This window comes from Burkholderia sp. FL-7-2-10-S1-D7 (assembly GCF_001524185.1).
In the GTDB taxonomy this organism is placed as follows: domain Bacteria; phylum Pseudomonadota; class Gammaproteobacteria; order Burkholderiales; family Burkholderiaceae; genus Burkholderia; species Burkholderia diffusa.
Map to the genome: position 1 here is coordinate 170,140 of NZ_LOWY01000074.1, position 57,281 is coordinate 227,420.

Annotated in this window: 51 protein-coding genes (2 of these 51 only partly in view); 21 read left to right on the plus strand and 30 right to left on the minus strand. The window is 65.3% G+C overall.

Features of this window, described 5'->3' with window-relative positions; translation table 11 throughout:
- The 3 genes from WS75_RS23095 to WS75_RS23105 all read right to left on the minus strand — a co-directional run.
- Positions 1–795, minus strand: the 5' portion of a protein-coding gene (locus WS75_RS23095; RefSeq protein WP_059683495.1) for a sugar kinase. The gene continues 198 nt to the left of window position 1, outside the view; only the first 795 of its 993 coding nucleotides appear in the window; its start codon is at positions 793–795; its stop codon lies off the left edge, out of view.
- Positions 796–823: 28 nt separating this feature from the next.
- Positions 824–1,588, minus strand: coding sequence for a TIM barrel protein (locus WS75_RS23100; protein ID WP_059683497.1), 765 nt, complete (start codon positions 1,586–1,588; stop codon positions 824–826).
- Between the two features lie 152 nt (positions 1,589–1,740).
- Positions 1,741–2,634, minus strand: coding sequence for a LysR family transcriptional regulator (locus tag WS75_RS23105; RefSeq protein WP_059683500.1), 894 nt, complete (start codon positions 2,632–2,634; stop codon positions 1,741–1,743).
- A gap of 111 nt (positions 2,635–2,745) precedes the next feature.
- Here WS75_RS23105 and WS75_RS23110 point away from each other — a divergent pair, with 111 nt between their 5' ends.
- Entirely contained in the window at positions 2,746–3,822 is a 1,077-nt protein-coding gene (locus WS75_RS23110; protein ID WP_059683502.1) for a YeiH family protein, read from the plus strand.
- A 115-nt stretch (positions 3,823–3,937) separates the two neighbouring features.
- Complete coding sequence (locus tag WS75_RS23115) at positions 3,938–5,671, plus strand: ClcB-like voltage-gated chloride channel protein (RefSeq protein WP_218919285.1); 1,734 nt, start codon at positions 3,938–3,940, stop codon at positions 5,669–5,671.
- Between the two features lie 81 nt (positions 5,672–5,752).
- Here the strand turns inward: WS75_RS23115 and WS75_RS23120 are convergent, their stop codons facing one another.
- A complete protein-coding gene (locus WS75_RS23120; protein WP_059683507.1) occupies positions 5,753–6,373 on the minus strand; it encodes a TetR/AcrR family transcriptional regulator in 621 nt (206 codons plus the stop codon).
- Positions 6,374–6,564: 191 nt separating this feature from the next.
- On the opposite strand from WS75_RS23120, the gene WS75_RS23125 reads away from it, so the two are divergent.
- From WS75_RS23125 to WS75_RS23140, 4 genes are all read left to right on the plus strand, one after another.
- The gene (locus tag WS75_RS23125; RefSeq protein WP_059683510.1) at positions 6,565–7,674 is read left to right on the plus strand and encodes an efflux RND transporter periplasmic adaptor subunit; all 1,110 of its coding nucleotides are present in this window, start codon (positions 6,565–6,567) and stop codon (positions 7,672–7,674) included.
- Positions 7,671–10,820 carry an efflux RND transporter permease subunit gene (locus tag WS75_RS23130; RefSeq protein WP_059683512.1) on the plus strand — a complete coding sequence of 1,050 codons (3,150 nt, stop codon included), beginning with the start codon at positions 7,671–7,673 and terminating at the stop codon, positions 10,818–10,820. Before WS75_RS23125 ends, WS75_RS23130 begins: the two co-directional genes overlap by 4 nt.
- Positions 10,821–10,822: 2 nt before the next feature.
- Positions 10,823–12,421, plus strand: a complete 1,599-nt coding sequence (locus WS75_RS23135; protein ID WP_059683514.1) for an efflux transporter outer membrane subunit — start codon at positions 10,823–10,825, stop codon at positions 12,419–12,421.
- Positions 12,422–12,545: 124 nt separating this feature from the next.
- A complete protein-coding gene (locus WS75_RS23140) occupies positions 12,546–13,574 on the plus strand; it encodes a MerR family transcriptional regulator (protein WP_059683515.1) in 1,029 nt (342 codons plus the stop codon).
- Positions 13,575–13,642: 68 nt separating this feature from the next.
- On the opposite strand, the gene WS75_RS23145 is transcribed toward WS75_RS23140, so the two are convergent.
- Entirely contained in the window at positions 13,643–15,040 is a 1,398-nt protein-coding gene (locus tag WS75_RS23145) for a sigma-54 interaction domain-containing protein (RefSeq protein WP_059683516.1), read from the minus strand.
- 264 nt (positions 15,041–15,304) lie between these two features.
- Here WS75_RS23145 and WS75_RS23150 point away from each other — a divergent pair, with 264 nt between their 5' ends.
- From WS75_RS23150 to WS75_RS23160, 3 genes are read left to right on the plus strand one after another with little or no spacing between them, the layout of a single operon-like run.
- On the plus strand, positions 15,305–16,174 hold the full coding sequence (locus WS75_RS23150; protein ID WP_373558512.1) for an MBL fold metallo-hydrolase: 870 nt from the start codon (positions 15,305–15,307) through the stop codon (positions 16,172–16,174).
- A 28-nt stretch (positions 16,175–16,202) separates the two neighbouring features.
- Positions 16,203–17,894, plus strand: a complete 1,692-nt coding sequence (locus WS75_RS23155) for a bifunctional protein tyrosine phosphatase family protein/NAD(P)/FAD-dependent oxidoreductase (protein WP_059683519.1) — start codon at positions 16,203–16,205, stop codon at positions 17,892–17,894.
- Positions 17,895–17,912: 18 nt separating this feature from the next.
- Positions 17,913–18,719: a sulfite exporter TauE/SafE family protein gene (locus tag WS75_RS23160; protein ID WP_059683522.1), complete on the plus strand. Its 807-nt coding sequence runs from the start codon at positions 17,913–17,915 to the stop codon at positions 18,717–18,719.
- Positions 18,720–18,815: 96 nt separating this feature from the next.
- Here WS75_RS23160 and WS75_RS23165 read toward each other — a convergent pair whose 3' ends face one another.
- From WS75_RS23165 to WS75_RS23180, 4 genes are all read right to left on the minus strand, one after another.
- The gene (locus tag WS75_RS23165) at positions 18,816–19,637 is read right to left on the minus strand and encodes an ABC transporter permease subunit (protein ID WP_059606893.1); all 822 of its coding nucleotides are present in this window, start codon (positions 19,635–19,637) and stop codon (positions 18,816–18,818) included.
- On the minus strand, positions 19,634–20,560 hold the full coding sequence (locus WS75_RS23170) for an ABC transporter permease subunit (protein ID WP_059683525.1): 927 nt from the start codon (positions 20,558–20,560) through the stop codon (positions 19,634–19,636). The genes WS75_RS23165 and WS75_RS23170 overlap by 4 nt, the downstream gene beginning before the upstream one ends.
- Positions 20,557–21,717 carry an ABC transporter ATP-binding protein gene (locus WS75_RS23175; protein WP_059683530.1) on the minus strand — a complete coding sequence of 387 codons (1,161 nt, stop codon included), beginning with the start codon at positions 21,715–21,717 and terminating at the stop codon, positions 20,557–20,559. The genes WS75_RS23170 and WS75_RS23175 overlap by 4 nt, the downstream gene beginning before the upstream one ends.
- Before the next feature lie 86 nt (positions 21,718–21,803).
- Positions 21,804–22,898 (minus strand): polyamine ABC transporter substrate-binding protein, encoded by a 1,095-nt coding sequence (locus tag WS75_RS23180; protein WP_059683534.1) that lies wholly within the window; start codon positions 22,896–22,898, stop codon positions 21,804–21,806.
- A gap of 362 nt (positions 22,899–23,260) precedes the next feature.
- On the opposite strand from WS75_RS23180, the gene WS75_RS23185 reads away from it, so the two are divergent.
- The gene (locus WS75_RS23185) at positions 23,261–23,464 is read left to right on the plus strand and encodes a DUF1289 domain-containing protein (RefSeq protein ID WP_027784516.1); all 204 of its coding nucleotides are present in this window, start codon (positions 23,261–23,263) and stop codon (positions 23,462–23,464) included.
- A 74-nt stretch (positions 23,465–23,538) separates the two neighbouring features.
- On the opposite strand, the gene WS75_RS23190 is transcribed toward WS75_RS23185, so the two are convergent.
- The 3 genes from WS75_RS23190 to WS75_RS23200 all read right to left on the minus strand — a co-directional run bounded on the left by WS75_RS23190 (position 23,539) and on the right by WS75_RS23200 (position 27,003).
- Positions 23,539–24,180: an OmpW/AlkL family protein gene (locus WS75_RS23190; protein ID WP_059683537.1), complete on the minus strand. Its 642-nt coding sequence runs from the start codon at positions 24,178–24,180 to the stop codon at positions 23,539–23,541.
- A gap of 66 nt (positions 24,181–24,246) precedes the next feature.
- A complete protein-coding gene (locus WS75_RS23195; protein WP_059683539.1) occupies positions 24,247–25,437 on the minus strand; it encodes an NAD(P)H-dependent flavin oxidoreductase in 1,191 nt (396 codons plus the stop codon).
- A gap of 129 nt (positions 25,438–25,566) precedes the next feature.
- Positions 25,567–27,003 (minus strand): aldehyde dehydrogenase family protein, encoded by a 1,437-nt coding sequence (locus WS75_RS23200; protein ID WP_059683542.1) that lies wholly within the window; start codon positions 27,001–27,003, stop codon positions 25,567–25,569.
- A gap of 268 nt (positions 27,004–27,271) precedes the next feature.
- Between WS75_RS23200 and WS75_RS23205 the strand changes: the two genes are divergently transcribed.
- Positions 27,272–27,637: a hypothetical protein gene (locus tag WS75_RS23205; RefSeq protein ID WP_059683545.1), complete on the plus strand. Its 366-nt coding sequence runs from the start codon at positions 27,272–27,274 to the stop codon at positions 27,635–27,637.
- A gap of 34 nt (positions 27,638–27,671) precedes the next feature.
- Here the strand turns inward: WS75_RS23205 and WS75_RS23210 are convergent, their stop codons facing one another.
- On the minus strand, positions 27,672–28,136 hold the full coding sequence (locus tag WS75_RS23210) for an Lrp/AsnC family transcriptional regulator (RefSeq protein WP_059683548.1): 465 nt from the start codon (positions 28,134–28,136) through the stop codon (positions 27,672–27,674).
- A gap of 133 nt (positions 28,137–28,269) precedes the next feature.
- On the opposite strand from WS75_RS23210, the gene WS75_RS23215 reads away from it, so the two are divergent.
- Positions 28,270–29,316, plus strand: coding sequence for a zinc-dependent alcohol dehydrogenase family protein (locus WS75_RS23215; protein WP_059683743.1), 1,047 nt, complete (start codon positions 28,270–28,272; stop codon positions 29,314–29,316).
- Between the two features lie 149 nt (positions 29,317–29,465).
- Here the strand turns inward: WS75_RS23215 and WS75_RS23220 are convergent, their stop codons facing one another.
- Both WS75_RS23220 and WS75_RS23225 read right to left on the minus strand, forming a co-directional pair.
- Positions 29,466–31,058, minus strand: a complete 1,593-nt coding sequence (locus WS75_RS23220; protein WP_059683550.1) for an ABC-F family ATPase — start codon at positions 31,056–31,058, stop codon at positions 29,466–29,468.
- A 132-nt stretch (positions 31,059–31,190) separates the two neighbouring features.
- Entirely contained in the window at positions 31,191–33,488 is a 2,298-nt protein-coding gene (locus WS75_RS23225; RefSeq protein ID WP_059683553.1) for an AsmA family protein, read from the minus strand.
- Between the two features lie 153 nt (positions 33,489–33,641).
- On the opposite strand from WS75_RS23225, the gene WS75_RS23230 reads away from it, so the two are divergent.
- Entirely contained in the window at positions 33,642–34,343 is a 702-nt protein-coding gene (locus WS75_RS23230) for an ABC transporter ATP-binding protein (protein WP_059683555.1), read from the plus strand.
- On the plus strand, positions 34,340–35,143 hold the full coding sequence (locus WS75_RS23235) for an ABC transporter permease (RefSeq protein WP_059683557.1): 804 nt from the start codon (positions 34,340–34,342) through the stop codon (positions 35,141–35,143). Before WS75_RS23230 ends, WS75_RS23235 begins: the two co-directional genes overlap by 4 nt.
- A gap of 42 nt (positions 35,144–35,185) precedes the next feature.
- On the opposite strand, the gene WS75_RS23240 is transcribed toward WS75_RS23235, so the two are convergent.
- From WS75_RS23240 to WS75_RS23250, 3 genes are all read right to left on the minus strand, one after another.
- Positions 35,186–35,659: a PliI family lysozyme inhibitor of I-type lysozyme gene (locus WS75_RS23240; RefSeq protein ID WP_059683559.1), complete on the minus strand. Its 474-nt coding sequence runs from the start codon at positions 35,657–35,659 to the stop codon at positions 35,186–35,188.
- Positions 35,660–35,891: 232 nt separating this feature from the next.
- Positions 35,892–36,443, minus strand: a complete 552-nt coding sequence (locus WS75_RS23245; protein ID WP_059683744.1) for a DUF6013 family protein — start codon at positions 36,441–36,443, stop codon at positions 35,892–35,894.
- Positions 36,444–36,691: 248 nt separating this feature from the next.
- Positions 36,692–37,708, minus strand: a complete 1,017-nt coding sequence (locus tag WS75_RS23250; RefSeq protein ID WP_059683562.1) for a zinc-binding alcohol dehydrogenase family protein — start codon at positions 37,706–37,708, stop codon at positions 36,692–36,694.
- Between the two features lie 123 nt (positions 37,709–37,831).
- On the opposite strand from WS75_RS23250, the gene WS75_RS23255 reads away from it, so the two are divergent.
- Together WS75_RS23255 and serB are read left to right on the plus strand one after the other, a co-directional pair.
- Positions 37,832–38,773, plus strand: a complete 942-nt coding sequence (locus tag WS75_RS23255; protein ID WP_059683564.1) for a LysR family transcriptional regulator — start codon at positions 37,832–37,834, stop codon at positions 38,771–38,773.
- A gap of 189 nt (positions 38,774–38,962) precedes the next feature.
- Positions 38,963–39,808: a phosphoserine phosphatase SerB gene (gene serB, locus WS75_RS23260; RefSeq protein ID WP_059683565.1), complete on the plus strand. Its 846-nt coding sequence runs from the start codon at positions 38,963–38,965 to the stop codon at positions 39,806–39,808.
- Positions 39,809–39,893: 85 nt separating this feature from the next.
- Here serB and WS75_RS23265 read toward each other — a convergent pair whose 3' ends face one another.
- The 4 genes from WS75_RS23265 to rimO all read right to left on the minus strand — a co-directional run bounded on the left by WS75_RS23265 (position 39,894) and on the right by rimO (position 44,148).
- Positions 39,894–41,078, minus strand: coding sequence for a cystathionine beta-lyase (locus tag WS75_RS23265; protein ID WP_059683567.1), 1,185 nt, complete (start codon positions 41,076–41,078; stop codon positions 39,894–39,896).
- Between the two features lie 113 nt (positions 41,079–41,191).
- Positions 41,192–41,734 (minus strand): hypothetical protein, encoded by a 543-nt coding sequence (locus tag WS75_RS23270; RefSeq protein WP_059683569.1) that lies wholly within the window; start codon positions 41,732–41,734, stop codon positions 41,192–41,194.
- Positions 41,735–41,844: 110 nt separating this feature from the next.
- On the minus strand, positions 41,845–42,771 hold the full coding sequence (locus WS75_RS23275; RefSeq protein WP_059683572.1) for a sugar kinase: 927 nt from the start codon (positions 42,769–42,771) through the stop codon (positions 41,845–41,847).
- A 3-nt stretch (positions 42,772–42,774) separates the two neighbouring features.
- Positions 42,775–44,148: a 30S ribosomal protein S12 methylthiotransferase RimO gene (rimO, locus tag WS75_RS23280; protein WP_179948941.1), complete on the minus strand. Its 1,374-nt coding sequence runs from the start codon at positions 44,146–44,148 to the stop codon at positions 42,775–42,777.
- 15 nt (positions 44,149–44,163) lie between these two features.
- Between rimO and WS75_RS23285 the strand changes: the two genes are divergently transcribed.
- Positions 44,164–45,804, plus strand: coding sequence for a recombinase family protein (locus WS75_RS23285; protein ID WP_059683749.1), 1,641 nt, complete (start codon positions 44,164–44,166; stop codon positions 45,802–45,804).
- A 173-nt stretch (positions 45,805–45,977) separates the two neighbouring features.
- Here WS75_RS23285 and WS75_RS23290 read toward each other — a convergent pair whose 3' ends face one another.
- The 4 genes from WS75_RS23290 to WS75_RS23310 form a co-directional block, all read right to left on the minus strand.
- Positions 45,978–46,487 carry a hypothetical protein gene (locus WS75_RS23290; protein ID WP_156429854.1) on the minus strand — a complete coding sequence of 170 codons (510 nt, stop codon included), beginning with the start codon at positions 46,485–46,487 and terminating at the stop codon, positions 45,978–45,980.
- A 438-nt stretch (positions 46,488–46,925) separates the two neighbouring features.
- Positions 46,926–47,633, minus strand: a complete 708-nt coding sequence (locus WS75_RS33785; protein WP_156429855.1) for a hypothetical protein — start codon at positions 47,631–47,633, stop codon at positions 46,926–46,928.
- Positions 47,626–48,780 (minus strand): AAA family ATPase, encoded by a 1,155-nt coding sequence (locus tag WS75_RS33790; RefSeq protein ID WP_156429856.1) that lies wholly within the window; start codon positions 48,778–48,780, stop codon positions 47,626–47,628. The genes WS75_RS33785 and WS75_RS33790 overlap by 8 nt, the downstream gene beginning before the upstream one ends.
- Positions 48,781–49,227: 447 nt before the next feature.
- Entirely contained in the window at positions 49,228–49,911 is a 684-nt protein-coding gene (locus WS75_RS23310; RefSeq protein WP_059683582.1) for an SOS response-associated peptidase family protein, read from the minus strand.
- Positions 49,912–49,965: 54 nt separating this feature from the next.
- Between WS75_RS23310 and WS75_RS23315 the strand changes: the two genes are divergently transcribed.
- Positions 49,966–50,457 carry a hypothetical protein gene (locus WS75_RS23315; RefSeq protein WP_059683584.1) on the plus strand — a complete coding sequence of 164 codons (492 nt, stop codon included), beginning with the start codon at positions 49,966–49,968 and terminating at the stop codon, positions 50,455–50,457.
- Positions 50,458–50,707: 250 nt separating this feature from the next.
- Here WS75_RS23315 and WS75_RS32710 read toward each other — a convergent pair whose 3' ends face one another.
- The gene (locus WS75_RS32710; RefSeq protein WP_082729707.1) at positions 50,708–51,046 is read right to left on the minus strand and encodes a colicin immunity protein; all 339 of its coding nucleotides are present in this window, start codon (positions 51,044–51,046) and stop codon (positions 50,708–50,710) included.
- 431 nt (positions 51,047–51,477) lie between these two features.
- On the opposite strand from WS75_RS32710, the gene tnpA reads away from it, so the two are divergent.
- The 3 genes from tnpA to tnpC are packed head-to-tail and all read left to right on the plus strand — an operon-like array spanning position 51,478 to position 53,819.
- Positions 51,478–51,879, plus strand: coding sequence for an IS66-like element accessory protein TnpA (gene tnpA / locus WS75_RS32715; RefSeq protein WP_174919101.1), 402 nt, complete (start codon positions 51,478–51,480; stop codon positions 51,877–51,879).
- Positions 51,876–52,217 carry an IS66 family insertion sequence element accessory protein TnpB gene (tnpB, locus tag WS75_RS23330; RefSeq protein ID WP_036047966.1) on the plus strand — a complete coding sequence of 114 codons (342 nt, stop codon included), beginning with the start codon at positions 51,876–51,878 and terminating at the stop codon, positions 52,215–52,217. The genes tnpA and tnpB overlap by 4 nt, the downstream gene beginning before the upstream one ends.
- Before the next feature lie 51 nt (positions 52,218–52,268).
- A complete protein-coding gene (gene tnpC / locus WS75_RS23335; RefSeq protein WP_059683591.1) occupies positions 52,269–53,819 on the plus strand; it encodes an IS66 family transposase in 1,551 nt (516 codons plus the stop codon).
- Between the two features lie 189 nt (positions 53,820–54,008).
- Here the strand turns inward: tnpC and WS75_RS23340 are convergent, their stop codons facing one another.
- The 3 genes from WS75_RS23340 to WS75_RS23355 form a co-directional block, all read right to left on the minus strand.
- Positions 54,009–55,391, minus strand: a complete 1,383-nt coding sequence (locus tag WS75_RS23340; RefSeq protein ID WP_082729709.1) for a DUF4145 domain-containing protein — start codon at positions 55,389–55,391, stop codon at positions 54,009–54,011.
- Between the two features lie 428 nt (positions 55,392–55,819).
- Positions 55,820–56,907, minus strand: a protein-coding gene (locus tag WS75_RS23345) for an IS3 family transposase (RefSeq protein WP_156429857.1) whose coding sequence is annotated in 2 segments (ribosomal slippage) — positions 55,820–56,646 and positions 56,646–56,907 — 1,089 coding nt in all. Because the reading frame shifts where the segments join, the coding sequence is not laid out codon by codon here.
- 60 nt (positions 56,908–56,967) lie between these two features.
- A protein-coding gene (locus WS75_RS23355) for a DUF2514 family protein (RefSeq protein WP_059683596.1) crosses the window boundary here: on the minus strand, positions 56,968–57,281 show its 3' portion. It continues 154 nt past the right edge of the window; 314 of the gene's 468 nt are visible here — the last part of the coding sequence; the start codon falls outside the window, past its right edge; the stop codon is at positions 56,968–56,970.

Here is a 57,281-nt window from a genome sequence, read left to right on the forward strand (position 1 = left end):
CCCGTCGCCGGCACCGACCGTGTCGACCACGTTCGCGACGCGCTCGCCCGCGACCACGCCCTCGCGGCCGTCGGCCGTGCGGAAGTACGCACCCTCGGCGCCCAGCTTGATCACCACGCCGCGCGCACCCTGTGCCAGGTAGAAGCCCGCGATATCGGCCGGCGTGTCGTGGCCGGTGAGCTGCTGCCCTTCGGCGAGGCCTGGCAGCACCCAGTCGGCGAGCGTCGCGAGCGCGTTCAGCGTCTTCGCCATCACGTCGGCGGACGGCCACAGCGTCGGGCGCAGGTTCGGATCGAACGAGATCGTCTTGCCGGCCGCGCGCATCTCGCGCGCCAGGTGGAAAGCGAGTTCGCACGACGTCGCGGAGATCGCCGGCGCGACGCCCGTCAGGTGCAGGTGACGCGCGCCGAGCACGTAGTCGGCCACGTAGTCGTCGCACGACAGGTGGCTCGCGGCCGAGCCCTTGCGGAAATATTCGACGGTCGGGTCGCTGCCGTCGTCGTTACGCGACTTCAACTGAAAGCCGGTCGGATAGCGCGGATCGACGGTCACGCACGATGCGTCGATGCGTTCGCGCGCCAGCGTGTCGAGCACGTAACTGCCGAACGAATCACGGCCCACCCGGCTCATCCAGCCGACCCGGAAACCGAGCCGCGACAGGCCGATCGCGACGTTCAGGTCCGCGCCCGCGATCCGCTTCGTGAATTGCGCCGCCTGCGCGAGGTGGCCGGGCTCGGCGGCGACGAACATCGCCATCGCTTCACCGTAGGTCACGACATCGAGTGCTGCCTTCATGAATGAATTCCTCCGTATCCTTCCTGCGTCACGCGGCGGCAAGCCACGCCACGCGCCGGCCGGCATCGCCCGCCAGGTCGTTGGCATCGAACGGAAATTCGATGCCGCGCGGCGCCGCTTGCGGCAGGGCCGCGAGCACGCCCGTGACGAGCGTGTCGCCCGGCGCCGGCGCCACCGCGAAACGGCGCGCGCCCTCGCCAGCGACTGCCTTGCAATGAATGTATTCCACATGCGGCGCGAGCGCGTGCGCGCACGCGAGCGGCGCTTCGCCCGGCCACTGCCAGTTGCCGATGTCGAACGTCATGCCGAGCGCATCGGGCACGCCCGCTTCGGTCAACGCGGCGAACAGCCCGCTGAATTGAGCTAGCGCGCCGCCCACCGGCAACTGGCCGTTCTCGACCACCACGCGGGCACGCGCGCCGCGCGACAGCGCAACGATCTCGGACGCATGCGCGTCGCCGGCGAAGCCGCCGAGCTGGAACTTGACGAAGCGCGCGCCGAGCGCGTCGGCTTCCGTGAGCGTGTCGCGCAACGCGTCGGCATCGAGCGCGCCGGTTTCCGTGTACAACGTGGCCGGCGTCGAATAGACCGACCAGAGCCCGTGCGCGGCGAGTGCCGTGCCGAGCGCGGCGAGCGCGCCGGGCGTCGCATCGTCGTCCGATGCGAACAGCTCGCGCCGTACCTCGAAGCCGGTCGCCCCGGATGCGGCCGCGGTCGCGATGAATGCACGGTGGCCCTCCTGACGCACGCGGTCCATCCCGAATGCGCTCGCCACGATCACGATGTCTGCCATTTCTGCCCTTTTTTCACTTGAATGGAACCGGTTCCATTTGCTTGAGACGGATGGTGCGCTTCGCGTTCGGCGCACGCCATAGAGGAAATCCCTAGGACGTGCCGCCGCGCGCCCGGGCACGTGCATCCGGTGTTCCGGGCCCCCATCGACGGCTATTTTTCGTCGTGCGTGATGCACATGTCGAGGAACTGGGCAGCCACCCGCGACGGCGCGGCGCCGTGCGGCACGAGGATCGAGAAATGGCGCGTGAGCGGCGCGGGAGCCAGCGAGCGCGGCACGAGCGCCGCGTCCTCGTGGCGCAGCGACATCGCGGAGACGAATCCGACGCCCATCCCCGCGCGCACGGCCTCTTTCACGGCCTCGACGCCCGCAATCTCGAACGCGACGCGCATCGGCGCGCCGCCATGCGCGAACGCGCGTTCGACGAGCTGGCGCACGCCGGAACCCTCCTCGCGCAGCACGAGCGGATGCGCGGCGAGTGCGTCGAGCGTGACGCCGGCTTCGTACTCGGGCGCGGCGAGCGGATGTCCGGCCGGCACGACCGCGACGATCTCGTCCTCGTGCCACGCATGCACGGCGGTGCCGGGCGGCAGCGCCTCGCCGGGCGGCCCTTCGATCATCGCGATGTCGAGCGACGCCAGCGCCGCAACCACGTCGGCCGTATTGCCGCTCATCGTGTGAATCGCCACCCGCGGCACGCGCGGCTGGAACGCCGCGATCAGGTACGGCAGCAGGTAGCTGGCGGGCGTCGTGCTCGCGCCGATCCGCAGCGTGCCGGCGTCGAGCCCGCGCACGGCGTCGCGAAACGCGCGCGCCTGCGCGAATGTGTCGCGCTGCGCCTTGGCATACTGCGCGAGCTGTTCGCCGACCGGCGTCAGGCGGATGCCGCGGCCCTCGCGCTGGTACAGCGGCTCGCCGAACTCGTCCTGCAGCAGCCGCAGCTGGCCCGACACGGCCGGCTGCGACAGATGCAGCGCCAGCGCAGCGCGGCTGATGTTCAGATGTTCGGCGACGGCCGCGAACGTTATCAGTTGATCCGGGGTCATGGGGATGAATTATCGGCTTTCCGGATAGTTTACGTCACAAATTACAATTTCTCATATCGATATAACGAATTTAGGATTAGGCCATCGCAACCTGTTTCATCACGGTGCCCCATGTCCACTGCTCCGACTCCCCATCTCAACCACGCCGCTCCGTCGATGCGCGGCCAGTTGAACGGCGTGCTGTTCGTCGCGCTGTTCGCCGCCGCCGTCACCAGCCTGTCGCAACTTCCGGCGATCGCCGGGCTCGGCCTGTCACCGCTGATCGTCGGCATCGTCGCAGGCGCGCTGTACGGCAACGCCCTGCGTGACGGCATGCCCGCGAGCTGGGCGGCCGGCGTCAACTTTTCCGCGCGCAAGCTGCTGCGCATCGCGGTCGCGTTCTTCGGCCTGCGCGTGAGCCTGCAGGAGATCGCGCAGGTCGGCCTGCCGGGCCTGACGGTGTCGGTGCTGGTCGTCGTGAGCACACTCGCGATCGGCACCTGGGTCGGCATGAAGGTGATGAAGCTCGATCGCGACGCGGCGCTCCTGACCGCCGCCGGCAGCGCGATCTGCGGCGCGGCCGCCGTGCTCGCGTTCGAGTCGACGCTGCAGTCGAAGCCGCATCAGAGCGCGATGGCCGTGGGCAGCGTGGTGCTGTTCGGCACGCTGTCGATGTTCCTCTACCCGCTCGCGTATCACGCCGGCCTGCTCAATCTCGACCCGACCGGCCTCGGCCTGTTCTTCGGCGGCACGATCCACGAGGTCGCGCAGGTGGTCGGCGCGGCGAGCGACATCAGCCCGCAGGTCGCGCACGTCGCGACGATCGTGAAGATGACCCGTGTGATGCTGCTGGTGCCGGTGCTGCTCACGCTCGGCTGGTGGCTCGCCCGCTCCGCACGCTCGGCCGGTGCAAGCGCCGACGGCGCGCAAGGCAAGCGCAAGGTGGCGGTGCCGTGGTTCGCGCTCGGCTTCCTCGGCTTCGTGATCGTCAATTCGCTGAACGTACTGCCCGCCGACGTCACGCACACGCTGAACGTGTTCGACACCTTCGCGCTGACGATGGCGATGACCGCGCTCGGCATCGAGACCCGCGTGTCGCAGATCCGCGAGGCCGGCCCGCGGGCCCTGACCACCGGCCTGATCTTGAACGTCTGGCTGATCGCCGGCGGCTACGGGATCACCTGGGCCGTGCAGCACTGGCTTGGCTGAGCCGCGCATCCACGCCGCGACACGCGCCGCGCCCGACGGGAAGGTCCCGCGGGCGCGGCGCAGTGCTATGCTTCGCGTCGTTTTCCTTCGTCCTTTTCATCACCCTCTTTCAGCCGTGCTCTCGTTCCTGCTGAAGCTGCGCACTCGCGCCCAGACGCTGTTCCGCCTGTCGGACGCCCATACGATGCTGATCTGGTCGGCCATCGTCGGCGTCGGCGGCGCCTTCGCCACCATCGCGTTTCGCGAAGGCATCGACCTGATGCAGCGCCTGATCTCCGGACACAGCGGCAGCTTCGTGCAGATGGCGAGAAGCCTGCCGTGGTACGTGCGATTCTGGATGCCGGCCGCGGGCGGCTTCCTGGCCGGCTGCGTGCTGCTGCTCGCGACGCGCGGCGTCCGGAAATCCGGCAACACCGACTACATGGAAGCCGTCGCGCTCGGCGACGGCGTCGTGCCGGTGCGGCAGAGCCTGTGGCGCAGCATGTCGTCGCTGCTGACGATCGGCAGCGGCGGCTCGATCGGCCGCGAAGGCCCGATGGTGCAGCTCGCGGCGCTCACCGCGTCGCTGGTCGGCCGCTTCGTGCACTTCGACCCGCCGCGCCTGCGGCTGCTCGTCGCGTGCGGCGCGGCGGCCGGCATCACGTCCGCATACAACGCGCCGATTGCCGGCGCGTTCTTCGTGTCCGAAATCGTGCTGGGCACGATCGCGATGGAGAGCTTCGGGCCGATGGTCGTCGCATCCGTCGTCGCGAACATCGTGATGCGGGAATTCGCCGGCTACCGGCCGCCGTACGAGATGCCGGTGTTTCCGGCCGTGACGGGCCCCGAGGTGCTGCTGTTCGTCGTGCTCGGCGCGCTGTGCGGCGTGCTCGCGCCGCAGTTCCTGCACCTGCTCGATGCATCGAAGAACCAGTTCAAGCGGCTGCCCGTGCCACTGCCGGTGCGGCTCGCGCTCGGCGGCCTCGTGGTCGGCGTGATCTCGGTGTGGATTCCGGACGTGTGGGGCAACGGCTATAGCGTCGTGAACCAGATCCTGCATTCGCCGTGGACCTGGCAGGCGCTCGTCGCGGTGCTGGTGTTCAAGGTGATCGCGACCGCCGCGACGGCCGGCTCGGGCGCGGTCGGCGGCGTGTTCACGCCGACGCTATTCGTCGGGGCCGTGTTCGGCTCGCTGTTCGGGCTCGCGATGAACGCGCTGTGGCCCGGCCACACGTCCGCGTATTTCGCGTATGCGATGGTCGGCATGGGGGCGTTCATGGCCGGCGCGACGCAGGCGCCGCTGATGGCGATCCTGATGATCTTCGAGATGACGCTCAGTTACCAGGTCGTGCTGCCGCTGCTGGTGTCATGCGTGTTCGCCTATTTCGTCGCGCGTGCGACCGGCACGACGTCGATGTACGAGATCACGCTGCGCCACCACCAGGACGCGCAGGAACGGCTGCGGTTGCGCACCACCCAGATGCGCGAGCTGATCCAGCCCGCGCAGACGGTCGTGCCGCTCGCCGCGAGCGTCGCCGACATGACGCGCGTGTTTCTCGAGTATCCGGTGAAGTATCTGTACGTGACCGACGACGCCGGGCGCTTCCGCGGCGCGGTCGCATTGAAGGACATCACGTCCGACCTGCTCGACAAGCGCGACACGACCGACAAGACGGCCGCGCACTACGCGCATACGCCGTTTCCGCTGCTCACGCCCGACATGCCGCTCGCGACCGCGCTCGAACGCTTCATGGCGTTCCAGGGCGAACGGCTGCCGGTGATCGAAAGCGAGGCCGAGCCGACGCTCGCCGGCGTCGTCTACAAGACATCGCTGCTCGACGCGTATCGGCGAATGACCGGCGAGCGTTGACAGAAACGGGGGGCGGCGCGCGATAAGGCGCGCTGCATCCTCGCTCGCGGCGCCGTCGGCGCCGACCGACTGCCGGATCGTTCAGTCCGGCGCGCGCCCCAGCACGACCCGTGCGAAAAACCCCGCGAGCACCGATTCGGCCACGTCGGCCGATACGTGCTGCGGATCGGCCGTGTAGTACGACTGCACGCCGTCGCACAGGCACATCAGCCCGAACGCGAGCGTCTCGGCCGGCAGCAGCAGCGGTGTGCCCGCGCGCTCGGCGAAGCGCTGGATGAATTCGGCCATCTGCAGCCGCTTGCCATGCAGGAACTGGTTGAAGCGCACGCGAAACTTCGCGTCGCGCGCCGCCTGCAGCTTCGCCTCGCCCCACAGCAGCGAATATTCGTCGTCGCGAAACAGCGTGCGGTAGTACGCGAGCGCCATCGACTCCATCTGCTCGCGCGTGCCGCCTACCTCGAAGATCGCCTCGAAATCGGCCCGCACCGAATCATGGTCGCGCTCGAGCAGTTCGAGCAGCAGTTCCGACTTGCTGCGGAAATTCGAATAAAACGCGCCGCGCGTATAGCCGGCCGCCGCCGCGATGTCCTCGACGCTCGCGGCGACATAGCCTTTCTTCATAAAAATACGATGCGCGGCATTCAGCAGACGTTCGCGCGTCTGGTCCCTGCTCTGCTCGCGAGTTAAACGCTGTGGTTTCATGGCGCGCAGTCTAGCACCAACTCCCTTTCAAATTCATCTTTGCACTCAGATACAGGTGTGTATTAGAATCCGCCACAGTTTCCGAACGACCTTGTTCGGCTGTGTTCGTGGGCGCCGGGCCGGCGCCACTCGGGGCAAGCGCCCGCCGCGCTTGCCGGCTTCGTTCTGCTCTCACCTCATCTGGGGGTTTCGTGAATCGCTCCGGTTCCCGCGCCGTGCTGCTGATCGGCACCGCGCTCGTCCTCGCCGCCTGCCACCCGAAGGAAGCCGCGCCGCCTGCGCCGCGCCCGGTCGTCGCGCTGCCCGCGCACGCCGACGGCGCCCCGGCTGCCGCCACGCTGCCCGGCGAGATCCAGCCGCGTTACGCGACGCCGCTGTCGTTCCGCATCGCGGGCAAGATCGTCGAGCGCAAGGTGCGGCTCGGCGATACGGTCAAGGCCGGCCAGGTCGTCGCGCTGCTCGATCCGTCCGACGTCGAGAAGAACGCCGCGAGCGCGCAGGCGCAGCTCGATGCCGCATCGCACAGCCTCGCGTTCGCGAAGCAGCAGCTCGACCGCGATCGCGCGCAGGCGCGCGAGAACCTGATCGCGACCGCGCAGCTCGAACAGACCGAGAACAGCTACAAGTCGGCGCTCGCGCAGCGCGACCAGGCGCAGCAGCAACTCGCGCTCGCGAAGAACCAGCTCCGCTATGCGACGCTCGTCGCCGATCACGCGGGCACCATCACCGCCGAACAGGCCGACACCGGCCAGAACGTATCCGCCGGCCAGGCCGTCTACCAGCTCGCATGGTCGGGCGACGTCGACGTCGTCAGCGACGTGCCCGAAGCCGCGCTCGCATCGCTCACGCCCGGCCACACGGCGAGCGTCACGCTGCCGTCGCTGCCGGGCCGCCAGTTCGCCGCGAAGGTGCGCGAAATCGCGCCGGCCGCCGATCCGCAAAGCCGCACCTACCGCGTGAAGCTTACGCTCGCCGCCCCCGATCCGACCGTGCGCCTCGGAATGACCGCAAACGTCGCGTTCGACGGCGCGCCGGCTACCGGCAACGCGCCGAGCATCACGCTGCCCGCGACCGCGCTGTTCCACGACGGCCCGCATCCGGCCGTGTGGGTCGTGCGCACGAAGGACGACACGCTCGAACTGCGCCGCGTCGACGTCGCGCGCTTCAACGAACGCACCGTCACCGTGTCGAGCGGGCTGCAGCCTGGCGAGCGCGTCGTGCTGCAAGGCGTGCATACGGTCAGCGCGGGCGAGAAGGTGCGGCCGATCGCACCGCTGCATGCGGAGGACTTCGCGTCATGAGCGGCCCCCGCGAAGAAGGTCGGTTCAACCTGTCGGCATGGGCGCTGCGCCACCAGGCGCTGGTCGTCTACCTGATCGCGCTCGCGACGCTCGCGGGCATCCTCGCGTACACGCGGCTCGCGCAATCCGAAGACCCGCCGTTCACGTTCCGCGTGATGGTGATCCGTACGTTCTGGCCCGGCGCGAGCGCGCGGCAGGTGCAGGAACAGGTGACCGACCGGATCGGCCGCAAGCTGCAGGAAACGCCGGCCATCGACTTCCTGCGCAGCTATTCGCGGCCCGGCGAGTCGCTGATTTTCTTCACGATGAAGGACTCGGCGCCCGTGAAGGACGTGCCCGAGACCTGGTACCAGATCCGCAAGAAGGTCGGCGACATCGGCTATACGCTGCCGCCCGGCGTTCAGGGCCCGTTCTTCAACGACGAGTTCGGCGACGTCTACACCAACATCTGGACGCTCGAAGGCGACGGCTTCACGCCCGCGCAACTCCACGACTATGCGGACCAGCTGCGCACGGTGCTGCTGCGCGTGCCCGGCGTCGGCAAGGTCGACTACTTCGGCGACCCCGACCAGCGGATCTTCATCGAGGCCGACAACACCAAGCTCACGCGTCTCGGCATCTCGCCGCAGCAGCTCGGGCAGGCGATCAACGCGCAGAACGACATCTCGTCGGCCGGCGTGCTCACGACCGCCGACGATCGCGTGTTCGTGCGGCCGAGCGGCCAGTTCGACAACGTCGCCGCGATCGCCGACACGCTGATCCGCATCAATGGCCGCACGTTCCGGCTCGGCGATCTCGCCACCGTGAAGCGCGGCTACGACGATCCGCCCGTCACGCAGATGCGCACGAAAGGCCATGCCGTGCTCGGCATCGGCGTGACGATGCAGCCGGGCGGCGACGTGATCCGGCTCGGCAAGGCGCTCGACGCCGAATCGAAGGACCTGCAGGCGCAACTGCCGGCCGGCCTCAAGCTGACGCTGGTGTCGAGCATGCCGCATGCGGTAGCGCATTCGGTCGACGACTTCCTCGAAGCGGTTGCCGAAGCCGTCGCGATCGTGCTGGTCGTGAGCCTCGTGTCGCTCGGCCTGCGCACCGGGATGGTCGTCGTGATCTCGATTCCGGTCGTGCTCGCGGTGACCGCACTCTTCATGTACCTGTTCGACATCGGGCTGCACAAGGTGTCGCTCGGCACGCTCGTGCTCGCGCTCGGGCTGCTCGTCGACGACGCGATCATCGCCGTCGAGATGATGGCCGTGAAGCTCGAACAGGGCTACAGCCGTGCGCGCGCCGCCGCGTTCGCGTACACGAGCACCGCGTTCCCGATGCTGACCGGCACGCTCGTCACGGTGTCGGGCTTCCTGCCGATCGCGCTCGCGAAATCGAGCACCGGCGAATACACGCGCTCGATCTTCGAGGTGTCGGCGATCGCGCTGATCGCGTCGTGGTTCGCGGCCGTCGTGCTGATTCCGCTGCTCGGCTATCACCTGCTGCCCGAACGCAAGAAGCAGGCGCACGAAGCTCACCTGCCGGACGATCACGAGCACGACATCTACGACACGCGCTTCTACACGCGCTTGCGCGGCTGGATCGACTGGTGCATCGAGCGCCGCTTCGTCGTGCTGCTGATCACCGGCGCGCTCTTCGTCGTCGCGCTGATGGGTTTCTCGCTCGTGCCGCAGCAGTTCTTCCCGAGCTCCGATCGACCCGAGCTGCTGGTCGACCTGCGGCTGCCCGAGGGCGCGTCGTTCGCGGCGACGCTGCGCGAGACCGAACGACTCGAAAAGGTGCTCGACAAGCGGCCCGAGATCGACCATTCGGTGAATTTCGTCGGCAGCGGCGCGCCGCGCTTCTACCTGCCGCTCGACCAGCAGCTGCAGTTGCCGAACTTCGCGCAGTTCGTCGTCACCGCGAAATCGGTCAAGGATCGCGAGAAGCTCGCCACCTGGCTCGAAACCACGCTGCGCGACCAGTTCCCGGCCGTGCGCTGGCGCCTGTCGCGGCTCGAGAACGGGCCGCCCGTCGGCTACCCCGTGCAGTTCCGCGTGAGCGGCGACGACATCGCGACGGTCCGCTCGATCGCCGAGAAGGTCGCGGCGACGATGCGCGGCGACGCACGCGCGGCGAACGTGCAGTTCGACTGGGATGAGCCGGCCGAGCGCTCGGTGCGCTTCGAGCTCGACCAGAAGAAGGCGCGCGAGCTGAACGTCACGTCGCAGGACGTGTCGAGCTTCCTCGCGATGACGCTGTCCGGCACGACCGTCACGCAGTATCGCGAACGCGACAAGCTGATCGCGGTCGACCTGCGTGCGCCGCGCCCCGATCGCGTCGATCCGGCGAAGCTCGCGGGCCTGGCGATGCCGACGTCGAACGGCCCCGTGCCGCTCGGCTCGCTCGGCCGCTTCACGCCGACGCTCGAATACGGCGTGGTGTGGGAACGCGATCGCCAGCCGACCATTACCGTGCAGTCCGACGTACGCGCCGGCGCGCAAGGCATCGACGTCACGCATGCGATCGACGGCAAGCTGAATGCGTTGCGCGCGCAACTGCCGGTCGGCTACCAGATCAACATCGGCGGATCGGTCGAGGAAAGCGCGAAGGCGCAGGCGTCGATCAACGCGCAGATGCCGCTGATGGCGATCGCCGTGTTCACGTTGCTGATGATCCAGCTGCAGAGCTTCTCGCGCGTGCTGATGGTCGTGCTGACCGCACCGCTCGGGCTGATCGGCGTGGTCGGCACGCTGCTGCTGTTCGGCCAGCCGTTCGGCTTCGTCGCGATGCTCGGCGTGATCGCGATGTTCGGGATCATCATGCGCAACTCGGTGATTCTCGTCGATCAGATCGAGCAGGACATCGCGGCCGGCCACGGACGCTTCGACGCGATCGTCGGCGCGACCGTGCGGCGCTTCCGCCCGATCACGCTGACGGCCGCGGCCGCCGTGCTCGCACTCATTCCGCTGTTGCGCTCGAACTTCTTCGGGCCGATGGCGACCGCGCTGATGGGCGGGATCACGAGCGCGACCGTGCTGACCCTGTTCTACCTGCCCGCGCTGTACGCCGCGTGGTTCCGGGTGAAGCGCGACGAACGCGACCCGCGCGACGGCCCGCCGCCAGGCGGCAGCGTTCCGGCCGCGCCGTCGGGAGCCTGACCATGGATGGATCGATGAACCTGAAAACGAAAGCCGTGCGGGCGCTTGCGGTGGCGAGCCTCGCCGGCCCGCTCGCGGGCTGCGCGTGGTTCGCGCCGAGCGGCGAGCCGCCCGCGATGCCGTCGCCCGCGCACTACGGCACCGTGCCGCAAGTGCAGCAGACCGTGTCCGCGCAAGGCGTCGCGCAACAGTTCGAAGTCGGCGCGCAGCCCGTGCCCGACTGGTGGAAGCAGTACCGCTCAGAGGCGCTGAACGCGCTCGTCGACGAAGGCCTGCGCAACAGCCCGACGCTCAGCGCGGCGTCGCATTCGCTGGATGCCGCGCGCGAGCAGTTGCGCGGACAGATCGGCAGCTCGATGCTGCCGTCGATCGACGCAGGCGGCCAGGCCACGCGCCAGCGCGCACTCGGCGTGCCGATCCCCGCGCTCGGCGCGCCGACGCTGCTCTACGACACGTTCGTCGGGCAACTGCAGGCGAGCTACACGATCGACCTGTTCGGCGCGGCGCGCTTCGCGAACCGCGCGCTCGCGAAACGCGTCGACGTCAGCGCGTTCCAGCTCGAATCGGCGCGCCGGGCACTCGCCGCGAACATCGTCACGGCGTCGATCACGGTGTCGGTGCTCAACGCGCAGATCGCGACGACCGAACGGCTCGTCGCGCTCGCGAACGACCAGGCCCACGACGCGCAGCGCCGCTACGCGCTCGGCTCGGCGTCGCACAGCGACGCGCTGAGCGCGCAGCAAAGCGCGGACACCCTCGCCGCGAGCCTGCCCGCGCTGCGCCAGCAGCGCGACTCGGCGCGCCATGCGCTCGCGGTGCTGGTCGGCCGCACGCCCGACCGGCCGCCCGCCGACCTCGCGCTCGCCGACCTGCACCTGCCCGCGCAGGTGCCCGTAGTCGTGCCGTCGGACCTGCTGCAAAGTCGCCCCGATATCCAGGCCGCCGACGCGGGGCTGAAGGCGGCCGCCGCCGAAGTCGGCGTCGCGACCGCGCAGCTGTTCCCGCAGCTGTCGCTGTCGGCGGCCATGGGCAAAGGCGGCTTCAGCTGGCCGACGATGCTGTCGGGTGCCGGCGCGATCTGGAACGTCGGCGCGTCGCTGAGCCAGCCGCTGTTCCACGGTGGCGCGCTGCTCGCGCAGCGGCGTGCGGCGAAGGCGACCTACGAGGCCGCGGTCGACCAGTACAGGCAGACCGTGCTGAGCGCGTTCCAGAACGTCGCCGATTCGCTCGCCGCGCTCGAGCACGATGCGGAGGCGCTCGATGCGTCGTCGCGGGCCGCGCTGTCGGCGCGCGGCGCGTACGACGACGCGGCCGCCCGCGTGCGGCTCGGCGCGTTGCCGCCATCGGCCGCGCGCGCGAGCGAGCTGCAGTACCGGAACGCGCGGCTCGACGAGATTCGCGCGACCGGCGCACGCCTCGCGGATACCGCGCGGCTCTATCAGGCAATGGGCACGCCGCCGGTCGACACGACCGGCAAGGCAGCGACGGCCGGGAACGTCGACACGGCGGGCCGCACCGGCACCGAGGGCCAGGGCGCCCTCGCCGCCCAGGCACGCGCGGCCACGCCCGACGCGCCGCCGTCACCGCCGTCGCCACAATAACGCGCCCCTTGCCCCGGACGCACGGCGCGCGGGACCACCCCGCGCGCCGATCCGCGATCTTCCGCTTGACCCTCACGTAGCGTAACGTTCGAGACTCCAGCGTGCGCACCGAACGGAGGACACCATGCGGCTGAAAGTGGGAGAACTGGCGAAACGCAGCGGCCTGACCGTCCGCACGCTTCATCACTATCACGCGATCGGCCTCCTGATGCCGTCGGCGCGTGCCGACAACGGCTACCGGCTGTACGACCGCGACGACGTCGCCCGGCTCCACCAGATCCAGGCCCTGCGTCGCTTCGGACTGTCGCTCGCCGAAATCGGCGCCTACCTGAACCAGCCCGGCATCCCGCTCGTCGAGATCGTCGCGAAGCAGATCGCGTCGCTCGACCACCAGCTCGCGCAGACCGCGCAGCTGCGCGAGCGGCTCGTGCACCTGCACGCGCAACTCGCCGCGGGCACCGAGCCGGAACTGGCCGATTGGCTCACCACACTGGAGTTGATGACCGTGTACGACAAATACTTTTCCGAGGAAGAACTCGCGCGCCTGCCGATGTACCGCAAGAGCCAGGCGGGCGACGCCGAATGGATCGCCCTCGTCGCCGACGTGCGTGCGCTGCACGACGCGGGCGTGCCGCCCGAGGACGAGCGCGTGCGTGCCCTCGCCGGCCGCTGGATGACGCTGCTCGTGCGCGACACGAACAACGATCCGCGGCTGCTCGCGAAGCTGAACCTGATGCACGAGCGCGAACCGGCGATGCAGTCGAAGATCGGCATTTCGACCGCGCTGCGCGACTATGTGCTGCGCGCGACCGCCGAAACGAAGATGCGGATCTTCGAGAAGTATCTCGCGCCGGACGAGATCCGCTTCATGCGGGCGCACTACGGCACACGCGCGATGGAATGGCCGCAACTGATGGGCGACGTGCGCGACGCGATCGATGCGGGCGCAAGGCCCGATTCGCCGGAAGGCCGCGCGCTCGCGCAACGCTGGCTCGACCTGTTCCGCAGCTATGCGGGCAACGACCCGGCCACGCACGCGAAATTCCGCAATGCGATGATGACCGAGCCGGCGCTGACGAAGGATTCGTGGGTCGACGACACGCTGCTCGCTTTCATCCGCGAGGCGATGGCCCAGTTGGCGCCGGCGCGTTGATGGCGTAGCCAGCGCGGACGGTGCATGTCGGTTTCATGCGCTGCCCGCGCGAGCGGTCCGGCTCCCGTTCACCGGTCGCGCACCCCGAGCCCGAGCGCCTTCATCCGCCGGTACAGCGTGCGCTCGCTCATCCCGACGTGCTCGGCCAGCTGCTTGCGCGTACCGTCGAACGTGCGGGCAATCCGCACGAGTTCCGCGTCCGACACGCCGCGCGTGTCCGCCGCATGCGCGTGCGGTGTGGCCGACGCCGCGACCAGCTCGGCCGGCAGATGCTCGACGCGGATCGTCCCGTCGTCCGCGAACAGACACGCACGTTCCAGTACGTTGCGCAGCTCGCGGATATTGCCCGGCCATGCATACGCGTCGAGGCACGCACGCGCATGCTCGCTCAGCACGAACGGCCGGGCCGCGAACGGTCGCGCGCTCGCATCGCCCGCGCCGGCACGCGCGTTCGCGATGCGCCGCAGGATCGATTCGGCCAGCAACGCGACGTCGCCGCGCCGCTCGCGCAGCGGCGGCAGCGGAATCGGAAACGCGTTGATCCGGTAGTAGAGATCTTGCCGGAACCGGCCGTCGTCGATCATCTCGCGCAGCGGCTTGTGAGTCGCCGCGACGAGCCGGAAATCCGCGCGCAGCGCCTCGACACCGCCGACGCGCCGGTACGTCCCCGACTCGATCAGCCGCAGCAGCTTCACCTGCATCGGCAGCGGCACGTCGCCGATCTCGTCGAGAAACAGCGTGCCGCCCTGCGCGGTCTCGACGAGGCCCGGCTTGCGCTGGTTGGCGCCGGTAAACGCCCCCTTCTCGTAGCCGAACAGTTCGCTCTCGAACAGCGTCTCGGCGATACCCGAACAGTCGACGACCACGAACGGCCCCATCGCACGCTCGCTCGCCTCGTGCAGCGCCCGCGCGAACAGTTCCTTGCCGGTACCCGACTCGCCGAGCAGCAGCACGGGCAGCATCGACGGCGCAACGCGCTGCAGCGCGCCGAGTGCCGCATTGAACGCATCGGCGCCGCCGACGAGCCCTTCCGCGCTCGGCTGCGCGGACGCGCTGCGCACCGTCGTCAGCCGCTCGACGTACGCGATCACGTCGCCGCGCGCGTCGAAGATCGGCCGCAACTCCACGTCGACGTGCTCCGGGCCGCGCGGCGTATGGTGAATGTGCAACACGCGATTCAGGCTGCGCGACTCGAGTGCCTGCTTCATCGGGCAATGCTCGCCGGCCTGGTCGCACGGCACGTCGTAGTGATGCGAGACCTGGAAGCAGCGCCGGCCGACGTGCTCGACACCCGCCACGCCGAACTGGCGCCGGTACGCATCGTTCGCCGCGAGGATGCGGTAGTCGGGATCGACGACGATCATCGGCTGCGGGTCGTGCTCAAGATACGCGACGAGCGCGCGCACGTCGGGCATGACGTCGCGCGACGGTGCGGGAACGATCGGAATGGTGTCGTGCGGATTCATGAGGCGGCTCGGGAACGGATGGACAGACGAACTGCCAGACGGACTGCCAATTCTGCCATAACACTGCCAAATGTGGCAGTCGACATCGACGATGCCCCGCAGGCCGCGCTCGCGGCGCACCGCGATCAGGCCGGAAATCCGAGCCGAATCAAGTACCTGCCATTTCGTCCGGCGTCGTGGCGCGGGCTGGCATGCTTCTTGTGCATGGAATCCCCGATTGCCCATGCAGAACCCGATCGAGGACATCCCGTGAGCCATGCCCCCATGCTGTCGGTCGAAGGCTTTTTCGACCCGGCGACCCATACCGTCAGCTACCTGTTGCTCGACACCGCGAGCCGCGCGTGCGCGCTGATCGACAGCGTGCTCGACTACGACCCGAAATCCGGCCGCACGCGCACCGCCAGCGCCGACCGGCTGATCGCCCGCGTCGCAGAACTCGGTGCGACCGTGCACTGGCTGCTGGAAACGCACGTGCACGCCGACCATCTGTCGGCCGCGCCTTACCTGAAGGCGCATGTCGGCGGGCAGATCGCGATCGGCTCGCACGTGCGCCGCGTGCAGCACGTGTTCGGCACGCTGTTCAACGCCGGCCCGGGCTTCGCGCAGGACGGCAGCCAGTTCGATCGCCTGCTCGACGACGGCGACACGCTTGCGCTCGGCGCGCTGACGATCCGCGCGCTGCACACGCCGGGCCACACGCCCGCGTGCCTGACCTACTGCATAGACGACGCGACGCAGCGTGCCGCGTTCGTCGGCGACACGCTGTTCATGCCCGACTACGGCACCGCCCGCTGCGATTTCCCGGGCGGCGACGCACGCACGCTGTACCGCTCGATCGCGCGCGTGCTCGCCCTGCCGCCCGACACGCGCCTGTACCTGTGCCACGACTACCAGCCGGGCGGCCGCGACGTGCAGTTCGTGACGACCGTGGCCGAGCAGCGCCGCGCGAACGTGCACGTGAAGGACGGCGTGACCGAGGAGGATTTCGTCGCCATGCGCACCGCGCGCGACGCGACGCTCGACATGCCCGTGCTGATGCTGCCGTCCGTGCAGGTCAACATGCGCGCCGGCCACCTGCCCGCGCCCGAAAACAATGGCGTGCGTTACCTGAAGATACCGCTCGACGCGATCTGAGCCGCCGCCCCGACCGGAGAACCCCGACATGACCATCCGCACGCTGACCGACCTGCTGTCGGTCTCGCCCCAGATCGCCGCGACCGATCTGCCCGCGCTCCACGCGGCCGGCATCCGCACGATCGTCTGCAACCGCCCCGACGGCGAAGGCGCGGACCAGCCGACCGTCGACGAGATCCGCGCCGCCGCCGCGCCGCTCGGCATCGCCGTCCATTACCTGCCGGTCGATACCGGCAAGGTCACCGACGATCAGGCCAGACAGTTCGACGCGCTCGTCGCGTCGCTCGCCGGCCCGGTACTCGCATACTGCCGCAGCGGCACGCGTTCGGCGACGCTGTGGGCGCTGTCGCAGGCCGACAGGCGTCCGGCCGGCGACATCGTCGCGATCGCCGCCGCGGCCGGCTATGACCTCGGCGCGCTCGCGCCGCGCCTCACACGAGGTGCCACGCAAGGACTCGCGCAGGACGGCCGCCAGGCCGCGCCAGCCATCGACGCGCGGCACGACATCGTGATCGTCGGCGCGGGTGCGGCCGGTGTCGCGGTCGCGTCGAGCCTGCTTGCGCGCGACGCATCGCTCGATATCGCGGTGATCGACCCGGCCGATACGCACTACTACCAGCCCGGCTGGACGATGGTCGGCGCGGGCGTATTCCGGCCCGACACGACCGCGCGCCGGATCGTCGACCTGCTGCCGCGCGGCGTGAAATGGATCCAGGCCGCCGTCGCCGGCTTCGAGCCCGACGCGCACACGGTGGTGCTCGACGGCTGCCGGCGTATCGGCTACCGCAAGCTTGTTGTGTGCCCCGGGCTCAAGCTCGACTGGCACGCGATCGACGGCCTCGCGGAAACGCTCGGCCGCAACGGTGTCACGTCGAACTATCGCTACGACCTCGCGCCGTACACGTGGGAACTGGTGCAGGCGTTCCGCGGCGGCAACGCGCTGTTCACGCAGCCGCCGATGCCGATCAAGTGCGCCGGCGCGCCGCAGAAGGCGATGTACCTGTCGTGCGATCACTGGCGGCGCGCGGGCCGCCTCGGCGCCGCGAACGTCGAGTTCCTGAATGCGGGCGCCGCGCTGTTCGGGGTCGCCGACTACGTGCCCGCGCTGATGGAGTACGTGAAAAGCTACGACATCGCGCTGTCGTTCGGCCACAACCTCGTCGCGATCAACGGGCCCGCGCGGCGCGCGACGTTCCGGCGCACCTTGCCCGACGGCGGCACGGAAACCGTCGAACGTGCGTTCGACATGATCCACGTCGTGCCGCCGCAGAAGGCGCCCGATTTCGTGCGCGCGAGCCCGCTCGCCGATGCGGCCGGCTGGATCGACGTCGATCCGGCGACGCTGCGGCACAAGCAGTTCGCCGACATCTTCGCGCTCGGCGACGTCACCAACACGACCAACGCGAAGACCGCCGCAGCCGCGCGCAAGCAGGCGCCCGTCGTCGCGCATAATGTGCTCGCGTCTTTGGGCCGCGCGCACGGCGACGCCGCGTACGACGGCTACGGGTCGTGCCCGCTCACCGTCGAGCGCGGCAAGATCGTGCTCGCCGAATTCCTGTACGGCGGCAAGGTCGCGCCGACCTTCCCCGCGTGGCTGATCGACGGCCGGCGTCCGTCCCGGCTCGCGTGGCTGCTCAAGGAGCGCCTGCTGCCGCCGCTCTACTGGAAGGCGATGCTCAAGGGCCGCGAATGGCTCGCGAAGCCCGCGATCGCACGATGACCGGAACCCGATGACACCATGCTGATTTCCCTCGTACTCGGCAGTCTCGTCGGCGCCGTGCTGGGCCTCACCGGCGCAGGCGGCGGCATTCTCGCGGTGCCCGCGCTCGTCGTCGGGATGGGCTGGCCGATGCAGCAGGCCACGCCCGTCGCGCTCGTCGCGGTCGCGGGCAGCGCTGCACTCGGCGCGCTCGAAGGGTTTCGTCGCGGGCTCGTGCGCTATCGCGCGGCGCTGTTGATGGCCGTGGCGGGCGTGCCGCTCACGACGCTCGGCGTGAAGCTTGCGCACGTGCTGCCGCAACGCGTGCTGCTGGCGTTGTTCGCGCTGACGATGCTGGTCGTCGCGAGCCGCCTGCTGCGGCAGGCACTGCGCCACGCGCCCGGCGACGCGGACGAATCGCGCTTGTGCGTCGGCCGCGTGAATCCCGATACGGGCCGGCTCGTGTGGTCCTGGCCGGTCGGGCTCGCGCTTGCGTCGACCGGCGCAGTGACGGGGCTGATGACGGGCTTGCTCGGTGTCGGCGGCGGCTTCGTGATCGTGCCGATGCTGCGCAAGTTTACGAACGTGTCGATGCACGGCGTAGTCGCGACGTCGCTGATGGTGATCGCGCTGGTCGGCACCGGCGGCGTGCTCGCGACGCTCGTATCGGGCACGCGCGCGCCGCTCGACATGATGCTGTGGTTCACGGTCGCGACCGCAATTGGCATGGCGATCGGGCGCAATGCCTCCCGGCACCTGTCCGCGCGGCATGTACAGGCCGGCTTCGCTGCCGTGCTCGTCTGCGTCGCGCTCGGGCTGCTCGCGAAGGCGGCGTTCGGCGCATAAGCCACCGCGGCGCACACCCCGAAGCAAAACGCCCGGCCCGACTCGTCGTCGGCACCGGGCGTTTTTCGTTGCGTCGGCAACCTGTGCGTGATGACGTCAGGTCGCGAATGCGGCCGTCCGCTTGCGCTCCTGGCGCAGCATCACGAAGTTCGCGATCACCACACCGGCCGTCACCGCGACGATGAACAGCGTCGCGAGCGCGTTCATCTCCGGGTTCAGGCCGAGGCGCACGCGCGAGAACACGACGAGCGGCAGCGTCGTCGAACCGGGGCCCGACAGGAACGCCGACAGCACGAGGTCGTCGATCGACAGCGTGAACGAGAGCAGCCAACCCGCGATCAGCGCCTGCGAGATCAGCGGCAGCGTGATCGTGAAGAACACCTTCAGCGGCGTCGCGCCCAGATCGAGCGCGGCTTCCTCGAGCGACGGGTTCAGTTCGCGCACGCGCGACTGCACGATGATCGCGACGTACGAAATGCACAGCATCACGTGGCCCAGCCAGATCGTGAACACACCGCGCTCGGCCGGCCAGCCGATCCACTTCGCCAGTTCGATGAACAGCAGCAGCAGCGAGATCCCCTGGATCACCTCCGGAATCACCAGCGGTGCGTTGATCATCCCGCTGAACAGCGCGAAGCCGCGAAAGCGCCCCATCCGCGCGAGCACGAAACCGGCCCACGTGCCGATGAACACCGACGCGAACGCGGTCAGCACGCCGATCTTCAGCGACAGCCATGCAGCCGTCAGCAGCTCGTCGTCCTCGACGAGCGCCGAGTACCAGCGGAACGAGAAACCCGACCACACGGTGACGAGCTTCGACTCGTTGAACGAATAGACGATCAGGCTGATGATCGGGATGTACAGGAACGCGAAGCCGGCGAACAGCGCGGCGAACTGCAGGTAACGATTCGGCTTCATCGACGGGCCTCCTGCTCCTTCGCCTGGAAGTGCTGGAACATCGCCATCGGCACGAGCAGCAGCAGCACCATCGCGCAGGTCACGGCCGACGCCATCGGCCAGTCTGCGTTGTTGAAGAATTCATTCCACATCACGCGGCCGATCATCAGCGTGTTCGCGCCGCCGAGCAGCTCTGGAATCACGTACTCGCCGACCGCCGGAATGAACACCAGCAGGCAGCCCGCGATGATCCCGTTTTTCGACAGCGGCAGCGTGATCTGCACGAACGCTTTCCACGGCTTGGCGCCGAGGTCGTACGCGGCTTCGAGCAGGCGCAGGTCCATCTTCACGAGGTGCGCGTACAGCGGCATCACGAGGAACGGGAGGTACGAATACACCATCCCGATGTACACCGCGTAGTTCGTGCGGTACAGCTCGATCGGAGTATGGGTCAGGCCGATCCACATCAGGAAGTTGTTCAGCAGCCCGTTGTTCTTCAGGATCCCGATCCATGCGTACACGCGGATCAGGAACGACGTCCAGAACGGCAGCATCACGCCCATCATCAGCAGGTTGCGGGTCGCCGGGTTCGAACGCGCGATGTAGTACGCCATCGGATAGCCGGTCAGCAGGCACAGCAGCGTCGTGATCGCCGCGACCAGCACCGAATTCACGTAGGTCGCGAAATACAGGCTGTCGGTGAGCAGGAAAGCGTAGTGCGACAGGTTCAGCGCGATGTGCACCACGCCGTCCGCGTACGATGCGAGTTCCGTGTACGGCGGAATGCCGAGCTGCAGCTCCGCGAAGCTGATCTTCACGACCAGCACGAACGGCACGAGGAAGAACAGCACGAGCCACGTGTACGGCCCCGCGACGACCGCCGAGCCGCCGCTCAGGTTGAAGCGCCGCACGGGCCACGCGAGCAGGGACTTGAGCGCGCTCATGACGTCAGCACCACGCCTGCGGTCGCGCTCCAGCGCACGTAGATCTCGTCGCCGAGCGCCGGTGTGTCGAGCTCCGAAATCGCGAGGCTCGACACGTTCGCGATCACCGTCTTGCCCGCATCGAGCTTCACGTGATACAGCGAATAGCCGCCCATGTACGCGACGTTGGTGATCTTGCCGCGCGCCCAGTTGAACGCGCCTTCGGGCGGCTTGCGCGTGAGCGCGATCCGCTCGGGACGCACCGACACCGTGACCGGCATCCCGAGCGGACCCGTGATCCCGTGGCTCACGTACAGCCGGCTCGGCAGCTCCGGCGATTCGATGTACACGTGGTCGGGTTCGTCCTCGACGGTGACGCCTTCGAACAGGTTGGTCGAGCCGATGAACTCGGCCGAGAAGCGGCTGTTCGGGTATTCGTAGACTTCGTTCGGCGAGCCGATCTGCACGATCTGCCCTTCGCTCATCACGGCGAGCCGGTTCGCCATCGTCATCGCCTCTTCCTGGTCGTGCGTGACCATGATGCAGGTGACGCCGACCTTGTTCAGGATGTTGACGAGCTCGATCTGCGTGCGCTGGCGGATCTGCTTGTCGAGGGCCGACATCGGCTCGTCGAGCAGCAGCACCTTCGGGCGCTTGACGAGCGAACGCGCGAGCGCGACGCGCTGCTGCTGGCCGCCCGACAGCTGGTGCGGCTTGCGCTTCGCGTATTTGCTCATCTGCACGAGCTCGAGCGCGGCCGCGACGCGCGCCTTCAGTTCCGCCTTCGGCGTGCCTTCCTGCTTCAGGCCGTATGCGACGTTCGATTCGACCGACATGTGCGGGAACAGCGCATACGACTGGAACATCATGTTCACGGGCCGCTTGTACGGCGGCATCTGCGCGAGGTCCTCGCCGTCGATCAGGATCTTGCCCGATGTGACCGTCTCGAGGCCCGCGAGCATGCGCAACAGCGTCGACTTGCCGGAACCCGAGCTGCCGAGCAGCGCGAACAACTCGCCCTGGCGCACCGTCAGGTTCACGTTGCGCACCACTTCGGTCTCGCCGAATTTCTTGACGACGTCGACGATCTGGACAAAGTTCTCGGCGCGTGTATCGGCGCCGGACGAAGGAACGAAGGACGGCGCGCCCGCGACCGGCGCACCCGACTGGCTATTCATGATGTGCTGCTTCTCTCCTGCGTTTGACGAACAAAGCCCCCGGGGACACCAGGGGCTTCATGACTGCTGGCCTGCTCCGGCTCGCTTCAGCGGCCCGATTTCAGCTCGGTCCACAGACGCGTCTGCAGACGCTGGATTTCAGGCGGCAGCGGCTTGAGCAGGAACAGCGTCTTCACGACGTCGGCCGGCGGGTAGACGGCCGGGTCGTTCGCGACGTCCGGCCGCACGTACTTGCGTGCCTCGGCGTTCGCGCTCGGGTAGTACACGGCGTTCGTGATCGCCGCGTGCACCTTCGGATCCTCGATGTAGTTGATCCACTGCAGCGCGGCGTCCTTGTTCTTCGCGTCCTTCGGGATCGCCATCACGTCGAACCACACCGGCGCGCCGCCCTTCGGAATGTAGTACTCGACCTTGTACGGCTTCTTCGCCTCGATCGCGCGATGCTTCGCGATCACGACGTCGCCCGACCAGCCGAACGCGAAGCAGATGTCGCCGCCGACCAGATCGTTGATGTAACCGGACGAGTTGAATTGCGTGATGTACGGGCGGATCTTCTTCAGCACGTCCATCGCGGCCTTGTAGTCGGCCGGGTTCGTGCTCATCGGATCCTTGCCGATGTAGTGCAGCGCCGCCGCGAACATCTGGTCCGGAGCGTCGAGCACCGACACGCCGCAGGTCTTCAGCTTCGAGATGTTTTCCGGCTTGAACAGGATGTCCCAGTTGTCGAGCGGAACCTTGCCGAGCGCCTGCTGCGCCTTCGTCAGGTTGTATGCGAGGCCGGTCGTGCCATACGCCCAAGGCACCGAATACTTGTTGCCCGGGTCCGCGCCGGCGACGAGCGCCATCAGTTGCGGATCGAGGTACTTGAGGTTCGGCAGCTTCGACTTGTCGAGCGGCGTGAAGATGCCGGCGGCGATCTGCTTGCCCGCGTAGTTGCTGGTCGGCACGACGATGTCGTAGCCCGAGCTGCCCGTCAGCAGCTTCGCCTGCAGCGTGTCGTCGCTGTCGTAGTTGTCGTAGCGAACCTTGACGCCCGTCTGCTTCTCGAAGTTCGGGATCGTGTCCTTCGCAATGTAATCGGACCAGTTATAGACATTGAGCTGCGTATCCTTCGCCGCCGCCGCCGATGCACCCACGCACAGCGCAAGCGCTGCGAACCGGCCCACTACCTTTGCTTTCATCCCGCTCTCCCTCCGGCCGGACCTCGTGTCCGGCTGCCGTCTGCCTCGTCATGGCGGCGCATTCTGGCACGCCGCCCCTCGAAAACCCCGAACGCTACCACCATTCGCGCTCCGTCACAAAAAAATCATGCCGGTGTCGCGCAAACGGAACAGATTCCCGCCGCCGGCCACTCGGGCGGCCCGCGCAGCGGGGCATTCCGGGGGAATTCTATCGGGTAATCGGCGTCTGTCCATCAGGAAAAGAAGGCGGCCGCGAAACTGTCCGGACGGGTGGTGCGTCGCGCCATCGGCATCGCGGCCGGGCCGCGTCACCCCGATGCATTAAAATGACGCCCTGACGATTCAACGCGCGAACCCTTCCGATGGCCTCCAATCTCCACGACCTGCCCGACAGCCCCTGCATCGGCGTGTGCTCGACCCTCTTCGACGAAGTCTGCAAGGGCTGCGGCCGCACGGCCGGCGAGGTGTCGAACTGGGTGTTCCTGAGCGACGACGAGAAACGCGCGGTGTGGGAGCGCATCACGCGCGAAGGCACCGCGATGCGCTTTCAGTACGACAAGCTGTAAATCCGCCGCGCAAAAAAAGAGCGGCATGCCGACTGCCATGCCGCCAACCCCAACTCTGTTCTTTTCGCTTGCGTCTAGAACTTCATCCCGACGCCCACGCCGACGATCAGCGGATCGATGTGCAGCGTGCCGATGCCCTTGTCGCCGAGCGTCGCATCGGTGCTCATCCAGATCTTCTTCACGTCGACGTTCATGAACACCTTCTTCGTCAACTGCACGTCGACGCCGAACTGCAGCGCGGGACCGAAGCTGCTCTTGTTGATCGACACGCCCTCCCCGCCGACGTTGAGCCCGTTGTTGTAGAAGTACGTGTAGTTCAGGCCCGCGCCGACGTACGGACGCACCTTGCCGGCATGGTTGAAGTGGTACTGCAGCAACAGCGTCGGCGGCAGCACGCCCACACCGCCGAGATTGCCGAGGCTCGACGTCATCTGGTGCCGCGACGTGCCGAGGATCAGCTCCACGCCCAGGTAGTCCCGGATCATGTAGGTGAAGTCGAGCTCCGGCACGATCGCGTTGTTCACGCCGGTGTTGATCGCGCCGAGCGTATCGCTCGCGCGCTCGTTCGGCTGGATGCTGATCGCGCGCAACCGGACCAGAACGTCACCCTGGTTGATCCCGTCTCCCGCCGACGCTGCGTGCGACAGCGAGGGCATCATGACGAGGCTTGCCGCCACGGCGGCAGCGGTGACGCATGTTCGAATCGTTTTATGCATGGTACGGACCCCTTGAAGAATTTATTCCATTCTCCCTGTAGGGTCTTTGCGTCGCCTTGATATCCGTCAAGCCAGCGTAAACATCGGACGGTTTGTCGCAGGCTCCGCCGCACGGCCCGTCAGCAGCAGGTCGAGCAGATCGCGCACGCTGCGGATCGCGCTGCCGAACGGCAGCGCTTCACGGCCGCGGAAGAACAGGCCGTTCGCGACGTCGCCGCGCAACGCGGCCGCGAGCCGCGTGTCGATGCAGAAATGGCCGAACTTTTCGATGCCGTCGCGCAGCCCGCAGACGCTCAGGCACTCGAGCGCGGTCGGGCAGCGCTGCTTGAACGCGCCGAGCTTGTCGCGAATGCGGGTTTCGTTGCGCAGGTAACGATCGAGCCAGGGGGTCTTCACAGCGCGCGCAGGCAACCCCGTCACGCTGACGAATTCGACGATGTCCTCGGGCAGCGCATCGGCCAGCACGCGCTTGAAGTTCGGATGCGCATCGCCCTCTTCCGTCACTGCGAACGGCGTTCCCACCTGCACGCCGTTCGCGCCGGCCGCGAGCGCCGCTCGTACCGTGTCGTGACTGTTGATCCCGCCCGCGACGATCAGCGGGATCGTGTCGCGCGCGAGGCCGAGCGACGCCATCACCTGCGCGGTCTCGTCGAGCACGCGCGCGAAATCGAAGCGCGCATCGTGCATGTCGTCGATCTGCGTGACGCCGAGGTGGCCGCCCGCATGCGCGGGATGCTCGATCACGATCGCATCGGGCAGCCGCCCCTTCTTCATCCACTTCTTCAGCACCAGCGCGATCCCGCGGCTGTCCGACAGGATCGGGATCAGCGCGATGTCATGCCCCTGCGTGAGGTCGGGCAGATCGAGCGGCAGGCCGGCGCCCATCACGATCGCGTCGGCGCCTTCGTCGCACGCGACGCGCACGTAATCCGCGTGCGCGCTCACCGCCTTCATCACGTTGACCGCGATCATCCCGCGTCCTTCGCTGTAGGTCTTCGCGAGGCGAATCTCGCGCGCCAGCGCTTCGAGGTTCGCGGCCTCCAGCGTCGCGCGATCGGGATTCGCGCGACAGCGCGCGAGCAAGTCTGCATGGTGGTGACGCAGGTCGATGCTCGCAATCGTGCCGAGCGCGCCTTCGCGCGCGACGCTGCCCGCGAGGCGGTGCGCGGAGACGCCGACGCCCATGCCGCCCTGCACCACGGGCAGCAAGGTGCGGCCGCGAATCATGAGCGGCGGGAAGGAAGTGCGTGCGGTCATCTGAACCTCGTCGAAACATCGGAAATCGGAAACGCGATGATCGACGGATCCACCGGCGCGCACCTTGACGGCCGTCAATAAAAAAACGGCACGCGAGCGTGCCGTTCCGGGTCATGCGGCGTGAAACGCTCAGGCCGGATTCGCCGGCTTGAGCTGAATCGACTTGTACTCGAGATACTCTTCGAGCCCGTATACGCCGTTTTCGCGGCCGTATCCCGACTGCTTGTAGCCGCCAAACGGCGCGGCGCCGTTCCACGTGCCGCCGTTGATGTCGACCTGCCCCGTGCGGATGCGGCGCGCGACGCGCATCGCGCGTTCGTCGCTGCCCGCCCACACCGCGCCGCCGAGCCCGTACGGCGAATCGTTCGCGATGCGCACGGCCTCGTCTTCGTCGCGATACGTGATGATCGACAGCACCGGTCCGAAGATCTCTTCCTGCGCGATCGCCGATTTCGGATCGACGCGGCCGAACACTGTCGGCTTCACGAAGAAGCCCTTCGCGAGCCCTTCCGGCAGGCCCGTGCCGCCGGTCACGAGTTCCGCGCCGTCGTCGATTCCGCGCTGGATGTAGGCCTGCACGCGCTGCTGCTGCGCGGCCGATGCGAGTGCGCCGAGGCGCGTCGTTTCCTGACGCGGGTCGCCCGCGACGTACGCTTCGGCTGCCGCCTTCGCGATCGCGCGCGCCTCCTCGTAGCGCGCCTCGGGCACCAGCATCCGCGTGTGCGCCGAACAGGTCTGGCCCGCGTTCAGATAGCACGCGTTGACCGTGCCCTTCACTGCCGCCGCGAAATCGGCATCGTCGAGGATCACCGACGCCGACTTGCCGCCCAGTTCGAGCGCGACGCGCTTCACGCTCGCGGCCGCGAGTTCGGCCACGCGCTTGCCGGCACGGGTCGAACCCGTGAACGACACCATGTCGACGTCCGGATCGGTCGCCAGCACCTCGCCGACGACCGGGCCATAACCGCACACGAGATTGAACACACCCGGCGGCAGGCCCGCTTCGTGAATCGCTTCGGCAAGCATGAACGCGTTGAGCGGCGCGACTTCGGATGGCTTCAGGACGACCGTGCAGCCGGCCGCGAGCGCCGGCGCGACCTTCAGCGTGATCTGGTTGAGCGGGTAGTTCCACGGCGTGATCGCCGCGACGACGCCGACCGGCTCGCGCACCACCCGCGAGTTGCCGACCGTCGCTTCGAATTCGAACGATTCGGCGAGCTTCGCGTATGCCTTCCAGTTGTAGATCGGACCGCCGACCTGGATCGCGCGCGACAGCTTGATCGGCATGCCGACTTCGCCGGTGATCGACTGCGCGAGTTCCTCACTGCGCGCCTGCAGACGCTCGACGATCTTGCGCAGGTAGCCCGCGCGCGTCGCGGCCGGCGTCGCGGCCCATGCGTCGAATGCGGCGCGCGCCGCACGGATCGCGTCCTGCGCGTCCGACGCCACGCCCTCGGGAATCCGGCCGATCACGGCCTCGGTGCCCGAGTCGATCACGTCGATCGTGCCCGTTCCGGCGGGCTTGCGCCATGCGCCGTCGATATAGAACTGATCGTAGATTTTCATCGCTTCCTGTCTCCCGGAAAACGGCCATTCTAACGAGTGCGGCGCGGCTGCGCGACGACGCCTGACGGGACCTCGGGCGTCGCCGAACGGCCCGCGCGGACGCCGGCGAACCGGCGGCAGACGTCCGCTTCCCGCAACCGCGGCATCCGCGCCACGCCGGCGCACCACGAGGCCCCACCTCGTGCCCCGCATCGTGCTATGTTTTTAGTATCGGCGCCGGCTGTTGCAGGCCGCGCCACCCGGAATCGATGCCTTCGTGAGCGCTGCCATGACCGACGCACCCCATATCCTCGGCTCGCAAGATCGACTGGAGCTGCTGTGCTGGCTCACCTGCGGCAATCTCGGCGCGTTTTACCTGAACGAATCCTGGCCGGATGCATCGTTCCAGGTGCAGGCCGCGCATCGCTGGCTCGACCGACACCACCGGCAATCCGACTGGCTCGCGATCGCGAAGCTGGCCGCGCTGGCGCAGGACATCGCAAAGCGGCACGCCGACTTCGTCGACGCGTCGTGGGCGCGCGACGCGGTCGAGGAAATCGTCGATACCGACGATCTCGACTACCGGGCGAAACTCGTGCAATGGGTGTACGACGACTGCTGCAAGGCGCTCGCCGACAAACGGCTGGCCGACTGACCGCTCGCGCATGCGCGAGCGCCGGCTTGCGCCATCACGCGATCGGCAGCCGCTGCGTCGACTTCAACTGCCGCAACGACAGGTTCGAGCGGATGCTCAGTACGCCCGGCAATCTGCGCAGCACCCTTTCGACGAAATGACTGTAGTCGTCGAGGTCGGCCGCCACCACCTGCAGCAGGAAATCCGCTTCGCCGGTCGTGTTGTCGCATGCAAGCACGTTGGGGCTCGCCTGGATCAGGCGCTCGAACTCGGCCGTCACCTCCTCGCTGTGCTGCGTGCAGACGATCTGCACGAACGCCATCACGCCGAGCCCGAGCTTGCGACGGTCGAGCCGCGCGTGATAGCCCGCGATCAAGCCCGCTTCCTCCAGCCGCCGGAGCCGGCGCCAGCAGGACGTCTCGCTCAGCGAGAACGCTTCGGCGAGCCGCGCATTCGACACGCGCCCGTCCTGCTGAAGCATGTCGAGCATGCCGCGATCGATCCTGTCCAATGGTTCCATGAAAGCTCCTTGCGGCATTCCCGCGATCAGCGCAAGGCTATCTCAAGAATACCCGTATCTCAATCGCAATATGAAAGATAAATCCGCTTTTGTCGGGCTATATTGAAAGACTCATTCGGCCCAGGAGAAGATGGTGAAAGCAGTCGTTTATGAAGCGTTCGGCGCGGCGCCGCGGTTGATGAATGTCGACGATCCGACGCCGGCGCCCGACGGCGTCGTGATCGAAGTGAAGGCGACCGGCGTGTGCCGCAGCGACTGGCACGGCTGGATGGGGCACGATCCGGACATTGTGCTGCCGCATGTGCCGGGGCACGAACTCGCCGGCGTCGTGGTCGCGGCCGGCGCGGCGGTCACGCGCTGGAAGGCCGGCGACCGCGTCACGGTGCCATTCGTCGGCGGCTGCGGCCACTGCCCGGAATGCCACTCCGGCAACCAGCAGGTATGCGAGCAACAGTTTCAGCCCGGCTTCACGCACTGGGGCTCGTTCGCACAGTTCGTCGGCATCCATCACGCCGACCTCAACCTCGTGCGGCTGCCCGACGCGCTCGATTTCCCGACCGCGGCGAGCCTCGGATGCCGCTTCGTGACGTCATTTCGTGCGGTGGTCGACCAGGGGCGCACGTCGGCCGGCCAGTGGGTGGCCGTGCACGGCTGCGGAGGCGTCGGTCTGTCAGCGATCATGATCGCGAATGCGATCGGTGCAAACGTCGTCGCGATCGACATTTCGGACCAGGCGCTCGCGCTCGCGCGATCGGTCGGCGCAGCGGCGACCGTCAATGCGTCGCAAGTCGCCGACGTTGTCGATGCGGTGAAGGAGATCACGCGCGGTGGCGCCCACGTGTCGCTCGATGCGCTGGGCCATCCGAGCACCTGCTTCAACTCGATCAGCAATCTGCGCCGCCGCGGCAAGCATGTGCAGGTCGGGCTGATGCTCGGCGAGCATGCAACGCCGGCCGTGCCGATGAGCAAAGTCATCGCGCACGAACTGGAGATTCTCGGCAGCCACGGGATGCAGGCGCATCGTTACGACGCGATGCTCGACATGGTGAACGCCGGCACGCTCGCGCCGAACCGGTTGATCGGCAAGGAAATCAGTCTGGGCCAATCGATCGATGCGCTGATGAACATGAACCGGTTCGAAGGCGCCGGTGTGACGGTCGTAACGGATTTTTCGGGCTGACGGCGCAGGGCTGACAGCGCGGGCGGGGGTGGCGGCCTGTTCCGGCGCCCCGCACGTGCTGCTGCCCGAGGCCCCGATAAGGAAAAGCCCGCCAGGTTTGCACCTGGCGGGCTTTCGGTACATCAGGTCGGGCACGGCTGCCCGGGCGATTACTCCTGCCCCTGACTCGTCAGGAATTCCTCGTAATTGCCGCCGAAGTCGAACAGCGTCCCGTCCGTACGCACTTCGATGATCCGGTTCGCCAGCCCGCTCACGAATTCGCGGTCGTGCGACACGAAGATCAGCGTGCCTTCGAACTGCTCGAGCGCGATCTGCAGCGACTCGATCGACTCCATGTCCATGTGGTTGGTCGGCTCGTCCATCAGCAGCACGTTGTGGCGGCCGAGCATCAGCTTGCCCCAGATCATGCGGCCCTTCTCGCCGCCCGACAGCACCTTCACCGACTTCTTGATGTCGTCCGACGAGAACAGCAGGCGGCCCAGCGTGCCGCGCACCATCGTTTCGTCGTCGCCGTCCTTGCGGTACTGGTCGATCCAGTCCATCAGCGTGATGTCGTTCGGGAACTCCTCGTACGTGTCCTGCGGCATGTAGCCGACATTCGCGTTCTCGGACCACTTCACCGTGCCGTGATCGAGCTCGAGCGCGCCAAGCAGCGAACGCAGCAGCGTCGTCTTGCCCGCGCCGTTCTCGCCGATGATCGCGATGCGCTCGCCCGGCTGCACCGACAGGTTGAAGTTCTGGAAGATCGTGCGCTCGTACTTCTTCGTGATGTCTTCGGCCACCACCGCGACGTTGTGCAGCTTCTTCTCGAACTCGAAGCGAATGAACGGGTTCTGGCGCGACGACGGCTTGAATTCCTCGATCTTGATCTTGTCGATCTGCTTCGCGCGGCTCGTCGCCTGGCGGGCCTTCGACTTGTTCGCCGAGAAGCGGCGCACGAAGTCCTGCAGTTCGGCCACGCGCTCCTTCGCACGCGCGTTCGCCGCGGCCTGGCGCTCGCGCGCCTGTGCCGATGCGAGCATGTAGTCGTCGTAGTTGCCCGGCCAAACCTTCAGCGTGCCGTAGTCCATGTCGGCCATGTGCGTGCAGACCGAGTTCAGGAAGTGACGATCGTGCGAGATGATGATCATCGTCGAGTTGTACTCGTTGAGCGTGTGCTCGAGCCAACGGATCGAGTTGATGTCCAGGTTGTTGGTCGGTTCGTCGAGCAGCAGCACGTCCGGCTTCGAGAACAGCGCCTGCGCGAGCAGCACGCGCAGCTTCCAGCCCGGCGCGACGTCGGCCATCGTGCCGTTGTGGAACTTCTCCTCGATGCCGATGCCGAGCAGCAGCGCACCCGCGCGCGCCTCGGCGTCGTAGCCGCCGTATTCGGCGAACTTGCCTTCGAGCTCGGCCGCGTGCATGTAGTCGTCGTCGGTGGCTTCCGGGTTCGCGTAGATCGCGTCGCGCTCGGTCATCGCGGCCCACATCTCGGTGTGGCCCATCATCACGACGTCGAGCACGCGCACGTCTTCATACGCGAACTGGTCCTGGCGCAGCTTGCCCAGGCGCACGTTCGGCTCCAGCGCGACGTTGCCGGCGCTCGGCTCGAGGTCGCCGCCCAGGATCTTCATGAAGGTCGACTTGCCGCAGCCGTTCGCGCCGATCAGACCATAGCGGTTGCCCTCGCCGAATTTGACCGAGATATTCTCGAACAAGGGCTTCGGCCCGAATTGCATCGTGATGTTGGCAGTAGAAAGCACGGCAGGTCCCGTAAGAGAGAAATCGACGGAAAACCGTGTATTTTAGCAGGTGTCGGAGAAACTGCCGACCGCCCTGTTCCGGCCCCGCCGGCCGGGCCGCCGCGCGCGGCGCCGGCACGGCCTATGACACCGTCACTTGCCGGCCTTCGCCGCCGCCTTCTGCGCCGCCTTGGCCTTCATCTGCCCGAACAGCTCCGAGCACGGCACGTCGCGGTTATTGCTCGGCGCGATCAGCGGAATCAGCGCCGCGAACGGATTGATCAGGCCCAGACCGACCATCGCGCCGGCGCGCAGCGCGAGCGCGCCGGCGTCGACGCCGACCTTCGGATTCTTGAACGTGCCCTTGGCGTACAACGGCGAACGCAACGAGAAGATCCGGAAACCCTTCGTATGCGGATGGATCTTCAGGTCGATCGATTCGTCGCGCAGGTTGATCGGGCCGTCGACGTTGATCAGCGCGTCGTCCGTATCGAGCGCGAACACCTTCGGGTCGAGCATGCCGTCGCTCGCGACGAAGTCGATCGCCGCGCAGTTGATGTTCACGTCGCGGGAGCCGAACAGCTTCTCGTAGACGACGTTCGCGACGTTCAGCCCCGCCGCCTCCATCAGCAGCAGGCTGATGCGGCCATTCGTGACGAGCGCCTTCACTTCGCCGGTCGACGTCGCCGCGAGCGCGGCGGGTGAGTTGCCGGTCGCCGACAGCGACGCGTCGCCGTTGATTTCGCCGAACGCGGTCTGCATCACCTTCTGCGTCGGGAACAGCTGCTTCAGCCTCAGGTGACGCGCAGCCAGCGTAAAGCGGCCCTTGAGCGGCGTGCGGCTGCCGTCGAGTTGCGCGTTCGTCGCGAGCGTGCCGCCCGCCACGCCGAACTGCAGCGGTTCGAGCGACAGCACGCCGTCCTGCAGCAGGATGTGCGTGTACAGGTCGGTGATCGGCAGTTGCGGGCTCTTGATCAGCTTGCGCCCGGTGAACTTCACGTCCGCGTCGATCGCGCTCCAGCGCTCGGTGCGAAACGTCGCGACCGGCAGCACGCGGTCCGGCGGCTGGCGCGTCGTGTCGCCGCGCTGGGCCTTGCTCGCGGCCGAGTCGGCACCGATCACCGGTGCGAGGTCGGAGAACTGCAGCAGGTTCGACACGAGTTCGCCCGACAGCTTCGGCCGCGGTTCGCGCTGCGCCCAGGTGAGCGTGCCGCCGAGATCGCTGCCGCCGACGCGGCCGTTGAAATTCTCGTAGCGGAACGTGCTCGCGTGCTGCTTGAAGTTGCCGATCAGGCGCCCCTCGGTCGCATACGGCGGCGTGTCGGGCAGCGTGATGCCCGTGATCTGGTAGAGGTGCGACATCGACGTGCCCTGCAGCCACAGACGCAGGTCAAGTGCCGCGAGATGCATCGGGTCGGTCAGCGTGCCGACGATCGCCAGCCGCGTGTCGCCGGCCTTCACGTCGGCCTGCAGCGGGAACGGCTGCGTCGTCTTCTCGATCGCCAGCACGCCGCCCACCTTGCCGGTGCCGCTGATCGGCACGTTCTTGTACCGGCCGTCGACCTTGAGCCCGAACGCATACGTCGGGCCGGCCGGCTTCGCGGCGGCAGCGGCGCCCGACGCAGCGGACGCCCCGCTCGCGCCGGATGCCGGCGCGGCCGTGGATGCGGAGGAAACCGAAGTAGCCGGAGCGGCAGCGGATGCACCCGACGCCGCGACGGCGGACGCCCCGCTCGCGCCTTGCGCCGCCGACGCACCCGACGCGGCCTCGGCACTCGCCTTCGCGCTCAGTCGCGCGGCGCCGCTCTTGCCGACGCGTTGCGCCGACGCCGCGCGCGACGTTTGCTCCTGCTCCTTCAGCACGTCGCCGAGCGGAATCGGCTGGCCGAGCGTATCGATCGCGACCGTGAGATCGGCCTTCGTGATCGCATCGCGATACGTGACGACGCCCTTGGCGAAACCGAAGCTGTCGAGCCGCACCTTCCACGGCGACGGCTGCGACGATTGCTTGAACTGGAAGGTCCACGTATTGCGGCCGTCGGCGAGCCGCTCGAGGTCGACCGCGGGATTGACGACATCGATCGACGGAATGACGATTTCGTGCGCGAGGAGCGGGAGAATCGCAAGATCGAAATGCGCGGCATCGAGCGTGACGAACTTGGGCCCCTTCGCCCAGTCCGGGTTGCCGATCTCGAGTTGCGTGGCGGAGAAACTCGGCCAGGGCACCCATGCGCGCCAGCCGGTCTCGCCGTCGGGGCGGCGCCAGCCGACCTTGAGATCGCCATTGATCGCGAACGGGCGGCCAAGTGCGGTACTCACTTGTTCGTTGACCCACGGTTTCGCGTGGTTCCAGTCGAACGTGAAGATGAAGATGCCGGCCGCCGCAATGACCAGTGCGACGATACCGACGATCCATGCAGCCGATTTGCCGATGGCTCGTGCTAGCGTCATGGCGGTTCCGTTGTTGTTCCGCAGAGTTTGCGCACGATGTCGGGCCAACTTGCGTGAGTGAATGAAGCACGACACCGGCGGCTTTTCAATGGGTATTATGGCGCACGCTGCAGCAACGCTTCGGCGCCATTAACGCTTTTTTTCATTTGTGACATGACAGCCCCAAACGGCCTCATCGATGCGCAGCACATCACGCGCCGCGACGCCAGCAGCGGCAAGACACTGCTCGCGCCGACCGACTTCAGCCTCGCCGCGGGATCGCGAATTGCTATCACGGGACCGTCGGGCTCCGGCAAGAGCGTGCTGCTGCGCGCGCTCGCGTTGCTCGACCCGCTCGACGGCGGTCATATCCTGTGGCGCGGCAAGCGGATCAGGCGCGGCGCGATTCCGCGCTACCGGCGCAGCATTGCCTACGTGCGCCAGCGGCCCGCGCAGATGGACGGGACCGTCGAAGCGCAATTGCGCTACCCGTATTCGCTCGCGATCTACCGCGACGTGACGTTCGACCGCGCACGCGCCGAAGCGCTCGCGGCACGCGCCGGTCGCGGCGCCGATTTCCTCGACAAGCGGGCGAGCGAACTGTCGGGCGGCGAAGCGCAGATCGCCGCGCTCCTGCGCGTGCTGCAGCTCGACCCCGACGTGCTGTTGCTGGACGAGCCGACGTCCGCGCTCGACCCCGACTCGACGCGCGCGATCGAAGCGCTTGTCGGCGCGTGGTTCGACGCGGCACCCGATGCACGTGCCTACATGTGGATCTCGCACGATCCGGCGCAAGCCGCCCGGATCGGCACGATGCGGCTCGTGATGCAGGCCGGCGTGCTGCACGCCGCGAACGCGATGGAGGCGCAGCAATGAGCCCCGCACTGCAGGACCTGAGCCTCGTCGACGTCGGGATCGCCGCCGCGCTCGTCGCGGTCAACGGCGCGATCTCGGCCGCGCTGTCGCTCGGCCTCGGGCGCAAGCTCGCGCTCGCCGCCGTGCGCACCGTCGTGCAGCTGCTGGCGATCGGCTACGTGCTCGGCTGGGTGTTCGGTCATCCGCACTGGACCGTCGTGCTGCCGCTCACGGCGTTGATGACGCTGATCGCAGGCTTCGCGGGCGCCGGCCGAGGCAAGCACACGTATCGCGGACAGCGCGTCGACAGCATCGCGTCGATCTGGCTCAGCAGCTGGTTCGTCGCGGCCGTCGGCCTGTTCGTCGTGATCCGCATTCATCCGTGGTACACGCCGCAATATGCGATCCCGATCCTCGGGATGATCCTCGGAAATACGCTCACGGGCGTGTCGCTCGGCGTCGAACGGATGATGGAGGAACTGACCGCGCGACGCGACCGCGTCGAGACGGCACTGGCGCTCGGTGCGACACGCTGGGAAGCCGCGCAGGACGCCGCGCGCCAGGCCGTGCGCGCGGGCATGCTGCCGACGCTCAACCAGATGGCCGTCGTCGGCGTCGTGAGCCTGCCGGGGATGATGACGGGCCAGGTGCTGGCCGGCCAGTCGCCGCTGCAGGCGGTGCGCTACCAGATCGTCATCATGTTCCTGATCGCCGCGGCGTCCGCGCTCGGCACCGTTGGCGCAGTGCTGATGACGTATCGCCGGTTGTTCTCGGCCGATCACCGCTTTCTTGCATCGCGGCTCGAGGAACGCGTGCCTTGACCCGCGGCGCCGCGACGCACGCGGCATCCGCGTGGCATGCGGTCAGCGGACAGCGCGGCGTTTGCCGATGGCCCGGCGCAACGCGGCCGTGACGTCGGCGTCGGGCGCCAGCCCGTCGACCGATGCGACGAGCCGAACCGCACGCGGCGTCGTCACATAGGCCTGCGCGCTGACGTAACCGCCGCTGCCGGCCGAGCGCGTCGTAACGACGAGCGCCTGCGGCGCACGCGCGCCGAGGTCGGCCGTGAACGCATCGGCGACGGTGCCGTCACGCGCATGCAGCACGCCGGTCACGTAGTCGTCCGTATCGAAGCCGGGTGCGGCATGCGCGGTCGAATACACGCGCACCGCATAACTGCCGGTCGAGCACGGTTCGAGCGCGCCGCTCGACACGACGGCGGACTGCTGTCGCGACGGCAGCTCGACTTTCTTCACGAAGCTGCAATCGTCGGCTGCCTGCGCATGGACAGCGACGAACGCAGCAACCGACAGCAGCACGCGCATGCAATGTTTCATCGAAATGTCGTTCGGGGAAGATGGGGGATGCCGGAAGGATAGCGTGACAGCCGCATGACGTCACGCAGGCCGCCGCGCGAATGGCCACGCTACCGGCTCGTGCCGGGCGCGACGAAGTCGAACATCGCTCAACGAAAAGGCCCGAAGCCACGCGCGACCATGCCCGGATCGCCCGGATGCGCATCGCGATGGTTGCGCGCGCACCGGACGCCTCACCGGCCGCGCACCCCGCTCAGTGCTTGATCGACACCGTCACCTTCGTGCCGTCGCTCATCGTGACGGACTTCGACCCGCCATTGGTCGAAATCGACACCCACTTGACCTGGCTCACCGACACGACGTCCGGGCATTGCAGCGACTTGCCGCCCGCGCTCACGTTGCGCGTGCCTTTCGGCGCGGCGGCCTGGAAGCTCATCTGCACGTTCGCGATCCCCTTCGCGTCGACCGACGGTGCGAGCCGCACCTGGGTCTGGCGCACCATCGCGCCGTTCGCGTCGCGCGGCAGATTGTCGGCGTTCGGGCATCCGTCGGGCATCGCGATCGCGCCACCCGGCGGCACCGACTTCCAGTTGAAGTCGTCCGTTTCGCCCGAGCGGATCTTGCGGGTCTCCTGCGTATTGCCGAAGGTCTTCGAGTCGACCTTGACGGTGTATTCGAGCTGCCCCGTCCCGCCGCCCTTCAGGCTACCCTTGACAGGCGGCGCCGCGAATACGCTCGCGCTGACGCACGCCGCCGCGAACACGGCAGACCACGATGCGGCGACTGACAAGCTGCGTTGGCTCATGCTGACCTCCTTGTAATGCGGCGGCACGCGCGTGCCGCGCGGTTTTCGATGCATGATGCGTTGCCAGTCTACCGCCAAGCGGCATGCAATGCGCCGCAAACGCATCGGGTGTTACCCCGCTTGCGTTCGCGAAGCCATATCCCGTACGTGCAATGCCGGCGCTCAGGAAAACGCCGGGCCGCCTCGCGTCTTCCGCCCCGAAGGAAGCCCCTCGGGGGCCTGGCGCAAAGCGACGGGTTCGGGGGCACTCAGAAGCCGCTCAGCACCAGCTTGCCGATCGCGCGCCCGGCCTCGAGCAGTTGGTGCGCGCGCCGCAGGTTCGCGGCGTTGATCGTGCCGAGCTGCTCACCGAGCGTCGTACGCAGCGTGCCGCCGTCGACGAGCCTCGCCACCTCGCTCAGGATCTTGTGCTGCTCGATCATGTCCGGCGTCTCGAACATCGCGCGCGTGAACATGAACTCCCAGTGAAACGCGGCGCTCTTCGCCTTCAGCAGCTCGACGGGAATCGGCTTCTCGTTCTCGACGATCGTGCAAATGCCGCCCTGCGGCCGGATTACTTCCGCCGCGGCAGGGAAATGACGATCCGTGTCGTTGAAGATCAGCACGTAGTCGACGTTCGCATGACCGATCTCGCGCAGTTGCGCGGGCAAGTCGCCGAAATGGTCGACCACCTCGTCCGCGCCGAGCGAGCGCACCCATTCGGCCGACGCCGGCCGCGACGCGGTCGCGATCACGTGCAGCTTGGCGAGCGTCTTCGCAAGCTGGATCGCGATCGAACCCACCCCGCCCGCACCGCCGATGATCAGCACCGACTTGCCCGCGTCCGCGCCCTGCGGCGACACGCGCAGCCGGTCGAACAGCGCCTCCCACGCGGTCAGCGCGGTGAGCGGCAACGCCGCCGACGCCGCGAAATCGAGCGAGCGAGGCTTGATCGCCGCGATCCGCTCGTCGACCGTGTGGAATGCGCTGTTCGCGCCGGGGCGCGTGATGCTGCCGGCATAGAACACCTCGTCGCCGGGCCGGAACATCGTCACCTCGGCACCGACCGCCACGACCGTGCCGGCCGCATCCCAGCCGAGCACGCGCGGGGTCTCCTCGACCTGCGGCTTCGGCGCGCGCACCTTGGTGTCGACCGGGTTCACGGAGATCGCCTCGACCTTCACCAGCAGATCGCGCGGGCCCGGCACGGGTTGCGGCAGTTCCACGTCGACGAGCGCCTGCGGGTCGTCGATCGGCAGATAACGGGTCAGTCCAACAGCTTTCATCACGAAACTCCTTCAGGGAAATCGGGCGGGCTGCGGCGCAGCCCCACGCATGTCATCGTAGGCGACCCAATCATTCGAGAAAACCGCTATATTTCCTGAAACATTTTCAGGAATTTCAGAATAATGGCGTCCGATCCGATTCCGGCCCCCAACAAGCCGCTCGACCTGCTCGACGTCGGCCTGTTCGTGCGTGCGGCGCTGCTCGCGAACGTGAGCGCGGCCGGGCGCGAGTTCGGCGTGTCGGCCGCGGTCGCAAGTGCGCGCATCGCGCAACTGGAGCGCCAGCTCGGCGCGCGGTTGCTGCATCGCACCACGCGCCGCATCAGCCTCACGCAGGACGGCGAAGTCTTCATGGCCCGCGCCGAGGCGCTGCTGTCGGCGGCCGACGCCGCGCGCGCGTCGGTCGGCCACGGCCGCAGCGAGCCGTACGGACGGCTGAAGGTGTCGATGTCGTCGTCGTTCGGCCGCCAGCACGTCGCGCCCGTGATTCCCGCATTCCTGCGCCGCTACCCGTCCGTGTCGCTCGACCTGCGGCTCTCCGACGAGATCGTCGACCTCGTCGACGACGGCTACGACGTCGCGATCCGCCTCGGCGCGCTGAAGGACTCGACGCTGGTCGCGCGCAAGCTCGCCACGAACCGGCGCGTGCTGTGCTGCTCGCCCGCGTATCTCGCCGAACACGGGACGCCGCGCCATCCGGCCGATCTCGCGCAGCACGAATGCGTGATCCTCGGCGACCAGCGCGACTGGTCGTTCGTCACGCCGCAAGGCCCGCTCACCGTGCGGGTCGGCGGCCGGCTCGTCGCGAGCAACGGCGAGGCGATCCGCGAAGCGCTCGTCGACGGCTTCGGCATCGCGATCAAATCGACCTGGGACGTCGGCCCGCTGCTCGCGAGCGGCGCGCTCGTCACGGTGCTCGATGATTACCCGTTCGCGAACGACGTCGCGATCTGGGCCGTCTATCCGAGCCGCGCGCACGTGCCGCTCAAGACGCTCGCGTTCATCGCGTTCCTGGCCGAACACTTCGGCGATCCGCCTTACTGGGATCGCGCGGACGAACGCTAGGCGCCATCCCGGGAGCGGAGCTTGCGGCGGCGCCAGACGGGCATCCGCGGCGATCCGGTCGCGCCCGGGCACCAACCGGCTACAATGGCGCGTTCGCGACGCGACGGCCCGACGCCGGACGGGGCCCGCGTTCGCAGGCGGCCGCATGCCGGCCGCGCACGCGTTTCATTCGCTTCCAATCATTCCGTCATGACCCACAACCTCGTCATCCAGAGTCTCGCGCCGTTGTCGGACGCACATCACAAACCGCTGCTCGCGCTGTCGCGCGGCACCCGCATCGTGCAGACCGACGATCACGCGTTGCGTATCGAAAACGCAAACCCCGCGCAGCGGCTCGACATCGACGCGTATTGCGGCACGCACGCGCTCGACTTCGGCTTCGTCGAAGCCGGCCGTACGCTCGGCGAGTTCGGGCTCGTCGTGATGGACATGGATTCGACGCTGATCACGATCGAATGCATCGACGAGATCGCCGATTTCTGCGGGCTGAAGACGCAGGTCGCGGAGATCACCGAGGCATCGATGCGCGGCGAGATCCGCGACTTCAACGAAAGCCTCACACGTCGCGTCGCGCTGCTCGCGGGGCTCGATGCGCAGGCGCTCGAGCGCGTGTACGAGGAACGGCTGCAACTGTCGCCGGGCGCGGAGACGATGCTCGCCGGCGTGAAGGCCGCGGGACTGAAGACGCTGCTCGTGTCGGGCGGCTTCACGTTCTTCACCGAGCGCTTGAAGGCGCGCCTCGGCCTCGACTACGCGCACGCCAATACGCTCGAGATCGTCGACGGCAAGCTGACCGGCAAGGTGCTCGGCGAAATCGTCAACGCGGACGTGAAGGCGCGCATGCTGCGCGAAACCTGCGCATCGCTCGGCCTCGAGCCGCGCCGCGCGATCGCGATGGGCGACGGGTCGAACGATCTGAAGATGATGGCCGAAGCCGGGCTGTCGGTCGCGTTCCACGCAAAGCCCGTTGTGCGCGACGCGGCCACCGTCGCATTCGACCACGTGGGCCTCGACGGGCTGCTGCGGCTGTTCTGATTTCCGGTCGGCGCGCACCGCCCATGAAAAAACGCCCGCGCGATGTTGCATCGCGCGGGCGTTTCGTTTTTCCGCTTCGGTTCCGTTATCGGCCGAGCGTAGCCTGCAGCGCGCGCTCGATGTCCGCACGCAGGTCGGCTTCGTCTTCGAGACCGACATAGAAGCGCACCAGCGTGCCGCGATGCGGCCACTCCGCACGCATCGACGCCACGTCGTAAGGCATCGCGAGGCTGCATGCACCGCCCCAGCTCCAGCCGATCGCGAACAGCTCGAGCGCCTCGACGAAACGATCGATCTGCTCGCTGCTGTAGCGCTCATCGAACACCACCGAGAACAGCCCGCCCGCGCCGGTGAAGTCGCGCACGAACGATGCGTGCCCCGGACAGTCCGGCAGCTGCGGATGCAGCACGGCCGCGATCTCCGGGCGTGCCTTCAACCATTGCGCGAGCGCGAGCGCGCTCTTGCCGTGCGCGTCGAAACGCACCTGCATGCTCGGCAGGCTGCGCAGCACGAGCGAGCAATCATCGACCGAGACGCCGATCCCGCAGCGCATCCGCGCGAGCTTCAGTTGCGCGTGCAGCGCCGCGTTCGCGGTAATGGTCGCGCCCATCAGCACGTCGCTGCCGCCCGATTGATACTTGGTCAGCGCCTGCACCGAGATGTCGACGCCATGCTCGAACGGCTTGAACGCGAGGCCGGCCGAATACGTGTTGTCGATCGCGGTGACGACGCCGCGCGCCTGTGCGACCGTCGTGATCGCGCGCACGTCGGGCACTTCCATCGTCACCGAGCCCGGCGCCTCGATCCAGATCAACCGCGTGTTCGGCTGGATCAGGTCGGCAATGCCGGCACCGACGAGCGGATCGTAGAAGCGCGCGACGATGCCGAAATCCTTCGCGAGCCAGTTGCCGAAATCGGCGTTCGGCCCGTAGACGTTGTTCGGGATCAGCACGTCGTCGCCCGCCTTCACGATCCCGAAATAGACGTTCATGATCGCCGCGAGGCCAGACGGCTGCAACAGCGCATGCGTGCCGCCCTCGATCTCGGCGAGCCGCTGCGCGAGCACGAGCGACGTCGGCGTTGCGTGCAGTCCATAGCGCCACTGATTGTCGTTGTGCCAGACCAGCGCGCGCATCGTCGCGAGATCGGGGAACACGACCGTCGATGCACGCTCGACCGGCGGGACGAACGAACGGAAGCCTTCCGGAATGATGTCGTCGGGTTGAACGATGCGGGTCTGGAGTGCGCGCTTCGAAGTGGATGCAGTCATGGCTGGAGACCGGGGGAAAGGCCGTTCGGTTGCGGAATATGTGGCTAGAGTAGCCAAAATCGGCGCGCTTGGCCCGGTACAATGCGCGCCGCGCGCACCGAGCCAGCGCGCGCTCAGTTGGTGGTGCGCAGGTCGACGATGCCGCCGACCGTCTCGATTTCCTGTACGCGGCCGTCGCGCACCTGCAGTGCCGCGCGCTTGCCCGGCGCCGGGCGCAGCACGACGGGTTGCGGATCCGATTCGTCCGAGTTCATCCGGTCGGCCTTCAGGTCGCCCGTCGCGTCGAAGCGGCCGATCCACACGCCCGTGATGTTCGTGCCGTCGTTCGATTCCTCGATTTCGAGCGTGTCTCCGTCGCGATCGCCGGCGAGCAGCACCACTTCGCCCGTGTCCGTGAACTGGTATTCGCCGTGCACGCCTTCCTCGTCCGTCTTCGGCCCGAGATGCACGACGATCGGCCGGTCGCCGAGCGTGCCCTCGTAGCGCGGCAGGCGGGCGAATTCCGGATTCGGCCGCAGCGGCCGCGCGGGCGCCGCTTCATCCTGCTGCGCGCCCGCCGCGACGGTCTGCGCCGCGACCACGCCCGGCATCGCGAGGCCCGCCGCCAGCACACTGGCGATCACCAGCGCCCGTTGCCATTCGGAATATCGACCCACCTTGTGTTGCTCCTTGCTTCAGATTCGCTCGAAAAACGCGGCGCCATGCTGCCTGCCGCCGATGGTCATCGTCACGCACGCGTGGCCACGACCGGCGTGCGTGATCCGCGTCAGCCCTGCATCAGGCGTTCCACCGCCTCGCGCAGCGGAATCGGCGCGACCGCGCCGTAACCCGTCGTCGACAGCGCCGCCGCCGCGTTCGCATAACGCGCGGCCGCGAACGGATCGTCGCCCGCGACGATCCGTGCAACGAACGCGCCGCCGAAGCAGTCGCCCGCGCCCGTCGCGTCGACGGCCTCGACCGCGAAGCCCGGCACCACACGCCGTTCGTTCGGGGTCGCCACGTACGCGCCTTCCTTGCCGAGCTTCAGCGCGACGACCCGCGGCCCGTGTTCGAGCATCGCATCGACGATCGCGTCGCGATCGTTCGCGCCCGTGAGCGCCGTGACGTCGTCCCAGCTCGGCAGGCAGATGTCCGTCTGGCGCAGCGCTTCGCGCATCACCGCGCGGGCACGCGGCAGCGGCCACAGTTTCAGGCGCAGGTTCGTATCGAAGCTGACCTGCGCGCCGTTGCTGCGCGCGTGATCGATCGCCGCGAACGCGGCGTCGCACGCGGCCGTGCTGATCGCGAGGCTGATGCCCGACAGGTGCACGGCCTTCGCCGCCGCCAGTGCATCGAGCGGCAGGTCGGCCACCGCATAGCGGCTCGCCGCCGAGCCCGCGCGCAGATAGTCGAACTGGTGACCATCAGCGCCGTGCGTGACGAAATACACGCCGGTCGGCGCCGAGCGGTCGATCCGCACGTACGTCGTGTCGACGCGCTCCGCCGCCCACATGTCGGCCAGCAAGCGGCCGAACGGATCGTCGCCGATCGCGGACACGAAGCCCGTCGACGCACCCTGGCGCGCCGCGGCGATGCAGAAGTTCGACGTGTCGCCGCCAAAGCCCTGCAGGAACTCCGGACGCCCCGGCTGCGACTGGTTGAATTCGATCATCGCCTCGCCGAGCGCGAGGATCTCCGGAAACGCGGCGGTCATCGCTTAAACCTCGCCCCACAGGTCGTGGCCGTCCGCGCCGGTGATCTTCACCGACACGAAATCGCCGACCTTGTAGCGCTTCGACGCCTTCGTCGCCGGTTCGACGTAGACGACCCCGTCGATCTCCGGCGCATCCGCCGCCGTGCGGCCGATACCGCCTTCCTCGCCGACTTCGTCGATCAGCACCTTGAGGGTCTTGCCGACCTTGCGCTGGATGCGGTTCGCCGACACTTCCTCGGCGACTTCCATGAAGCGCGCGCGGCGTTCTTCGCGAACGTCGTCCGGCAGTGCGCCGTCCAGGTCGTTCGCCGTCGCGCCTTCGACCGGCGAATAGGCAAAGCAGCCGACGCGATCGAGTTCCGCCTCGCGGATGAAGTCGAGCAGCGTTTCGAACTGCTCTTCCGTCTCGCCGGGGAAGCCGGCGATGAACGTGCTGCGGATCGTCAGGTCCGGGCAGATCTCGCGCCACTTCTGCACGCGCTCGAGCACCTTCTCGGCGTTCGCCGGGCGCTTCATGCGCTTCAGCACTTCCGGATGCGCGTGCTGGAACGGCACGTCGAGATACGGCAGCACGTGGCCCTTGAACGGGCCTTCGGCCATCAGCGGAATGACTTCGTCGACGCTCGGATACGGGTACACGTAGTGCAGGCGCACCCATGCACCGTACTGCGCGGCGAGTTCGCCGAGCGCGGCGACCAGGTCGGTCATGCGCGTCTTGATCGGCTTGCCGTTCCAGAAGCCCGTGCGGTACTTCACGTCGACGCCGTACGCGCTCGTGTCCTGCGAGATCACGAGCAGTTCCTTCACGCCCGACTTGAACAGGTTCTCCGCCTCGAGCATCACTTCCGCGACCGGGCGCGACACGAGGTCGCCGCGCATCGACGGAATGATGCAGAACGTGCAGCGGTGGTTGCAGCCTTCGGAAATCTTCAGGTACGCATAGTGGCGCGGCGTGAGCTTGATGCCGGCGGCCGGCACGAGGTCGACGAACGGGTCGTGCGGCTTCGGCAGATGCGAGTGCACGGCCTGCATCACTTCACCCACCGCGTGCGGGCCGGTGACGGCGAGCACCTTCGGGTGGACTTCCTCGATGAGGTTCGAGCCGCTGGCACTCGACTTCGCGCCGAGGCAGCCGGTGACGATCACCTTGCCGTTCTCGGTCAGCGCTTCGCCGATCGCGTCGAGGCTTTCCTGCACGGCCTCGTCGATGAAGCCGCAAGTGTTGACGACGACGAGGTCGGCACCGTCGTAGGTGCCGGAGATTTCATAACCTTCGGCGCGCAGTTGGGTGATGATTTGTTCGGAGTCGACGAGCGCCTTGGGGCACCCGAGGGATACCATACCTATACGCGGTGCCGATGAAATTTTTTGAGACATCTGGGAGTGTGGGGCTTGGCAGCAAAAGCGAGAGTTTACAGCTATTTACGGTTCAGCGACCCAAAACAAGCGGCCGGCGGCAGCATAGACCGCCAGCTTGAGTACGCAGCCCGCTGGGCGGCCGATCACGATCTGGAACTCGATGCATCCCTATCACTTCGGGACGAGGGGCTGTCGGCCTACCACGAGCGCCACGTCCGCCAAGGCGCGCTCGGGGTGTTTCTGCGCGCCGTCGAGGACGGACAGGTGCATGCCGGCTCGGTGCTGATCGTAGAGGGTCTGGATCGGTTGAGCCGCGCCGAGCCCCTACAAGCACAGGCGCAGCTCGCGCAAATCGTAAACGCCGGCATCACCGTAGTAACGGCCAGCGACGGGCGGGAGTACAACCGTGAGCGCCTCAAGGCGCAACCGATGGATCTCGTATACAGCTTGTTGGTCATGATCCGGGCACACGAAGAATCGGATACGAAGAGCAAGCGCGTCAAGGCGGCGATCCGCCGGCAGTGTCAGGGCTGGATCGCCGGCACGTGGCGCGCGCCGATTCGGGCCGGGAAGGATCCGCAGTGGGTCCGGGAAGGTGAAGGCGGCGGGTTCGAGCTGATACCGGAGCGCGCCGCGGCAGTTCGCCTGGTCGTCGAAATGTTCAAACAGGGGCACGGTGCCGTTCGGACGATTCGCGAACTAAGCGAGCGCGGGCTCGCAGTTACCGAGAGCGGCCGCATGGCCGCGTCGCACATCTACAAGATCCTCGCAAACCGGATGCTGGTCGGCGAAAAGTCCGTGGAGGTCGACGGCGAGACGTTCCGCCTCGAGGGATATTACCCAGCCCTGCTCTCCGCCGCCGAGTTTGCCGAACTACGCTATCTCGCGGAGCAACGCGGCAGGCGCAAAGGTAAGGGAGAGATTCCCGGCGTTGTAACCGGGCTCGGTATCACTTACTGCGGATACTGCGGCGCAGCAATCGTGGCGCAAAACCTCATGAGTCGCAAACGTATGGCAGACGGGCGCCCCGCTCCGGGTCATCGCCGACTGCACTGCGTCACGTACAGCACAGGCGCCGGCTGCAAAGTCAGCGGGAGCTGCAGCGTTGTCCCGGTCGAACGCGCGCTGATGCTGTATTGCTCAGACCAGATAAATTTGACTCGGTTACTCGAAGGCGACGCGGGTACGGCGACGGTGAGCGCACAGCTGGCCCGAGCGCGCCAGCGCGTCGCGGAACTCGAAGCACAGGTTCAGCGCGTCACGGATGCGTTGCTGCTGGACGACGGCGAAGCCCCTGCAGCCGTGTTGCGCCGCGTCCGCGAGCTCGAAAGTCAGCTCGCGAGCGAGCGCCGCCACATCGACTCGTTCGAGCACCAACTCGCCGCGTCGGCTTCGAACGTAGCACCGGCCGCAGCAGACGCGTGGCGGGAGTTGGTGAATGGCGTCGAGCACCTCGACTACGACGCGCGCATGCTCGCTCGCCAACTAGTGGCGGACACATTCTCGCGGATCGTGGTCTACCAGTCCGGATTTCAACCGGACGTAGCCGACGGAACCATCGGGTTGCTTCTCATTGCGAAGCGAGGCACTACACGTTTGCTCCACGTCGATCGGAAAACTGGCGAGTGGCGTGCAGCAGAAGACGTTAATTTGCCGGACCGCCATCCAATGTGAAATCCGATTGTCAGTGCCCTTCGGCCGGATTTGAAGTCCGACTCCACTGTATGCAAGATCAGTTGACAGGCAGCAGACTCGCATCGCGATGCGGGTCGGTGAGATCGTCAATGCTGTTGATGTGTACAGTGGCACTACATGCGAAGGCAGAAAAACACACACCCGTTTCGGCATCAGATGTGGACTGCATGCTTGAGGAGGAACGTCCTCCAATATTCAATGACGACTCGAGTAAAGTCGTGCAACTGCATAGTTGTTTCATCCGAAAGCACGATGCTAATCGTAGGGTATTCGGCATCGTTCCAATGGTAGTGTCCGTCTTTGTCCTCATATACCTCGACAAATTTCGCCTTGTGATGCTGGACGTCACGTGTCTTGACCGGTCGAGGCAATCTCGTTCGTCGGTCACGAAGGACAAAATGCTTCGATGTATTCGCGATTTCATGGGCCGCAACAAGAGAGGGAATCGCGCTCCACTCATCGAAAAAAGGTCGCTGGTCTTCGTCGCTAATCTTGCCAAGTTGCTCTAACGCATAGTCACGCATTGCACTGGCAGTAACGCAGAAATTGAAAAAGTGATCTGCCTTAGCTACGGGATCGGTCGAGCCGAAAGTGCGGCGAGACTCGCGTTCCAGCTTCCGGTATAGATCAGCAACCGTGGCGAGAGTTGGTGCCAGTGACATTGCCATCGCCTCCAATCATTGTTGTACTTCAGCGGCAACAGGATTGCCATCTGCTGGCTCCGCGGCCATGTCCTCCGCGGGCTATAGCTGCAGCATCGCACGCGCGGCATAGACGCCCGGCATCGTCGGCCACTCTTCCCAGTCGTCCCGGCCGCAAGATTACGACCGACCGCTTCTTGGTGCCAGACTTGTGCATCCGAGAAACGTCACGTTATTCGACTCGAACCCACGGCACAGGAATCACCATCCTTGAATATTTCACATATATTTCGATTGCCAATAATGAAATATTGGAATATGCGGCGTCGCGAGAAACTTGTCTGGCCTAGCACAATCCCCTCATCTTCAAGAAAAATTTAGGTTCTATGCGGACTTCCATGGACGCAACGCGGCGCTCCGAGCGCTTGGTCGTAACCATTGCATGAGCAAACGCTCGTATTACGCGAGGAAGGTGTCAATTGATGTCAGAAGATCGTTTAGGTCAGGGATACGGTCTCTCAGACCCATATATACATGGTCATAATCAAGCGCATGGATCGTTCCGTCCGCACTACCTTTCGTGTACGTCTTGCCCCCCAACTGGTAGGCAGCGATCATATCGTCAGCGGGTGCTGGCCTGTCAGACATATCGTCGGCCATAGGGTTAAAGCCCAGTGCTCCGTGTATAGCAGCAGCTGTTATTGCCGGATCAATTTTAGGGAAATGCATATGTTCAGAAAGAAACCATGCCTCTATTTCCATGATTGATAAAATAAACTGAACAGGTGCGAGCTTCGTCTTGATAGCGTACTGCATCGCCCTCCTTAGTAATGGAACATCGGTCTTAGTAAAATTCGGGAATACGTCTCTGATGCCTATTATTTTTTCGTAACCATTGTCGCTTAACGACGCATGCTCTTCCCTCACGCGTTGTGCGACTAGCTGCTCACCGCCACAGTCAACAATAAGCACATAATGCGATATACCGTTTATTTCAGTGGGAACTTGTAGCTCAACGTATCGCTTAGCCACCTTCCCGTCTCGCCCACCGCCGCGAATTTTACGATGCTGAATAGCAAGTTGCTTTTTTTCCGCGATCTCACGAATTAATCTGTCAACGAACAATAATTCAGTATATCCTTCCACAAAAATCGCCAATCTACGCATCGCGCCCCTCTTCGTCGTCGGCTTCTCGCGCCATCTCGACAGCGTTCATTTCAAAGAAAGAAAAATTACTAAGCCCCGTGAACTTAAATTCATCGAACGCAGCTTTCGAGTTTTCTTTGTTTCTCACATGAACCGTACTACCCTCTCGATGCAAAACCGTCCACTCGTCGAGCGGAACATGATTCATCACGAATTTATCATTTGTCGACATTATCAGTTGAAACTCATGCTGCTGCGACTTACTTCGAAGCAATTCGATCAGCCTACATGAGCGGTCAAAATCCAGCCCCTCCCCAATATCATCGACCAATACTGTGCTAACAGCACCTTTGAATTTCGCGAAATTCACGTGGATCAATAATGCAAGCACGCGAAACATGCCTGTCGACATTCCTAATTGATCCGTCACGCCTGACAAGCCAGTCTCGTGAACGCACAAGGAAACAGGCTGTTGCGGACCAAATCCATTGACTCGGATTGTTACCGGAGGAGCCAAATCAATTTTATCGACGGCATAGTCAAGCAATGACATATCTTTTTTGATCGATTCGACGAATTCATCGCCAAATAATTTTTTTCCCTCTCTAAATATCCCCGCCACCGCATTTTGGTCGCGAATATCGACAGGTTGCGCTCCCGGCACAAAGACAGCCAACGCACCTTGCACAATTCCAGCAAACTGATAATATCGAAGCGAGTCCGCCCATTCAAACAATGGCTCGATAAAACTATGCTGCACAACATCTCGCCGCGCCGTTGCCGCAAGGATATTTGGAGGAAGCTGAAAGTCGATCACCTCTCCTATTTTCTCAGCGAAGATCGTCCCGAATCCGCCAGCGCCGCGAGAGAGATATTCTTTTTCTCCAATAACAATCCGTTCGCGCTCAACTTCGCCTTCGTTAAACCGAACCTCATATGTATATGCATGTTCGCCATGATCGAATTCGACGAAATATTCACCTGCTAATCCGGGTGGTTGTCGTCCCGACAGGTTCCTCGCGAGCGAGGCAAGTACATTAATTGATCTCGTCTTGCCGGCCGCATTCTTTCCGACAACGAGCATCCTTGGCCCATAAGTAATTTTTTCGAGGCACCAGAACTGCGGACTATCCGCGTACTCTTGGTATGTGAGGGATTTAAGACGCATTATTTCTCCTCATCCGCGCAAGCTGCAGAAGCGCGGGAACAGTAGGTCATCAACAGTATGAGAGTGTAGCTCAATTGGCAAGCTTTCCCTTCCTCGAGAAATGCGATAATCACGCCGACAGCTTCAGTGCTCCCAGCGCCACCATCAACGACGGTGTGCTCGTTGCCTTCACCTGCACCCGGCGAGTAAGCCATGGTTAGCGAATAGGAAGCTACAGAGAGTTTCTGCACTGGGATGACGTCGTAGGCTTCATCAGGCGATGCCTTGACGACCTTGTAGCCACCCCGATAGCAGTTTCCGACTGTCGTCGCAGCACAACTGTGAACCCATAGCCGCCCCTGTTGAAACGTGTCGCCCTAATCAACGCGTACGCCCGACATGTCTGCGGACAAGGGGCTACTCCGAGCCGGTCACCGAAGTTCCCCTCAATCCGCAACGGGCCCTAATTTAGCCGTCCTCAGCCCCCGGTTCGGCCACCATCTGGTCCGCCGGGAAGAGCTGCAGCATCGCGCGCGCGGCCTCGACATTCGGTGTCGTCAGCCATTCCTCCCAGTCGTCCGGTCGCAGGATCACGACTGACCGCTTCTCGTCGCCGGGTCGGTGCATGTGCTTCATGAGCGGGTGCTCGTCGCCGCTCACCGTGATCATCGCCATGGTGTGGTGCTCAGTGCCGTCCGGCCGCTGCAGCGTGCGCCAGATGCCGGCGACGCACATCGGCCGCCAGCCTGCCAGGCCGATCCGATAGCGCACGTGCTTGCCCGTCTCCCAGTTCGGCTCGTAGATCCACTTGGCCGGAATCAGGCAGCGACGCCCGGCGCGCCATGCAGGCCCATATAGAGGCGACTTCCCGAGGTTGTCGTCGCGCACGTTCATAGTGCTCCGGATGATGGGCGGCTTGCGGCCCTGCTCCTTCGCCTTCTCGACATTGGCTTTTTGCAGCGCGCGCGGCCAGAAACCGAAGCCGGCGATCAGCGGCTTGAACTTCCCGTCGATGCTCGCCACGATCGGCGCGTCATAGTCCTGGTAGATCTCAGGCTTCCACGGAAAGTCGCGGTACAGATCGCTGAACGGCTCGATCCGCAGTTCGCGAATCTCGTAGTCCTCATTCGGCGCCCGGTAGTTTGTACACACTATCCGCCCCCATTTATTCGATCTTGACTCACGTAGCTTATCTCGAAATATACTGTGTTTTTATACAGTGGTGGCGACGTGATCAAGCCGCAGTGGGCTTACATTTGGGAGTACGGGTTCCAGGGCGACAAACAACGCCGGAGGACCCCGGTTGAGCTCACAAAACGTGAATTCGAGTGCTGGATCGAGAACGACGAGCGATCGGTCTTTCTCGCCCCTTACCACCCGATCGAGGCGACTAGGATAGATCGAAATCGGGTTCCTCTAACGGATCCGCGCTTCAAGATGAAGGCGGCGATACCCGAGTTCGATGCACCAACGGACGCCGAGCTACGCGCGCTTTGGCGCGAGTACACCGACCTTCAGGTGCGCTGGCTGATCCTTGAGATCCGCGCTCTTCGCAAATCGCTTGAGCGGGTCGAGGAATGGTACGTCTACACAGACAAGAACGTAGCGAACAAAGGCGATCTGGCCGGCGCGCAAGGTCAGCTGTATCGCCTCATGCATCTGCTTAGAGCAGAGATGAGACGCGCCGGTATGCGCTAATGTGTGTAGGTCTAGACGTGACCTCTCGGTCAGAGTCAGATCAGGTCTGAGATTGCTTGGACGTCACCTCATCAAGGGCCGTGATCGACCCGTTTCGGACCTTGACGTCTTGGCAAATCGGACGTTTACCGTGGAATTAACGGACCGTGCTTGGGTGTAAATCTGCGTGGTCGAGTTACATCATAGGAGTGGCCTGCCCGATTTCTTCGGGCGATTTCATTCTTGGGGAACGGCGTCAAAAGCCCCGTGGCTATCTGGTTTTCCAGCCTGTCATCGGTGGGGACGTCACCAAGAAAACATCATGTGGAGGGCTTTCCGATCGAATGAACTCGGCTGCCCTTTGATTGTTTCGTTCCGCCGCGTCCAGGTCAATAGGGGGATCAGCACCATCCCAAATGCAATCGACCCTCGCTTCGAATCCAGGAAAATGCCATATGCCACCTTCGATCCGAGCGACAACCAAGCCGTGTTGGACCGCCCGCTCACAAACTGCAATTGCCGCGTCGGTAGAAAGCTTCATCACAATGCTTCCATCGAGGGAAAAAAAATCATCCGACGAATCGTAGACGCGAGAATGATCGATGTTCATTGGGTTGATTCCAATTCAATCCAACCATCAGGAGTTCATTTTAGATCGTTCTTCGCGATTGCGGACGACGCCAATGGCCGCTTTGCGCAACGGTTATGATCTGGGCACTCCCGGTCTGCGTCTTCACTCCAGCAAAGTTGGCAATCTCGAACAATGCTCCGGCGATACAAACTAGGATGAGCATGTAGAAGAAAAAAAGCACGCACGCGGCGCCAAGCTGGCCGTGACTCACTAACGTGAATGGAAGCGACACAACGTCATGCAAAGACACTCATGATCTCCATGATTGGTGGTTCCCTCGAGCCTAGCCAAATTGTCAGCAATCTCGCCCCACATGTCGATTGTCTGTAAGCGCTCGACACGTACCGTCTGTTCATGAGGGCACGGCACCGGCAATCTGATTCCCATCAGATGTAATGGGAATCAGATTGATGAAGCCAGTGGTGCATGGAAGACGACCGGGATCGAGGAACTACACGAAGGAGTTTCGGGAAGCGGTTGCTGCCGAAGCGAACGATCCGAATCGCTCGATTGCCGAGGTCGCGCGTGCGCACGGCTTGAACGCCAATATGGTCGCGCAGTGGCGAAGAAGCTTACTCGATACGCGACCTGCATCGTCGGTACCAAACATCGCGCTGCTACCGGTTGATGTGGTCGATCTGCCTGCGAAGGACATCCCACATCACGCTCTGCCGCAAACGCCGGACGTGTCGGCGAGCCCGGCGATGCCGCCAGGCTGCGAAATCGAGATCGAGGTCGGCAAACGACGTATTCGTATCCGCGGTGTGTCGCAGGAGTTCGCCGAACAGTATTTGCGAGACTGTCTGAAGTGATCCCGCCGAACACGCGAATCTGGATCGCGGCGGGCGTCACGGACATGCGTTCCGGCTTCAACTCGTTAGCCGCGAAGGTACAAACCGTGCTGGAGAAGGATCCCTACAGCGGGCACGTGTTCGTGTTCCGGGGTAAGCGCGGCGACTTGCTGAAGTGCTTGTGGTGGTGCGACGGTGGCCTGTGCCTGCTCTCGAAGCGCCTCGAGAAAGGACGTTTCGCGTGGCCGCGCGCCGATGCCGGTGTTGTTGCGCTGACGACCGCTCAGCTCGCGCTCTTGCTCGAAGGTTTCGATTGGCGGCAGCCGATCGATGCGGTACGCCCGCGAAGCGCATTGTAAACGTTCATTACGCGTGGAGAGCTTGTGGGTGGCGTCGTGTAAGCTCACCGCATGTCCGCTGCTCCCACCGATCTCCCCGACGACATTGAAGCGCTGAAGGCGATGGTCGCCAGCTTGCGCGAGCAGCTCTCGTCGCGCGCGATTGAGATCGAGCATCTGAAGCTGACGATTGCCAAGCTGCGCCGGATGCAGTTCGGCCGAAAATCGGAGAAGCTGGATCGCCAGATCGAACAGCTTGAATTGCGGCTGGAAGACCTGCAGGCCGATGAAGGCTCGGCCGATATGGCCGCGGCTGCTGCAGTGAAACGGCCGAGTCGCGAAGGTGTCGGCCGCAAGCCGTTGCCCGATCACCTTGAGCGCGAAGAGCGCATCCATCTGCCCGCCGATGATGACTGCCCCGATTGCGGCGGGCAACTCAAACCGCTGGGCGAAGACGTCGCGGAACAGCTCGAATACGTCCGGGCGCACTTCCGCGTGATTCGCCACCGCCGTCCGAAGCTGGCCTGCGCATGCTGCGATCGCATCGTGCAGGCCGCGGCACCGAGTCGACCGATCGATCGTGGCATCCCGGGTCCGGCGCTGCTCGCGCACATCGCCGTGTCGAAGTTCGCGTACCACATCCCGCTGCATCGCCAGGCAGTCATGTACGCGCGCGACGGCGTCGGGATCGATCCGGGTGCGATGGGATATTGGATGGGGAGCATCACGGCGCTGCTTGCACCGCTGGTCGCCACCGTCCGCCAATACACGTTAGCCGGCGGCAAGGTTCACGGGGACGACACGCCGCTGCCAGTGCTGGCGCCCGGCAACGGTCGCACAAAGACAGGACGCCTGTGGGTCTACGCGCGCGATGATCGGCCGAGCGCTTCCGACGAGCCGGCAGCAGTCTGGTTCGCCTACACGCCCGATCGACGGGGCGAGCATCCCCAGCAGCATCTTGCAGACTTCACCGGCGTGCTGCAGGCCGATGCGTTTGCCGGCTATGCCGAGCTGTATCGCGGCGGCACCATCCAGGAAGCTGCCTGCATGGCCCACGCTCGCCGAAAGATCCATGATCTACATGCCGTCCGTCCCAATGCGGTAACGGAGGAAGCGCTGCACCGGATCGGCGCGCTCTACAAGATCGAGGAGCAGATCCGTGGCAAACCACCTGATGAGCGACACAGTGTGCGCCAGGCGCGAGCGATACCGCTGCTCGACGACATGAAACGCTGGTTCGAAGCAACGCTCGCCACGCTCTCTGCAAAATCCGACACGACCAAGGCGATTCAGTACGCGCTGAATCGCTGGCCGGCGCTCATCTACTACTGCAGCGACGGGCGTGCGGAAATCGACAACCTGATCGCCGAGCGAGCACTGCGCGGCGTCGCCCTCGGCAGACGGAATTACTTGTTCGCCGGCGCCGACTCCGGTGGCGAACGTGCCGCCGCGATGTATAGCCTGATCGGCACGGCACGCCTGAATGGCCTCGATCCCGAGGCGTATCTCGCCTACGTGCTCGAGCGCATTGCTGACCATCCGATCAACCGCATCGACGAGTTGTTGCCGTGGAACGTGGCGTCGGCGCTTCCGTCTACTGCCCACGTCGAACCCATCCGATAGCATCGCGCTCCCGTCGTCAACGACCTACGCTACGGTGCTGGTCGAGTGCTTACGATTGTCTCTTCTTGGCCGAACTCGGCCGGCCGCCGCCCAGCGCACGCGACCGGCGCAGATCGCCCCGAAGGCGACATTCAAAAATTTTTGTGGATCGCGTCCGAGGATAGCCTGTCTGCGTGCAATAGTTCGTACTTACCGAATTCGGCGACCAAATACGTCAACCTTGATTTTGGCCGGAAAGTCTTTTCCTTTACAACACCACTTGTACTTCTTTCCCGACTCACAGGGGCACGGATCGTACGGATCGGGATCCCGACTGGCCGAAGCTGACTTTCCCGACAGCAGATGCCCTAGCAACGCAAATTGGTTCGCAATCCGGTCGGCCTCCCCTTCGACTTTCATGGTCAGATAATATCGTGCACCGATATTGCCCTCGTCTATGGCCTTCTGTAACCAGAGTCGCGCTTGATTGTCATCTTTTTCAACGCCCAAGCCTTCGTGGTAGCAACGCCCGAGTTGCTGCATGCAAGCACTGTCACCCTGCTCTGCGCCTAAGCGCAAGAATGCCATTGCTTTCTCCAAATCGGGAGCACGAGCCGTCCCTGAGGCGTAGATATCCCACAATCCGCAATAGGCCCGGGGAGCATTCGTTTTGACCGCCTTCAGCCATAATCGTTCGGCGTTGGCGTAATCGCTCTTATCCTCATAAAGGATCGCGCCGTAGTAGTAGCAGGCTTCTCCCAAGCCTGAGTCCGCCGCCCTACCGATCATCTCGATAGCTTGTTCCTTTTTATCTCCGTCGATTAACCCCTGTTCAACGAACTGAGCATAGCGAAACTCTGCCTCAACATTTGGCTTTATCAAGAAAGACGACTGGTAGAACATGGCGGCCAACCGTCTAAGTTGGCGCAGCTCGTTGGCGAATTCGGTCGTCAAAATCAGGGCAGGATGCATTGCCCTGCGACGATCGGCCTCTCCCTCGCATATAAGTCCGGCCTTAAATTTCATTGCAGCATCTTTGCCAACTGTCGCTGCGTAAAGTACGTCTTTGAAGTGCTGCGTGTCGATCGCGATCAAGACATAAGCTGGCATCACCTCAAGCGAGAATTTCTCGCAGTATAAAAACTCCATGCCCTGCAGGACCAACCGACGAACTTCTTCCGCATACTGGGCGAGCTTTTCGCTTTCCGGCTGAAACTCGAATGCTCCCTCTTGGATGGTTGCAGCTGACGTTCTATGAGCGCCTTTGTTGCATAGTTTCCGAGCTCGATGAAGACAGTCCTGGAGCATTCTGCCCTCGAGTGGCGTACCCCGGAGTCTGTTGATTTTTTCGAATAGACTGGTCTCGACCTGATTAAGTCCTGCTTCCTTCGCAAGATGGTCACAAAGGCCATCGAGGGCATCTCGAAATCGGACCAACGCATACGAGGGGAGCACTGTCGAGAACTCGACCGCCTCTCGATAACATTCGCCCACGTGCTTAGAAACCAAGTCTGCAAGATCGAGATCGTTGAAAATCGGTGTCATTTGATTGAAGGGCGAATCAGGGAGCAGAGGTGCTCGATGATAGAACATTTCTTCAACGGTAGATCATGCAGGGACAATGCTTGCGCAACAATATTGCATTTGATACCGAGGTTCACACGTTCGCGCGGCGATACCCATGGAGACACCACCACGGTGGGTGACTCACCCGAATAAGGGCAAGCGGAAGTTCCGTGGAGCTTCCCGCGTTCGCGGTTGCGGAACCGTGGCCTCTCGATACGAATCCATTCGAAATCCCGACATCGGACTCAACGGCGGTAAGTCCGATGGAGTACCTGATTTCGCAGAGTAATGCAGCCCTCGAGCGGCAGGTTCTCCCCTCGTTGAACGGCAAGTTATGGCCGAACTGAGTCAGACCATCTGACGCAGTCTGCTTGGTCTGGTCCAGCCTTATATAGCTAACGTGCCACAGCCGTCAGGGTAATCCCCCCGTTTTCCACGGGGTTCAGAAATAGAAACTAAGCGGCCATGGCCAACCGCTGCTTTGGCGTAAATCCGCCCAGGGCCATGTTCGGGCGGTCATGATTGTAAGTCCACATCCAATCGGTCGCGAAGCGCTGCACGTGGTCCAAGTCTTCCCAGTGGTACTGCGACAGCCATTCGTACCGTACGGTCCGGTTGAATCGTTCGACATACGCATTCTGCTGCGGCTTGCCCGGCTGGATGTAGTCGAGCCTGATGCCGTACTGTCGGGCCCATTCGATGATCGCCGCGCTCAGGTACTCGGGCCCGTTATCGCACCGAATCGCTTTGGGCCTGCCGCGCCAACCGATGATCTGCCGCAGCGCACGGATCACGCGTTCGGACGGCAATGAGAAGTCGATCTCGATGCCGAGTGCCTCGCGGTTGAAGTCGTCGATCACGTTGAACAGCCGGATGCTACGTCCGTCGGCAAGTTGGTCGTGCATGAAGTCCATCGACCAGACCTGATTGACGGCAGACGGCACCGCCAGCGGTTCCGGGACCTGCCTGACCAGTCGCTTGCGCGGCTTGATTCGCAGGTTCAACTCCAGTTCGCAATAGATCCGGTACACGCGCTTGTGATTCCAGCCGAAGCCTTTCACGTTGCGCAGGTACAGGAAGCACAGTCCGAAGCCCCAGTTCCGGTGGTTGTCCGTCAGGCGCAGCAGCCAGTTCGCAATCTCGTCGTTCTCGGCGCTGCGCCGACCGACGTACCGATAACAGGCCTGGCTGATCCCAAATGCCTCACATGCCAGCCGGATCGATACGCCCCGGCTGCACACCGCATGCATGGCCATCTTACGCCGGCAAGATGGCCTCAATCTTTTTTTGCGAGCGCCTCCGCTACGATCTCGGCCTTGATCTTCTCCTCGACGTACATCTTGCGCAGCCGGGCGTTCTCGGCCTCCAGTTCCTTCATCCGCGCGATCAGCGAAACGTCCATGCCGCCGTACTTCGAACGCCATTTGTAGAACGTCGCCGTGCTGATGCCCAACTCCCGGCACAGGTCCGGCACCGACAGCCCCGATTCCACGCGCTTGAGCGCGTCCATGATCTGGCTGTCCGTGAATCTCGATTTCTTCATTCCGTAGAACTCCCTCAACAAGAAAATTCTACTTCTGATCACACCGGCTTCTCGGGGGGATTACCTCAGGGCGTCGTAGTCACGCTCGCACTGCCGGCCGGCGATGCCTCGCTCGTCAGCGATTCGCGCGAACTCTCCCGCAGCCTCGTCAGTCCGGCCGAGCACGTCGGCGAGCAGATCGAGGGCGTTGCCGGTTGCCGGGCCTCTGGCCGAAGCGGCGGAACCGCGCGATCGCTCGATGAGTTCGGCAACTTGCTTGCGCAGGCCGTCAGCAATGGAAGCAGCAGCGGCAGCATCAGCGCGCGCTTGGTCTCGTTTTTTCGAAGCATCTTCAGCGTCCTTCTGTTGTTGGCGAGCAATCCGGTCGCTCTCGT

Excerpts from the sequence above, each read along its gene's own strand:
- WS75_RS23100 (WP_059683497.1), bottom strand. The coding sequence starts at position 1,588 with ATGGCAGACATCGTGATCGTGGCGAGCGCATTCGGGATGGACCGCGTG.
- WS75_RS23105 (WP_059683500.1), bottom strand. The coding sequence starts at position 2,634 with ATGACCCCGGATCAACTGATAACGTTCGCGGCCGTCGCCGAACATCTG.
- WS75_RS23110 (WP_059683502.1), top strand. The coding sequence starts at position 2,746 with ATGTCCACTGCTCCGACTCCCCATCTCAACCACGCCGCTCCGTCGATG.
- WS75_RS23120 (WP_059683507.1), bottom strand. The coding sequence starts at position 6,373 with ATGAAACCACAGCGTTTAACTCGCGAGCAGAGCAGGGACCAGACGCGC.
- WS75_RS23130 (WP_059683512.1), top strand. The coding sequence starts at position 7,671 with ATGAGCGGCCCCCGCGAAGAAGGTCGGTTCAACCTGTCGGCATGGGCG.
- WS75_RS23135 (WP_059683514.1), top strand. The coding sequence starts at position 10,823 with ATGGATGGATCGATGAACCTGAAAACGAAAGCCGTGCGGGCGCTTGCG.
- WS75_RS23140 (WP_059683515.1), top strand. The coding sequence starts at position 12,546 with ATGCGGCTGAAAGTGGGAGAACTGGCGAAACGCAGCGGCCTGACCGTC.
- WS75_RS23145 (WP_059683516.1), bottom strand. The coding sequence starts at position 15,040 with ATGAATCCGCACGACACCATTCCGATCGTTCCCGCACCGTCGCGCGAC.
- WS75_RS23150 (WP_373558512.1), top strand. The coding sequence starts at position 15,305 with ATGCTGTCGGTCGAAGGCTTTTTCGACCCGGCGACCCATACCGTCAGC.
- WS75_RS23155 (WP_059683519.1), top strand. The coding sequence starts at position 16,203 with ATGACCATCCGCACGCTGACCGACCTGCTGTCGGTCTCGCCCCAGATC.
- WS75_RS23160 (WP_059683522.1), top strand. The coding sequence starts at position 17,913 with ATGCTGATTTCCCTCGTACTCGGCAGTCTCGTCGGCGCCGTGCTGGGC.
- WS75_RS23165 (WP_059606893.1), bottom strand. The coding sequence starts at position 19,637 with ATGAAGCCGAATCGTTACCTGCAGTTCGCCGCGCTGTTCGCCGGCTTC.
- WS75_RS23170 (WP_059683525.1), bottom strand. The coding sequence starts at position 20,560 with ATGAGCGCGCTCAAGTCCCTGCTCGCGTGGCCCGTGCGGCGCTTCAAC.
- WS75_RS23175 (WP_059683530.1), bottom strand. The coding sequence starts at position 21,717 with ATGAATAGCCAGTCGGGTGCGCCGGTCGCGGGCGCGCCGTCCTTCGTT.
- WS75_RS23180 (WP_059683534.1), bottom strand. The coding sequence starts at position 22,898 with ATGAAAGCAAAGGTAGTGGGCCGGTTCGCAGCGCTTGCGCTGTGCGTG.
- WS75_RS23185 (WP_027784516.1), top strand. The coding sequence starts at position 23,261 with ATGGCCTCCAATCTCCACGACCTGCCCGACAGCCCCTGCATCGGCGTG.
- WS75_RS23190 (WP_059683537.1), bottom strand. The coding sequence starts at position 24,180 with ATGCATAAAACGATTCGAACATGCGTCACCGCTGCCGCCGTGGCGGCA.
- WS75_RS23195 (WP_059683539.1), bottom strand. The coding sequence starts at position 25,437 with ATGACCGCACGCACTTCCTTCCCGCCGCTCATGATTCGCGGCCGCACC.
- WS75_RS23200 (WP_059683542.1), bottom strand. The coding sequence starts at position 27,003 with ATGAAAATCTACGATCAGTTCTATATCGACGGCGCATGGCGCAAGCCC.
- WS75_RS23205 (WP_059683545.1), top strand. The coding sequence starts at position 27,272 with ATGACCGACGCACCCCATATCCTCGGCTCGCAAGATCGACTGGAGCTG.
- WS75_RS23210 (WP_059683548.1), bottom strand. The coding sequence starts at position 28,136 with ATGGAACCATTGGACAGGATCGATCGCGGCATGCTCGACATGCTTCAG.
- WS75_RS23225 (WP_059683553.1), bottom strand. The coding sequence starts at position 33,488 with ATGACGCTAGCACGAGCCATCGGCAAATCGGCTGCATGGATCGTCGGT.
- WS75_RS23230 (WP_059683555.1), top strand. The coding sequence starts at position 33,642 with ATGACAGCCCCAAACGGCCTCATCGATGCGCAGCACATCACGCGCCGC.
- WS75_RS23235 (WP_059683557.1), top strand. The coding sequence starts at position 34,340 with ATGAGCCCCGCACTGCAGGACCTGAGCCTCGTCGACGTCGGGATCGCC.
- WS75_RS23240 (WP_059683559.1), bottom strand. The coding sequence starts at position 35,659 with ATGAAACATTGCATGCGCGTGCTGCTGTCGGTTGCTGCGTTCGTCGCT.
- WS75_RS23245 (WP_059683744.1), bottom strand. The coding sequence starts at position 36,443 with ATGAGCCAACGCAGCTTGTCAGTCGCCGCATCGTGGTCTGCCGTGTTC.
- WS75_RS23250 (WP_059683562.1), bottom strand. The coding sequence starts at position 37,708 with ATGAAAGCTGTTGGACTGACCCGTTATCTGCCGATCGACGACCCGCAG.
- WS75_RS23255 (WP_059683564.1), top strand. The coding sequence starts at position 37,832 with ATGGCGTCCGATCCGATTCCGGCCCCCAACAAGCCGCTCGACCTGCTC.
- serB (WP_059683565.1), top strand. The coding sequence starts at position 38,963 with ATGACCCACAACCTCGTCATCCAGAGTCTCGCGCCGTTGTCGGACGCA.
- WS75_RS23265 (WP_059683567.1), bottom strand. The coding sequence starts at position 41,078 with ATGACTGCATCCACTTCGAAGCGCGCACTCCAGACCCGCATCGTTCAA.
- WS75_RS23275 (WP_059683572.1), bottom strand. The coding sequence starts at position 42,771 with ATGACCGCCGCGTTTCCGGAGATCCTCGCGCTCGGCGAGGCGATGATC.
- rimO (WP_179948941.1), bottom strand. The coding sequence starts at position 44,148 with ATGTCTCAAAAAATTTCATCGGCACCGCGTATAGGTATGGTATCCCTC.
- WS75_RS23290 (WP_156429854.1), bottom strand. The coding sequence starts at position 46,487 with ATGTCACTGGCACCAACTCTCGCCACGGTTGCTGATCTATACCGGAAG.
- WS75_RS33785 (WP_156429855.1), bottom strand. The coding sequence starts at position 47,633 with ATGCGTAGATTGGCGATTTTTGTGGAAGGATATACTGAATTATTGTTC.
- WS75_RS33790 (WP_156429856.1), bottom strand. The coding sequence starts at position 48,780 with ATGCGTCTTAAATCCCTCACATACCAAGAGTACGCGGATAGTCCGCAG.
- WS75_RS32710 (WP_082729707.1), bottom strand. The coding sequence starts at position 51,046 with ATGAACATCGATCATTCTCGCGTCTACGATTCGTCGGATGATTTTTTT.
- tnpA (WP_174919101.1), top strand. The coding sequence starts at position 51,478 with ATGAAGCCAGTGGTGCATGGAAGACGACCGGGATCGAGGAACTACACG.
- tnpC (WP_059683591.1), top strand. The coding sequence starts at position 52,269 with ATGTCCGCTGCTCCCACCGATCTCCCCGACGACATTGAAGCGCTGAAG.
- WS75_RS23340 (WP_082729709.1), bottom strand. The coding sequence starts at position 55,391 with ATGTTCTATCATCGAGCACCTCTGCTCCCTGATTCGCCCTTCAATCAA.